We start from the raw sequence: 57,123 nt of genomic DNA, 5'->3' as shown, positions 1-57,123 counted from the left end.
ACGCGCCTGCCCTGCACGCTCGAGGTCGCGTCGGCGCCGAGCAGGCTGCCCTCGGCAGTGAGGCTGACCAGGCCCGCGCCGCGACCGCCGACGGTGCCGATGCGCAGGTCACCCACCGCCTGTTGCAGATGGATGTCGCCGCTGGCGGTGGTGGCGTCGAGCTTGCCGCCGGCAAGTTGCACGTCGACGGCCTGGGTGGCGCTGCCGATGCCGGTAGCGGCCGACAGCGCCACGCTGTTGCCGGTGATCAGGGCCGCGCTGCCGAGCTGGCCGATGGCGCCGGCACTGCTGCTCACCGAGGTGTTGCCGTCACGGTTGAAAATGGCACCGTTCATGAGCACGTCGGCGTTCGAACTGACCGTGACCGCGCCCTGATCGAAGCCGATGTACTCGATCGCGATCGGGTAGTCGGCCTTGACACTGTAGGTCTGCACGTTGCGCTGGGTGACCGTGCGGTAGTACTCGGCGTAGTACTTGGCGTTGGCGCACAGGGTCCACCAGTTGCATTCCTTCCAGCTGCGTCCGGCGGTGGTCACCTGCTCGCGCGAGATCGGCTTGTCGGTGCTGTAGAAATAGGTGTTCGAGTTGGTGCCGCTGGGGAGGATGGTCGAGCCGAGATATTCGCCCTTGGAGAGCGGGTCGTTCGACTTGCTGATCGAGCTGATCCGGTACTGGTCCTGGATGGCGGTGGTCTTGGTGGCCTCGATGCCGAACCAGCCGCTCTGCGAGTAGCGGTATTTCTCCTCGGTGACGGTGCGAGTGCCCTTGGTGAGGCTGTAGCGCAGGCCGGAGACCGGATCGTAGTACTCGCCGGTGCGCGCATCGCCGGGGTCGCGGGTGTAGTGAGTGGTCTTCACCACCGGGGTGCCGTTGGGCGCGATGCCGACGATGTCGGTGATGTTGATCTCGCCCTTCGCGCCGCGGCCGGCGTCGAGCAGGTTGACCACCATGGCGAGGCCGCTCTGGTTGTCGACTGTGATCTGACCGTAGCCGTCGAGCACTCGCAGGCGACCCGCGCCGGGGTTCCGGTTGGTATTGAATACCTGGCCGAAGATCTCGATGTAGCCGCCCTGGACCTGCACGCCAGCCAGCTCGAGGCGGTTTTCCTTGGCGTTGTAACTCACCGCCACCTGTTCGCGCGTGCCCCAGGTGGTGGCGCCCAGGCCGCTGGTCGAGGCGCCACTTACCGCGAAATATTCGGCACCGGGGACCGCCCTCTCGGCATCCGAGAGCCCCTGGTAATAGCTGCGTGCGTCGGCGAAGCTGCGCGCCACGGTGCCTGTTCCGCTGGGCACCTCGACTTGGGCGGTGGCCGGAATCTGCACGCCCCATTCGACGATGCCGCTCTGCACGGTGCCGTTGATGTTGAGATAGCGCGCCGCCAGCAGCACGCTGCCGTTGGCGATGATGCCCTTGCCGTCCTGCGCGTTGGGGCCGTCGATGCGGTCGAGGGTGTGGATCGTCGGGTCGCCCGGCACGAAGGTGAGCGGTTCGCCGGCAACGTGGCTGAAGGTGTTGCTGTAGCTCTGCACGAAGTCGCCGTTGCGGGTCATCACGTCGACCGTCTTGGCGCGGATCGCCGAATCCTGCTCGAGGCGGATGCTCCCCGCGGCGCTCTCTATCTTTGCCAGCCCGCGCGGGTTGCTGATGGTGCCGCGGACCACGATGTCCGGCGCCAGCACCGCCACGCCGGCCGGCGTTCTCGATGAGTAGAACGGATCGAGCGGGTCGTACTTGCTGGTGATGATGATCGCCGGCTCGGGCAGGGCCACGCTGCCGTCGCTGCCGCTCACCGCGGTGTCGGCGGTGGTGATGGCGAAGCGGGCGGCGCTGCCGCTGCCGTTCATGCCGTTGATCTGGGCGTTGTTCGAGATCGAGGCGTCGTTGAAGTAGAGCTTGCCGCCGTCGTTGGGCGGGATGTCGAAATTGTTGACGACCAGGTAGCTCGGGCCATTGTTGGTGATGCGGATCTCGGCATCGCCCGGCGCATCGAGCGTGCCGCTGCCGGACAGCCTGTCGCCACGGATGTAGATGTTGCCGAGCTGGGCGGTGGCATCGGTGAGGGTCAGGAAGGTGGCGCTCGGGCCAGCGGTGGTGCTGGTGGACAGGCTGCCGCTGTCGATGTCGGCCTGCACGTCGTCGATCTGCGCCTGCAGGCTGGTGTTCTTGCCGGTGAGGTCGGCGATCTCGGTGTCGTTGCTGGCGATCACCGAGTCGTTGGTGGTGATTGTCACTTTGTTTGCGTCCACCGTGCTCTGCTTGGTGTTGATCTGGTCGGTGAGATTGTTGATCTCGGTGGTGAGCGTGGCGTATTCGGGGTCGCTGGTGGTGTAGCCGGCGCGTTCGGTCTCCTTGGCCGTGCGCGTCGTTTTGAGCGAGGTGATCTCGCCGTTCAGGGTGACATTGTCAGCGGCGAGACTGGTGTTCTGGCTGGTCCGCGTGGAATTGTCCGCCTGGCGGTCGGCGATCGTGGCCTCACGGTCCGCCTTGAGCTGCTGCATGCCGCTCACCGCCTGTTCCGCGGCCTGGCGCTCGGACAGGCTCGGCACGCTGGCGAAACCGCCATCGGCGCCGCCGCTCTTGAAGCCCAGTTCCTCCAGCTTGCGCTCGAGGAAGCGGATCTCCGATTTGTAGGCTTCCACCGCCAGCGCCGCGTCGGTGTTGGCGTTGCTGGTGGAATACTGGCGGATCAGGTCCTGCAGGGTCTCGATGCGCGCGACGATGTCGCCGGCCACGCTCTGCACCTGGGTGTTGGCAATGCCGATCGAGCCGATCTTCTTGCTGACCGTGCCGTCGATGCCGATCTCGAGTTCCTGCTTGCGGTTGATGCCCACCTCGACCGTTCCGTCGATGGCCACCGACGATGTCTTGTTGACAGCGCTCGAGCCGCCGCGGATCTCGAAGGACACCTTCTCGCCGCCGAATGCCTCGCTGATTGCGCTGGCCACCGAGGCCAGCGCCTCGCGGTAGATGTCCTTGCCGATGCCTACGCCGCTGGCGTCAGCCGAGCCTTCCTGCGCAAACAGCTGGGTGTGGCGCGCCGAACGCAGCAGCGCGTCGCTGCCCAGCGAGATCGTGCTGGTGGTGGTGATGCGCGCATCGGCGCCGGGCTTGGTGGAGATCGGAATCAAGGTGTTGTTAAACAGGTCGGTGCGCGCCGTGGCGGCAACGAGGTCGTTCTGGCCGCTGGTGTTCTGGCCTGCGGCGATGAGGATGTCGCGCTGGGCGGTGAGCGCGGCGTTGCCGATCGAAACCTGGTTGGCGGACGTGAAGCGCGACAGCGCGTTGCCCTCCGGGGCGCCGGCCACGCCGTAGGTGTCGACCGCCACCTGGGTATAGATGTCGCCCTCGGCGCGGGTGCCGATGACCACGTCACCGAGCCCGTCGATCTTCGCTGCCGTGTCGCCGGCCGCGCCGTTGGCCTTGTAGCCGACCTGCACGCTGGCGGTATTCAGGTCGGCGCGGATCTTCGAGTCGCCGCCGGGTACCGCGATGGCGCCGCCCGAATCCACCTTGACCTTGTCGCGTGCGATGACCTGGTTCTCGGCGCCCAGGCTCAGCTTGCCCGGGTTGGCGGTGCTGCCGGTCTGGACGATGCTCGCGCCGTCGCCCACGCGTACCAGCGCCCGCTGCGAGATGCCGGTGTCGCTGCGCGCCGCGGGCAGGTCGAAGAGCCCGCCCGAGCCCGACTTGACGTTCCACTCCGGTACCCCGGGCAGCCACGGGTAGGCCAGGGTACTGAGCCAGGGTTTGAGCGCACTGTTATGCGCCCACACCGTGAGGCTGTCCGCCTTGATCAGGGCAGCGTCGTCGATCACCGCGGAAGTCACGGCCGTCACGGTATTGCTCGCCATCGCGCCGCTGGCGCCCACCACCGAGGCGTTGGTGCTGTCGACCCGGGCATTGAAGCTGCTTGCATGGTCGGCGGTGAGGGTGAAGGTGTCGGTGTCGATGGCCCGTTCGTTGCTGCCGTCCTGGCCGCTGCCGACGCGCGCGAGGGTGGTGCTGGTGTCGCGGGTGGTGGCCTGCGAGGCCAGCCCCGAGACCACTCCGCCGCCGCCGGCGGTCGCCTCGGCAAGGTTGTCGCTCGTGCTCGCCGCCTTGACGGTGGTCGTGGCAGCGTGGAGCTTGACCTTTTCGCCGGTGCTCGCGGTGGTAGTCGCCAGGGTGTCGGCGGTGGAGACGTTTGCGCCGAGGGCGACGATGCCGAGCGAGAGGCCGCTCGCATCCGAGCGCTGGGTGCTGGTGCCGGCAGCCTCGACCGTGGTCGCGCCGCCGGTGGTGATGGTCGCCAGATCGCCGATGGCGGCCGTGGTGACACCGCCGCCGTGGGCTTCGGCGACCGTTGCGTTGAGGCCGACCAGCAGGCCGCCCGAGGCGCCGGTGGCGTGGGCATCGGCGCTCACGCCCGATCCGGGCAGGGCTTGGCGTGCGGTCACCGCGAGGCTCGCCGCGGTCAGTTCGGCGGCCTTGCCGACACTTGCGGTGAGCGTTGGCTGCGCGGTGGCGAGGGCTACCGACGCGCCGGCCGCGCCGCCGGCGCTGATGTTGACGCCAAGCGCCTCGGCGGCGGATTCGGCACTGCCGCCGGCCGCGATGCTGGCGGCCCCGTCGAGCTTGCTGCGCGAGGTGGCGCCGAGGGTGGCGCTGATGGTCGGGGTTGCTTTCGAGGTGGCCGCCGCGCCGCCGGCCGCGAGGCCGAGGCCGGCCTTGGCCGCCATGGCGTAGCTGTCCGCATGGCTCGCCGAGGTGGCCGTGACGGCGAGGCTGCCGACCGTGTTGGAGCCCTGGCCGATGCGCGCGCCGTCGCCGACCGAAGCCGTCACGCCGCCGCCGATGGTCGCTTCGGCCACCGAGGCCCCGACTGCCGCCGAGCCGACGCTGGCGCCGAGCGCCTTGCTCTTTGCGGTGCGCTTGTCGCTGGCGCTCACCGTGATCGCGCCGGCCTTGTCCACCACCACGCCGTCGCCGATGCCGGCTTCGGTGCTGCTCTTGTCGGTGACGATGGCGACCGCCGCGTCGAGCACGACGCCGCCGAAGGACCCGGCAAAGCCGGTGAGATTGCTGGTTGTCCCGGTGTGGGCAAGCACCGATACCGCGCCGCCGCTGTCGATGCCGGCCTGCGCGGCGATGTCGGCCGCGGTGCCGGCGTTGATGTTGAGCACCCCGATGCCGGCGCCGAGGCCCAGCGCGCCACCCGCCGCAGCGCCGGCGGTCAGGGTCGTGTCGAGGTCCTGGCGCGCGTCGATGTCGACCGCGCCGCCGCTGCTCACGTCCGCGTCGCCGATGCTGGCGGTGGTTCCTGTCGAGGCCGCGCTGGCGAGATCGCCGGAGATGCTGACCCCGGCACGTGCGCTCTGCGAGCGGTTGCCCGCGTCGCGGATGCGCGCGTCGTCGGAGCCGGCGAGCAGGCTGTTCACGCTGCCGTCGGCGGCCTGGTCGTCGGCGTAACTGTTTACATCGGCGAAATCGCCGCCGGTGGACTTGAGGCGGCTGCGCCCCTCGGCGTCGAGCCCGCTGCCCACCGAATACACCGCCACGCCGCCGGCGATGGCGCCGAGGCCGCCGGAGGCGCTGACCACCACCGAATCGATCTCGGCGCTGGTGAGCGCATTCACATCCACGTCGCGCTTTGCCGCCACTTTCGCGCTGTCGTCGATGGTGGCCGTGGTGTCGTTGCGGACCGTGCCCACGTCCACGCCGCCGGCCGCACCCACTGCGCCCAGTGCCAGCGAGCCGGTGTAGGCGTCGAGCCTGGCGTGGTTCCTGGCGCTGACGTTCACGTCCTGGGTCGCGCTGCCGTTGGTGACGCCCTGGTTGATCTGTGCGCCGCTGCCGATCACCGCGGTGGTGTCGGAGTCGAGGCTGGTGATAGTGACCGCACCCGAGACGCCGGCGTAGAAGCCGCCCGCGCCGCTGGCGGCGACCGAGAACAGGTCCTCGGAGCTGTTTGCTTCGACCATCAGCCCGGTGATCGGGTCGCGGTCGGCGAGGTCGTTGCCGGACAGGGCCTGCATCGCGGCGGTGTTGTTGCCGCGCGCCTTGACCGTGGCATTGGCGCCGACCCCGGCGGTGGTGTCCTTCTGGATGCGGTTGACTCCGACCGCGCCACCCACGCCGGCGGCGCCGAAGCCAGCCGCCAGGGTGCCGTCGATGATGTCGGTCTCGGTGTCGTCGCTGGCGACGATGCGGACATTGCCGTCGGCATCGACCACCGAGTCGGTGCCGGTGGTGGCGCTGGTGACGTTGGTCATCGACAGCACCGAGGTGGAGCCGGCCACGCCGACCGTGCCGCCCACGCCCAGTCCGGCCGCGATCGAGAGGATCTCCTCATCGGCGCGGGCCAGCACGGCGACGTCCTTGCGGGCGCGAACGTCGGCCGAATCGCCGACCCTGGCGACGGTGGTGTGCTTTGCCACCAGCACGTCCGCACCGGCGCCGATGCCGACCGTGCCGGCACCGGAGGCCGAGCCGGCGATGCCCATCTGGTAATGGTCGTTGCCGGCGGCGACCAGCACCGACTGGCCGGCACCCGCGCCGCTGTTGCTCTGGTTGACCTGGGCGTCGTCGGCGATCTCGGCGGTGGTGTGGGTGGTGATCACGTTCACATCGCCGGCGATGGTGATCGCCGCGGTGCCGGCGGCCGAGCCGGTGGCCGAGATGGTCTCGACGTCGTCCTTGTTGGTGGCGGTCACCGCGAGGCCCTGGAAGCCGCTGGTGGTGCCGCGGGTCGACACGCGCTGGCCGCTGAGGGCCTGGCTGTCGCTGCCGTCGGGATTGCTGGCCGCGGGGGCGCTGATCTCGCCCTCGTCGGTGCTGTTGGCGGTATAGCTGGTGGCAAAGCTGCCGTCTGCCACGGTGACGCCGGCACGGGTGCCGAGCGCATTGATGGTGGCGCCTTTGCCGACGCGCGCGGTAGTGGTCTTGTCGATGACCGCCACCGCGGCCGAGGCGCCAACCCCGGCAGTGCCGCCGAAGGCGCCGTTGCCGGCGATCATGTCCATCTCGTTGGCATCGTCGGACGAGACGATGACGTTGCCGTCGCTGTTCACCGTGGCGGCGTCGGCGATCTCGCCGGTGGTGGCGATGTTCATCACATACACGGAGGCCGAGCCGGCGATGCCGGCCGATCCGCCGGCCGACAGCGAAGCCGCCACCGAGGTGATGTCCTCGTTGCTCAGTGCCTCGACGGTGACAGTGTCCCGGGCCTTGATGTTGCCGCCCACGGTGGCCTTGGTGGTCTTGTCGATCAGGCCCACGTCGGCCCCTGCGCCGACCCCGCCTCGGCCGCCAAAAGCCACCGCGCCAGCAACGCCGAGCAGCTTCGTTTGGTCGCTGGCGCGTACCGTCACGTCCTGCGTGGTGGCGCCGTCGCCGGCCGGGTTGATGGTGGCGGCGCTGCCGATCGCGGCGGTGGTGGTCTCGGTGAGATCGGTCACCGTGGCCGAGCCGGCCACGCCGACGCTGCCGCCGCCCGAGCCGCCGGCGGCGATGGTCTGGATGTCCTCGTGCGAGGTGGCGGTGGCGGCCACGCCCGAGGTGTTTTCGGTGAGCACCGTGCCGTCACCGTCCTTCCTGCCGGTCGGTACCGCCATCTCGCCGCGCTTGCCGCGGCCGGTGGCGCTGCCGTCGATGCGCGCCTCGACGGTGTTGTCGGTGATCAGCACCGAGGCCGACGCGCCGATGGCCACCTTGCCGCCGCCGGAGACGTTGCCGGCCAGGCTGAAGAGATCGACATCGTCGGCCGCGCCGACATGGAGGTTGCCGTCGGCGATCGCGGTGGAGCCGGCATCGATGCCGGCCTTGACCGTGTTCTTCGCCTGCACCACCGAGCCCGAGCCGGCCACGCCGACCTTGTTGGCGACGCCGCCCGAGGCGGAGATGGCTTCGATGCGGGTGGTGGAATCCGACTTGACGGTGATGTCGCCGGCGGTGGACTCGACATTGGTGTTGCCCTTGAGGCGGGCATCGACGGTGTTGCCGACATCGTTCCAGGCGAACGAGACACCGACACCGGCCTTGTCGGTACTGGCCCCGAGCGCGCCAGCGAGGCCGAAGATTCGCGAGCTGTCGGTCGAGTGCAGGGCGATGCCGGCGGTGCTGTCGACGCCGTCGCCACCGCGCAGGCCGGCGATCCAGGCCCTGGTGCTGTTGCCGATGGTGTTGATGGTCACCGCACCGGCGCCAGCCATGGCGCCCTTGCTCGCGCCAATGGCGGCCGAGATGGTGTCGATGCTGTTGTCGGTCGTGGCGTCGAGCTTGATGGCGCCGGTGGCATCCACGTCGCTGTCCTCGATCGCGCTCTCGCTGTCGTTGCCGAGCTTGTTCCAGCTGAAGGACAGGCCGACGCCCGCCTTTCCGCCAAAGGCGATGGCGCCGGCGATCGAGCGGATCGTGGAGTCGTCGAGGGCCTTGAGGTCAACCGTGCTCACCCCGCTGAGCGCCACCTTGTCGAGCCCGGTCCGGGTGGTGTTGTCGATATCGTTGATCGATACCGAGCCGGCCACGCCGAGCTTGCCCTTGGTGCCGGCCACCGAGGCGGACAGGCTCTCGATCTTGCCGGTGACATGGGCGTCGGCATCGAACGCCCCGGAGAGCTTGACGGTCGCGTCGTCGGCGAAGGCGGCGGTGGTGCCCTTGAGTGAGTTCTGCGCATACGAACCAGCCAGACCGTTGCCGCTCTGCTGGGTCGAGATGGTCACGCCGCCCGACAGCGCGCTCACCGCGAGTTTGTTGGTAGCCTTCATGGCGAGGCTGTCGGCCTTAGTGACGCTGGCGCCGTCGGAGAGGAAGGCCTGGGTGTCGGCATCGATGTCGTTGATCGACACGTCGGCCGAGACCGCGATGCCGAACTTGCCCTTGCCTGACTTGCTCGCACCCGCGGCGCTGCCGCTGCCGTCCTGGGTGTCGTTGGCACCGGCCGGCATCTCGGTCTGTGCCTTGCTGTTGGTGGCCAGCGCACCGGCCACCGAGTAGGCGCCCTGCGAGATGTCCGAATAGGCGACCAGGTTCACCGCGCCGGTGCTGCTCAGGTGGCCGGTGGCGGCGGTGAGGTCGAGGCCGAGCGGGTCGTAGTTGCCGATGTAGGCGGCGACGTCCGAGGCGATGGTGTTGAGCGACACCGAGAAGCCAATGCCGACCTGGCCCTTGGTGGCGACCACGCCGCCGGCCACCGAGATGCTCTCGAGATCGGCATGAGCGTCGACGGTGACGTCGCCCTTGGCATCCACCTTCGCATCGTCATCGATCGCCGCCAGCGAGTTGTTCGTCAGCGTGTTGATCGAGACCGCACCTTCGATGCCGACCGCATCCGAGCTGCCGCCAGCCTCGGTGACGCTGACCAGCCGCTGGATGTCGTTGGCGTTCAGGTCGAGCCCAGCGCTGTTGACCTCGGCATCGCCACGGATCGTCGCACTGGCCTTGGTGTCGATGCTGATCAGGTCGGCCGAGCCGCCCACCGCGGCTTTGCCGCCGCTGGTGCCGAGGAACTTCTTGGAGAGGATACCGACAGCCGCGGTGAGGCTGACGTCGTTCAAGGCGCTGACCTTGACCGACTGGGTGGCCAGACCGGCAACCGGCAGGAAGCGGGTGTTCAGTCTGGCACCTTCATCGATCCATGCGTTGGCATTGTTGGCGAGATCGAAGATGTTCACGCCCACCGCCAGGCCGAGGCCGCTCTTGCCCTTGGCGGAGTTGATCGAGTAGGTCGACAGGAACATGTCGAGGACGCCGCCCTTCAGGAAATCGAGGATTTCCTCCGGGTCGGTCCAGTCGATCTGCCACGGGTAGGGGACCACCGTCTGGGCGTCAACCAGCGTTGCGCCGCGCGCGTCGACGGTGGCGTCGCTACCGATCGACGCATTGGCGGTGTTGGCGAAGTTGCCCCGCGCCACCGAGCCGCCGATGGCCGAGCCGGTGGAGGTGGTCTTGGCGCCGGCACTCGAGCCGGGGCGGTCCGAGATCTTCGCGGTAACCGAGATGTCGCCCTGGGCGCGAACGTCCGCCAGCGGCGAGATCGAGGCGGTGGCGATGTTGCTGGCATTGCTCCAGGCAACCGCCCCGGCGGCGTTGAACTTGCCTTCCTTGATGCCGGGGAAGAGGAAGGTGGTGATGCGCTCGGCGGTGGCCGGCTTGAGCTTGCCGGTGGCGCCGAGGATGCTGCCGACCACGTTGCGCTGGATGCCGGCCTTGAAGTTGGTGATCCTTGCCGAGATCGAGGACGGGTTGCCGAGCGTGGCGGCGTTGGCCGAGGTCGATTCCTCGATGTCGGCGTTGGCATTGATCTCGACCTTGCCCGACAGGGCCTGGGCAGTGCCGCCCAGCGTGGCGGTGGTCTCGGAGCTGCTGTCGCTGATCGCCAGCGCCAGGCCGACGCCGCTGCCGCCGGTGTTCTTGGCATCCGCGGCGGCGTTGATCCGGGCCTCGGTCCGGGCGTCGACCTTGATCGAGCCGCCGGTGGTCTGGGTGCCGGCGCCGACTTCGGCGAGGGTGGTGATGTGGGTGTTGGCGCGCACGAAGGTGGCGTCGACCGGCTTGTTGATCGAATTCACCGAGGCGCTGACATCGATCTCGGTATCGGTCGCGGCCTCGATCGACAGCGCGTTGGTCGCGACGATCCTGCTCGTTCCGAGTACCCGGGTGCGGGCTTCAGCTGTCGATTCGCCCCAGGCTGCCGAAAACAGGAAGGGGCTGCTGAAGGTGGGCTTGGCTGCGGAGACGGCTTGCGAGCTGATCGTTACCGTATCGGCGCCGGTGACGGCGGTGGCGCCGTCGATCAGCGTGGTGGCCTTGGCGGTCGAAAGCGCGACCAGCGGCACCGAACTGAAATCGAAGAAGGTGTCGTCGAGCGTGGTGATCAGCGCGCCGTCCGGATCCGGCAGCCAGCTCTGGTCGAGCAGCGTGGTGGCGGTGCCGAGGATCTTGTAGACCAGCGAGGTGCTGGCGGACGAGTCGATGGTGACGCTGCGGCCGCGAATCTCGCTCGCCACGGCGCCGCTGTCGCCGATGGTGGTGGTCGCGGTCGCCGTCTTGCTGAACCCGGTACGCGCACCCGCCCGGCTTGAGATGGTCACGTCGCCGCTGCCGGTGACCTTGGACCCGAGCAGGGTGGTGCTGGCGGTGGCCTTGCTGGTGACGGTGAAGAACTGGCCGGCCACGCCGTCGACCGGATCGTCGAGCTCGTTGTCGACCCAGCGCTGGGCATCGGCGACGCTGAGGCCGGGGTCGTTCTCGAGCAGCTCGGTCAGGCCCGAGGTCTCGGCGGTGGCGCGGATCAGGATGTCCTTGCCGGTAATCGTGGCCTTGGTGGCGCTGATGCTGGCTTCGGCGTCCCGGTTTGCGCCGATCGCGTCGAGTTCGCTGGCCTCGACCTTGACGTCGCCGCCGGTCTTGCCATTGTCGGCATGGGCGAGCAGCCTGCTGCCAGCCTTGAGCTCGATGGTCTTGGCCTTCAGCGAAAGATCGCCTGAATCGCCCTGCGAGGCGCCGGTGAGGTGGTTGCCGGTATTTACATCGCTCAGGTCGCGGGTGGAGATGGTGACGTTCTCGTCCACCGTGATCCGGTCGTTGGCGATCAGGCTGTAGTCGGCGCCATCGGTGTACTGGTTCTTGCCGACGACTTCGATGTCTTCGGGATCGATCAGCACCGCACCGCGCCTGCCATCGGTGGCGCCGGCCCGCAGGGCGCCGCCCTCGAGCCGCACCGTGCGCGCTGCCGAGAATTCGATGTGGCCGCCATCGCCCGAGATTTCGCCGCCGCGTGCCGAGACCTCGGCGCCGGCTGCGAGGCTGGCGGTATTGCCAGCGAAGATTCGCACATCGCCGCCGTCCGAGCGCGCGCCGTGGCCATCGGCCGACACGCGAGCACCGTCGGCGAGGGTGATGTCCTTGCCTGCGTCGATGCCGATCCGGCCTGCCGCCGCACCGTTGCTGCCGTCGGCTGCGAGCCTGCCGGCCACCGACACGTTCTGGCTGCCGACGATGCGTATCGTGTCGCCTTCGGCGAGCACCGTCGCCGCGCCGTCGAGGCCGTCGATATTGACCATTGCGCCAAACTCGACGCGCGCCGCGGCGCCGGCAGAGATGTCGGCATCCGCTCCGATCCGCACGCCTGCGGCGGAAAGGTTCACCGCCCGCGCGGCGCGGATGCGGCCCTCGACCGTGATCAGCCCGGATTCCGAGAGCGGTATGCGGCCTTCGAGCGCGGCCGCGACGGTGGCGTTTTCGATATTGCCCGAGCCGTCGATCAGCCTGTCCATGAAGCCGGCGCTCGGCGTGGCCAGCAACAGGCTGCCGACGTTGATCTGTCCGCCGGCGCCGACCGCGATGCCGTGTGGGTTGAAGAAGAACACGTTGCCGCCGATGCGCCCGTCCTTGTAGGCGTTCATCACGCCGTCGAGGGTGCTGCGCTCGTTGCGCACCAGGTTGAGCAGGTTGGAGGTGCCGCCGGGCAGGTGCAGATTGACGGTCTGGCCGCGGCCGATGTTGAAGCGGCTGAATGAGTTGAAGGCCGTATTTGCCCTGACCGTCGTGGTATGGATGTCGGTGACGGTACCGTGGCCGGCGAGGGTCGTTGCGGTCCGGCCGTCGGGGACGATTGGCGCCGGGCCGGCGTGTGCCGCCGCCATCATCATGAGCGGTGCCGCGCAGGCGTTGAGGAAGGCGCAACGCCGCAATACGCAAAGATACTGGCGGCGAAGGAAACCCAGGGCACCGTAGCTCATGATTCCGTCTCTTTGTCGAATGCCGGGGTCGTAGGCCGCCCACGGTTCTTCTGAGGAATAGGGCCGTACTTTTGGGGTCCGCGGTGACGCAAGAAGCGAGCCGTAAAATGTAAAGTTATGAGGCGATAAGGATTTTTACAAATATTCTTTTTGCAAGCTGGGCGACTGTAAAAAAAACCGACGCATCGTGTCGGTCTTTTTCGTTTGATTGCCGAGGGGCGTTTACGGCTGCTTTCCTTACGCGGGCGCGCGGCGGGACCTGAACATCGAGACGACGAGTGTCACGATCGTGAGCGGGATGACGAAGCTCAGCATCGCACTGGAGAACGCCGGCAATGCCGAATGCTGCTGTGCCCTGAGGATCAGGAAAGCAGTGTAGGCAATGTAATACCCGAGAAAGAGCACGCCTTCCCAGCGAGCGATCTCGCGGCCGGTCAGGAATACCGGCAGGCACGCGAAAGTGACGGCCAGCAGTACCCACAAGTCGAAGCTCAGCGCGGCCGGCGGAACCGGAATCCCTTTGGCCGAGGCGAGACCCGCGAGGCCGAGGCAGCCGAGAATGTTGAAGAGGTTGCTGCCGATCACGTTGCCCACCGCGATGTCGCGTTCTCCTCGCAGTGCCGCGAGCGTGGAGGTGGCGATCTCGGGCATCGAGGTTCCGATGGCGACCACGGTGAGGCCGATCACGAGATCACTCACGCCGAGTGCGCGTGCCACCTCCACTGCCGCGCCCACCAGCCAGTCGGCGCCCAGCACCAGCAATCCGAGTCCCCCGGCGACGAGGGCCAGCTGCACGCCCCGGTGCCGGTCCCAACGCGCGTCGGTGGGCATCTCGTCCTCGAACTCGCCGGCAGTCCCGTTCGCGGTGCGGCGGGACTGTACGATCAGAAAGGCGGTATAGCCGAGCATCAGGCACAGCAGCAGGGCTGCCTCCGGTCGACTGATCACGCCGTTCCAGGCGAAGCCGAGCAGCAGCAAGGTGACCCCGATGAGTATCGGTACTTCCTGGCGGATGATCTGGCCTGCCACGCTGAGCGGGATGATGACCGCGGACACGCCGAGGATCAGCAGGGTGTTGGCAATGTTGCTGCCGATTACATTGCCTACGGCAAGATCCGGCTTGCCGTCCAGCGAGGCGCCTACGGATACCGCCATCTCGGGGGCGCTGGTTCCGAAAGCAACGATTGTGAGGCCGACTACCAGCGGCGAAATGCCGGAGGACAGGGCGATCCTGGAGGCGCCACGGACCAGCGCTTCGGCGCCTGCGACCAGGCAAATCAGGCCGAGCGCGAACATCATGATTTGGTCAAACACGAATTACCCTGCGGAAGTGGACCGGCAGCTGTCGGAGCTACGCCGCCGGTTGGTTCGATGGTTGGCCGGGGCGCCGCACGGCGGCCGCCGTCCCGGGGGCACCGCTTGCGCGATGGCGATAAGCCCCGTCAAGCCGTATTCAGGACAGCCGGCCCGGGACAATGTTCTTGTCGACCCACTCGAGCATGTCGCGCCAGATATCCTGCATTTCCGATTCGGGCGGCATGCGGTTGGCGTTTGGCAGCTCGATGGTGATGACCGGAACGTTCTTGTGAACGCCGCCATAGTTGCCCAGTGAGCCGGGATATATGCCGAGGCGGTTGAGGCGAAGGTGGCCGAAACGGCGCGGCTCTTCGGCAGGTCCGTCGAAGTCGAGTACGCCATAGGGGGCGTGGATCGAGACGATGACATCGGGCCGGAAGCTTTCGATCTCGCCCTGCAGCCAGCGTGTTTCCGGTTCGGATCCGGCCTTGTTTCCGGGGAAACGGCGCGGATCCTTGCGGGTGCGCTTGGACCAGTACTCGTGGGCATCATGCTGCCAGTCGGGGGTCGAGAAGTTGCGGTTCAGGTCCACGCCATTGGCGTTCATGCGTTGCGGCGGATCGGAAAGCAGCCCGTCGGGATTGGCGAGCGGTACGATCCGCCAGTGATGCTGGCGGGCCTCGGGTTCGCCAAGCCACTGCATCCAGCGGAAGACGATCGAGGTCGACGTCAGTTCGTCGCCATGAATGCCGCCGATCACGAGAATCCGGGTGGAACGGCTCGATCGGGCGATGGATGCGGATTTTCGCGGTGGCGACGGGGGCGCTTCGTGCGTCATCAGCGCGACGCCCTTGATGGATCGGCTAGAGGCGGACTTGAAGCCCATCTTGGCGCAGGGCATGGCGCGTACAGTGGACAGGCGCTGGCCGACGAGATTGCACCAGTCGTCGGCGTCGTTCGCGGCCGACGCCGAGGCAACGGTGAGTACCGAAAAAAGGGTCAGAACAAGCCTGACGACGGGATTGCGTCGAGGCTGGCGGGGTAGGTAATTGGCACGCATGCTGCGCAGTTTACCTCCCCGCCTTGCGGATTACAGCCCTGCGTCGGCGCGAAGTGCCGCCGCCTTGTCCGTGGCTTCCCAGGTGAACTCCGGCTCGTCGCGGCCGAAGTGGCCGTAGGCCGCCGTCTTGGAGTAGATCGGTCGCAGCAGATCCAGTCCGGCGATGATGCCCTTCGGCCGCAGATCGAAGTGCTTGCGGACCAGGTCGACGATGAGCTCGTCGGCCACCTTGCCGGTGCCGAAGGTGTTCACCATCAGTGAAACCGGCTTGGCGACGCCGATCGCGTAGGCCACCTGGACCTCACAGGTGTTTGCAAGCCCCGCCGCCACGATGTTCTTGGCGACATGGCGCGCGGCGTAGGCAGCCGAGCGATCCACTTTCGAAGGGTCTTTGCCCGAGAACGCGCCGCCGCCGTGCGGGGCCGCGCCGCCATAGGTGTCGACGATGATCTTGCGGCCGGTCAGGCCGCAGTCGCCGTGCGGACCGCCGATGACGAAACGGCCTGTCGGATTGATCAGATAGCGCACGTTTTCGCTGAGCAGTTCCTTGGGCAGAACCGGTTTGATGATCTCCTCGATCACCGCTTCCGACAGCTGGGCATGCGAGATGTCGGGGTCGTGCTGGGTGGATACCACCACGGTATCGATCGCTACGGGCTTGCCTTCGATGTACTTGACCGTTATCTGGCTCTTCGCATCCGGGCGTAGCCAAGGCAGGCGGCCATCCTTGCGGAGCTCGCCCTGGCGCTGCATGATGCGGTGGGAATAGTAGATCGGCAGCGGCATCAGCGCAGGCGTCTCGTCGCAGGCATAGCCGAACATCAGGCCCTGGTCGCCGGCGCCCTGGTCGAGATTGTCGTCGTTGGCGTTGTTGACCCCCTGTGCAATGTCAGCCGACTGCTGGTTGATCGCGGTCAGCACGGCGCAGGACTTGTAGTCGAAGCCGATGTCCGAATTGTCGTAGCCGATGCGGCGGATGACGTCCTGCACCACCTCGCGATAGTTGATATGCGCCTTGGTGGTGATCTCGCCCGATATCACCACCAGACCGGTCGATACCAGCGTCTCGCAGGCGACGCGCGCATGCGGGTCGTCAGCCAGGATCGCGTCGAGGATACCGTCCGACACCTGGTCGGCGACCTTGTCGGGGTGTCCTTCGGAAACAGACTCGGAGGTGAAAAGAAATTCCTTGGCCATTGCAAAATGCTCCATAAAACAAAAATCCCCAGATGATTCCGGCGTTGCCGGCTCCGGGGATTTCGTCGAGCGGCGACGCTTTAGCAGTATTTGTTGGCACGTCTCCGAAGAGTGGCCCCGCCCTGCAAGTTGTCGAATTAACTCGGCGGAAGCGGCTATTATAGCCGTCCGTTGCGTTCAGTAAACCATGTCCGTGCAACGGTTTTCGTGACCGATTACCTTATTCAGACCAGACGACCTCGCCATTGCTGCTTGCCCGCCTGTTCCATTTCCTGTCGCATCGCTCGTTGGCCACGCTGCACCGACTCGGCGCTGTCGCGGGATGGCTGACCTATTGCTTGTCGCCAAAATACCGTCGGCGTCTGAAGGGTAACCTTGCCCAGGCATTTGGTGGCTCCGTGCCGGAAGGTGTCGTCCCCGCGGCGGTTCGTGGTGCGGGCGAGCAGGCCATGGAACTGCCCTGGGTGTGGCTGCGCAGTCCTTCGGAAGTGATCGATACGGTGAAGGTGTCGGGCTGGGAACTGGTTGAGGAGGCGAGGGCCAATCGGCGCGGCATACTGTTCCTGACACCCCATCTGGGCTGCTTCGAGATATCGGCTCAGTTCTATGGTTCGCGTTATCCGATCACGGTTCTCTACCGTCCGCCAAAGCGGGCCGAGCTGCAACCGCTCATCGAGGCTGGCCGCGGTTCGCGGCCCGGCATGCGGCTCGCACCCGCGGACCTCGCCGGGGTACGGAGGCTCATCAAGGCGTTGCGGGCCGGCGAGGCCGTCGGCATGCTGCCCGATCAGGTGCCGGGAAACGGCGAGGGGGTGTGGGCGCCGTTCTTCGGCAGGACGGCGTATTCGATGACCCTTGCCGCACGACTGTCCGAGGTCTCCGGTACCGTGGTGATCATGGCCTGGGCGGAGCGCCTTCCGCGCGGTGCCGGTTACCATCTCTGGCTGTCCGCGCCGGAGTCGCCGCTCGAGGGCGACACCGAAACGCGGGTCGCTGCCATCAACCGCGAGATGGAGCGGCTCATTCGCCGGAAGCCGGAGCAGTACCTGTGGGGCTACAACCGCTACAAGGCGCCGAAGGGGGCTGCGCGGCCGGAGTCGCAATCATGAAACGCTGGGTTGCCGAGCTGCCCAGCCGCATGCTGGTCGCTGTCCTGTGGCTTCTGCACTGGCTGCCGCTGTCGCTGCTGGCGCCTTTGGGAAATGCCCTTGGGCTGCTGCTCTATGTGGCGATCTTTCCGCGCCGGCGAGTTGTCCGGACCAACCTGCGACTGGCGTTCCCCGAACTTGGTCAGACCGAACGCGAGCGCATGGCGCGGCGGCTTTTCGCCAACCTTGGGCGGACGCTGCTCGAGCGCGGCCTGCTGTGGTGGGCACCGCGCGCGCGCCTCGAACGACTGATCCGCGTGGAGGGGGAGGAGCGGGTGCGAGCGCTTCTGGCGGCCGGGCGGCCGGTGATCCTCATGGCTCCGCATTTCGTCGGGCTCGACATGGGCGGCACCCGGGTGACCATGCTGTTCGACATCGTCAGCATCTATGCACGACAGCGCAACAGGGTGATCGACCGCTGGCTGTACCATGGCCGCAGCCGCTTCGGCGATCAATTGCTGCAGCCGCGCCACGAGAGCATCCGCGCCACGGTCAAGGCGATGAAGGCCGGCCGGCCGTTCTACTACCTTCCAGACATGGATCATGGCCGCAAGGAGTCGATCTTCGTGCCGTTCTTTGGGGTGCAGACCGCCACGATTACCGGTCTCCCGCGTTTTGCTCGCATGGCCGATGCAGCCGTGGTCCCATGCGTGACGCGTCTGCTGCCAGGTGGTGCAGGGTATCGGTTGAGCTTTGGCGAGCCCTGGGAGAACTTTCCGTCGGGCGACATCGAAGCGGACGTGGCCCGTATGAATGCGGAGATCGAAGCATTGGTGCGGACCATGCCAGAGCAGTACTACTGGGTTCACAAACGGTTCAAGACTCGTCCCGACGGCGAGCCCCGGCTTTACTGAGCGCGCTCCTCGGCGCTCGCCAGGCGGCGCAGCACGATAGGGAACGCAGCGCTGCCGACCAGCGCAATCCCGGACACCAGGAACACGATCCCTGCACCGTCCTCGGCCAGCAGCGGATGCCAATGGCGGCCCGCGCCGAACATCAGCGCCAGGCCGAACAGTGCGGCTGCTGCACCGCACAGGGCCATGCTCCATGCGAGCCAGGGTGTGCCGGAGGGCCGCGAGGCGGAATGCTCGGGCGCGTTTGATTCGGTATCGGTCATTCGCTTATCGTCTCAGAGGGCTTGCCGCGAGGATACCGCCGCATGAGGTACGCCAGAAGGCGATGACAGCACTTTGTCGTGAGTCCGTCGTTTCGGTGCGGCACAATCGATGCCCATGTACTAGCCTGAAACAGACAAGCCGTTTGCCTGTGCTTTCGCGGCAAGGCGTGAGCCCGGAGTCGCGCGATGAAGAGTCAGTTGCGAAGTTTGTGCCCTTCCCGGTACTCCGGTGCAGCGTGCCGCGCCGCAGGTGGTTTGCCGTGCAGTTGAAGCCAAACATCTTCATTTCCTACCGCCGCGAAGATGCCGGCGGTTATGCCGGCAGGCTGGAAGAAGGGCTCGAGCGGACGTTCGGTCCCGAATCGGTATTTCGCGACGTGAGCGATCTGCAGCCCGGGCAGTCCTACCCCGCGGTACTCGAGCGGCGGATCCGGTCTTCGGTTGCGGTGCTGGTGCTGATCGGGCCGCGCTGGCTCGATGCTCGGCGCGACGGCGTTCGTCGCCTGGGGCAGCCGGACGACCTCGTGTCGCGCGAAATCAGCGTTGCGCTGGCTGGCGGCAAGCCGGTGATCCCGGTTCTGGTCGCGGGGGCGGCGATGCCGGACGAGACGGTGCTGCCCGCGGCGCTCAAGCCGCTCGCCGGGCTGCACGCGATCACGCTTGAGGACGAGGGCTGGAGCGACAGTCTTGGCCGTCTCGCGGGGGTCCTCGCGCCGCTGCTCGCCGCTCGGCCGTCACGGTTGCGGCGTTGGAGCGTGCGCCTGGCTGCGGCCTCCCTGGCATGCCTGGTCGCCGGGCTGGGCGCCTGGTGGCTGATGCCTTCGACGGAACCCCGGTTGGCTGGGACTTGGCAGGCCCGGGTGACATACGACTGGGGGGATAGCTACGCTGAGCGGTTCGAGTTTGAGCGCGTTGGGGGGCGCTGGGAAGGAATGGCCAGCTATCTGGGTACGCCCAGGGTGATGGAGTCGCTCCGTATTGACGGTCGGGAAATCCATTTTGAAACCGTCAGCGAGGTCGTTGCCGGAGAAGAAACCCGCATGCTTCGTCATCGCTACGACGGTGAGCTGGCCGGGAATCTGATCCGGTTCAGGCTTGTCAGCAGCGGTGGTTTTTCAACGTATCGTCCGATCAGCTTCGAGGCGGGCAGAGCCGCCGGAGCAGGACCCTAGCGCGGCCGACCGCATGGCAGTGGACCTTGATGACGCGCTGCGGGACAATCGCCCGATCAATTTGCTGCGATTGGGATGCGATGCGACTTCGTTTCACAAAAATGCAGGGCCTGGGCAACGATTTCGTGGTTGTCGATGCGCTCAACCAGAAGATCCAGCTGGACGCAAAGCAGGTACGCTTTCTTGCCGACCGGCATTTTGGTGTCGGCTGCGATCAGCTCCTCGTGGTTGAAGCTGCTTCCGCGGATGACGTGGATTTTCGTTACCGGATCTTCAACGCAGATGGTGGTGAAGTCGAGCAGTGTGGCAACGGCGCACGTTGCTTCGTCAGGTTCGTGCATGACAAGGGTCTGACGGGGAAGCGCGAAATCCGTGTCGAGACCCGCTCCGGAATCATCACTCCGAAGCTGGAGGCGGATGGCAACGTGACCGTGGACATGGGGGTGCCGGTTCTCGACCCGCAACGGATTCCCTTCCTTTCGGATTCGACCGCGGTGGTTCAGCCACTCGAGGTGGCCGGGCGCAGCGTGCCGATCACGGCGGTCAGCATGGGAAATCCGCACGCCGTGCAGGTCGTGGCCGACGTTGATGCGGCACCGGTCGCGACCGAGGGGCCGATCATCGAATCGCACCCGCGCTTTCCCGCGCGGGTCAATGCCGGTTTCATGCAGGTGGTGGATCCGCACCATATCCGCCTGCGGGTGTTCGAGCGCGGTGCGGGAGAGACACTGGCCTGCGGTACCGGTGCCTGTGCCGCAGTGGTGGCGGGTATTGCCCGCAATCTGCTCGAATCGCCGGTGAGCGTCGAAACCCGGGGCGGCATCCTGTCCATTGCCTGGGGCGGGGTTGGTACCCCGGTCCTGATGACCGGGCCCGCGGTGAGCGTATTCGACGCCGAAATCGAGTTGCCCTGAAAGGAAGAAACATCGCGATGAGCATGAATGCCCAGGACGTAGCAGCGTATTTGCAGGAAAATCCCGCTTTTTTCGACGAGAATGCCGATCTGCTGGCGCATTTGTCGGTGTCGCATCCGCATAACGGACAGGCGATTTCACTGACCGAGCGGCAGCTTCTCGCGCTGCGCGAAAAGATCCGGCAACTCGAACACAAGTTCGCCGAATTGATCCGGTTCGGCGAAGAGAACGATGAGATCGGTACCAAGACCCACCGTCTCGTGCTGAGTTTGCTTGTTGCGGATGATTTCGATGCGGTCCGCCATGCGCTGATGTCACATCTCCAGGATGATTTCGCGATTCCCCATGTTGCCGTGCGCATCTGGAACAGCGTGCTCAAGAAGTCGGGGCCGGAGTTCGGCCCGGTTTCCGATGAACTCGGTTACTACGCCGGCGACATGAATCATCCGTATTGCGGCGAGCCGACCAACCTCGAGGTGCTCGAATGGTTTGGTGAAGCCGGCCCGCTGGTGCGCTCGGTGTGCCTGGTGCCGCTGCGCCGCGATGCACAGGTTTTCGGCCTGCTGGCCCTCGGCAGCGAAGAGGCGGAACGTTTCTATCCGGAAATGGGCACGCTCTACGTCACCCGGCTCGGCGAATTGCTGAGCGCAGCCCTGCAGCGTCAGCTTGGCTGACGTACGGGATTCCGGGCCGGAGGCGTTCGCTCCGGCGGTCGAGCGCTACCTCGCCTACCTCGCTAACGAAAGGCGTGCCAGTACTCACACCCTGGCGGCCTATCGCAGGGATCTGGCGCGCCTTGCCAGCCTGACCGAGGATCGTTCTCCCGCAGCGCTGCGCAGTCACGACATCCGCCAGTTTGCCGCACGACTTCATGCGGCTGGTCTTGGCGGGCGTTCGATTGCCAGGGTGTTGTCCTCGTGGCGAGGATTCTTTCGTTGGCTGGTGCGTCTGCACGGCTTGCCGGCCAATCCGGTAGAGGGCGTCCGCGCGCCGCGCGCACCCAGCCGTCTGCCCGGCGTGTTGAGCCCGGATCAGGCGGGCGCCTTGCTTGACGCCGTTCCCGATGACGTCCTCGAGGTGCGCGATCGCGCAATGTTCGAGCTGTTCTATTCGAGCGGCCTGAGGCTTTCGGAACTCGCCGGGCTAGATCTTCTGCAGGATGCGGACCTCGCCGTCGGGGAGGTCACCGTGACCGGCAAGCGTGGCAAGACCCGTACGGTGCCGGTGGGCGCCAAGGCGCGTGACGCGCTGCAAGCGTGGCGGGCGGTACGTGACCAACTTGCCGCACGCGGCGAGTCGGCCCTGTTCGTAAGCCAGCGTGGCGGGCGTTTGTCCACCAGCATGATCGGCCGGCGCCTCGAAAGATGGGCTAAGAAGCAGGGGCTGGCGGTGCATGTCCATCCGCACATGCTGCGTCACAGTTTTGCGTCGCATGTGTTGCAGTCGAGCAGCGATCTGCGTGCGGTGCAGGAACTGCTGGGGCATGCCAGCATCCGTACCACCCAGATCTACACCCACCTGGATTTTCAGCACCTCGCCAAGACCTACGACGCGGCCCACCCGCGGGCTCGGCGCAAGCCTGGCAAGCCCTGAGCGGTCGCACGCAGCAAGTCAGTTCAACATCTTGCCGAGCAGGTTGAAGAAGCGCTCGTAGAATTCCGGCTTGGCCACCGTTTCGGCAGCCTTCTTCGACAATGTGTCGCCGTTGGACGTCCACGGCAACGAAATGGAGCCGACCCCCGATACGCTCAGGCCCGCGTTCGAGCTGCTGGCCTTGAGCGCGTAGGCGGTCTGCACAGCATTCGCGTAGGCCATGCTGCCGCCTTCCTTCCTGTCCATGCACACGACGGTGAGTTCGAGCGTGAGGTGCTCATCGTCGTCGGGCTGGTAGGCCTTGATGCCCTTGATCGAATAGTTCGTTTCTTCGGTGAGCCCGTAGCCCTGGCTCAGCAGTACCTGGCGGGCGGCGATGCAGGTGACAGCTGCATCGGTCGGGTAGCGGCGCGCGTAGGGCGACGATTCGCTGAAGGATTCATCCTCGTATACCGCGGGCCCGCCGCACGCGCCGAGCAGGATTGCCGCTGTCGGAATTGCGATCATGGACCGGATCTTCATATCCATACCCTCAATCGAAAGGTATGCGGAAGTCTAAGCCGATTGAAGCGTGGCGGCTACGCCCCGCGCTCAGGGCATGAAGGTGTCGATCAGTGCAAAGAAGCGCCGGTAGAACTCGGGGTCGGTCACCGTCTGCTCGCCGACCTTGACCAGTGAATCATTGGTGGTGTTCCACGGCAGCGAGATCGAGCCGATGCCGGAGACAGTGAGGCCGGCATTTGCCGCGCTGGCCTTGAGCACATAGCGAAGTTCGCGCCCGTTGGCGAAAATCGCGGCACGTTCGCCCTCGCCGCCCGAAGGCACGCAGAATATTGACAGCACCAGTTTGACCTGCTGGTCGCTGACCGGCTGGAATGCCTTGGTGGCCTGGACCTTCATCGCTTCCTCGGAATCGATCAGGTAGCCCTGACTCAGCAGCGCACGTCGCCCAGCCTCGCAGGCGACCTCCGGCGTGGTGGCAAAGCGCTGTTCGAACGGCGAGGAAGGGTCGAAAGCTTCCTTGCGATAGACCTGGGGAGACGGCGACGAGCAGGCGGCCAGCGCCAGCATTGCGCAGAGGAAGAAGCGGGTGCGCATGAAACTGCTAGGAGGTGATGGTGCAATGAATCGGATGGAGCGCAGCGTAGCAGAGATTGCCGTTCTCCGGCGGGTGCCGAGGGCGATTCGGACGCCTGATTTGTAACCGGAAAGCCGCGAGCCGACGACCGGTAACCCGGGTTGCAGCGGCGGACCGACTGGGAGATCGCGGCCGAAGCCGCTAAACTCCGCTTCCTCCGATCCAGTCTCTTCGCGCAGGCTCGTCCGCAATGGCCCAACTCATTCTCAAGCCCGGCAAGGCCCGCTCGCTGCTGCGCCGTCATCCATGGATTTTCGCCGGCTCGGTCGACCGTCTCGACGGGCGCGCCCGCGAGGGCGACACGGTCACTGTGGTGGACGCCGAGGGCACCGAACTCGCGCGTGCGGCGTGGTCGCCCGAGTCGCAGATCCGCGCCCGTGTGTGGAGTTTCGACCCTCAGCAGGCGATCGATCACGCCTTCTTCAAGCGTGCCGTCGCCGCTTCCGTGGCGCGTCGCCAGACTCACCCGTGGCTGGCCGGGCAGGAAGGGGTGCGACTGATTCATGGCGAATCGGACGGGCTGCCCGGTGTGATTGCCGATCGCTATGGCAAGGTCGTGACGCTGCAGCTCACCAGCGCGGGCGCCGAGAAATGGCGCGAGGCGATCGTCGCGGGCATTGTCCAAGCAACCGGCTGCGAGGCGGTGTTTGAACGCTCCGACTCCGAGGTGCGCGGTCGCGAAGGTCTTGAAGCGGTGACCGGCTGCGTGCATGGGGCGTTGCCCGACGGCGTCTTGAGCATCGTCGAGAACGGCGTGCGCATGGAGGTGGATGTGGTCGGGGGACACAAGACCGGGTTCTACCTGGATCAGCGCGACAATCGACTGCTCACCGGGCAGCTTGCCGCCGGGCGCGATGTGCTCAACTGCTTCTGCTACACCGGCGGGTTTTCGCTGCAGGCACTCTCCGGCGGGGCTCGCTCGGTGTTGTCGATCGACTCGTCGGCGCCGGCGCTGGCCAGCGCAGCGCGCAATCTCGCCCTCAATCCGAAGCTTGACGCCGCCCGTGCCGAATGGCGCGAGGACGACGTTTTCAAGGCCCTGCGGACGCTCAGGGAAGAAGGTCGGCGCTTCGACATGATCATTCTCGATCCGCCCAAGTTCGCCCCTTCGGCAGCCTACGCCGAGCGTGCCGCACGGGCCTACAAGGACATCAATCTGTCGGGTTTCCGACTGCTCAGTCCGGGGGGCATCCTGATGACCTATTCCTGCTCGGGCGGGGTGGGACTGGAACTGTTCCAGAAGATCGTCGCCGGTGCGGCCTCGGATGCCGGCGTCGAGGCACGCATATTGCATCGCCTTGGCGCCGCGCCGGATCACCCCGTCGGCCTCGCGGTTCCCGAGGGCGAATACCTCAAGGGTCTGGCCTGCCAGGTCGCGTGAAGGGAGGCCGGATGAGCACCTCGAGCCCGCCGCCCGCAGACGGACGCGGTACGCGCGCGGCGCTGGTCTTTGCCCTCGCGGCCGAGCGTCTGTCGATCTGGTACGAGCACGGCCAGTGGCCGACCGAGGGTCAGGGTGCCACGCTGGCCGCCGATTGGCTCGGCCGTACCGGGCGTAGCCTGCCGCTCGCCGAGCGCCGCCATCTGTCGAATCTGAGCGACCAGCTGGCGCGCAGCATGGCCGGGTCACTGTCGCGCGAGGCGGGGCTGTTCGCGGTGCACGAAATGATGGAAGCGCTCGACCCCAACTACGATTCCGAACTTGCCCGGTCGCTGATGGCGGAGTGCGAGCGCTTGCTCGATGGCGAGGCGGGCGAGCGGGACGGGGCCTGACCCCGTTCTAATTGGACGCCGCTGCAAGCCGCCGCGTGAGGGCGGGCAGGCGGGCGAGCGCGGCCACGGCGACCAATGCAAAGGCCAACCTTGCCCACAGTATGCCGACCAGATCGGCACCGGTAAGCATGACCAGCAGGGTGTCCTCGATGAGGCTGTGGGCAAGGCCGAGAAAGGCCATCGTGAGAAAGACGTCGCGGTGCGCGAGATGACCGCTCCGTACTTCGCGCAACAGCAGGCCTGCGCCGAAAGTGAGCCCCAGGGTCACGCCGATCACGGCAATGTTGGTGGCTTCGCCGCGAATGCCGATCAGTCGCAGTACCGGCGAAAGCGCGCGATGGATCGCCCGTTCGACGCCGATTCGTCGCAATAGTCGCAGCAACGCCATCAGGGCCGCGATCACCAGCAGGATCATCAGCAGCATCTGCACCTGCTCCAGCGCCCAGTCGGCAAACGTGCCGTTTCCGCCTGTTCCGAAATCCACGAAGTGCGCGGGCGCCGCGAGCCACCCTGTCGCGCGGCAGACGAGGTTGACCGAGGCTGCCAGCGCCAGCGCGCCGCCGAGCCGGATTGCCAGCGTGGCGCGCCAGCTCACGCCCGCGGCGCGCGCTACCGCGGCCTCTACCGGCAGCGAGTGGGCTACCAGCATCAGGCAGCCGAGTACCGTCACCTGAGCACCGCTCAGATCCAGTCCGCCGTTGAGCTGCGAGAACACCGCAAGTCCGGTGTAGATGTTGGTGAGCAGCGTCGCCGCCCACACCAGGCCGATCACGTCCGGTAGTCCGACCAGCGTCATCAGCGGCGCCAGCGCCTTGGCCAGCCAATGCGTGGCGCCGCCAAGTTCGAGTGCCTTGACCAGCAACAGCGTTGGCACCATCAGACGCAGCAGGCTCCAGTACACCGCGAGTATCTCGCTCGCAAAGGTGGCAAGCACGGCAAGAAGGGGTGGGTGGCGAGGGGGCTGCGGCAGCATGGGGAGCGTCTGACAAGGAAACGGTGGAGAGCTCATTGTGCCGTGCGGTAAGGCAAATAATTAGCGAAATTTCGATCAGAACTTTTCAAAAAATTCGCTATTGTCTGTCTGTGAGAAATAAATGGAATGTGTCGTGAGCCTTGATCGTATCGATCGCCGTATTCTCGCGCTGCTCCAGCAGGACGCGGGACAGACCAACCAGGCGCTCGCCGAGCGCGTGGGCCTGTCGCCGCCATCCTGCCTCAAGCGTGTCCGCCGGCTCGAGCATGATGGTTACATCCAGCGTCGCGTCGCACTACTGTCGCCCGAAAGGCTCGGTCCGCTGCTGCACATCGTCGTCGAGGTGACGATGGAACGCGATCGCAAGGACCTCTATCAACAATTCCTGCGCCGTGCCCTCGGTCATGCAGCGGTCAAGCAGTGCTATCAGGTTACCGGCGAGATCGATTTCGTCCTGATCGTCGTCGTTGCGGACATGGACGCCTACGATCGTTTCTGCGATGAGGTCCTCTACGCCGATCCCAACATGCGCAAGTTCCGCACCCTGGTGTCGCGCTTCAGGAACAAGTTCGAAACGGGCTTCGATGTGGGCGCATGAAGGAGGTTCGATTCCGACCCTTCACCCGGTCGGTCCCGGTTTCAGGGGAGGCGGCGCGCTGTGCTGCCGTCCGCGATCGCCGCAGCCAGCGGTTTCGGATGACCGAGATAGTAACCCTGCGCTTTATGCGCCCCGAGCTCGCGGAGCGCCGCGAACTCGGCGGCCGTCTCGACGCCTTCGGCGACGATCTCGCTTCCCGTGTCGTTGCCGAAGCGTACGACCGCCGTTGCCAGCGCCCGCTTGCCCGGGTCGGTATCGATGTCACGTGTGAGGCTGATGTCCAGCTTGATGAAGTGAGGTTGCAGCCTGAGGATATGCCGGAAGCTCGAATATCCGGCACCGGCATCGTCAATCGCGATACGCACGCCCAGTTTGCGCAACGGCGCGAGCATGGCTCTGACCGCGTCGTACTCCTCGATTGCTTCATGCTCGGTAATTTCAAGCACGATCCGCTCGAGCGGGAAACCGTGCAGGCTGTCGATCAGCCGCTCGGCCGGAATGCCCGGCGAAATGTTGAGGCTCACGTAGGGATCCTGCCCCAGGCCATCCAGTCCGTTCAGCGCTTTTCGAATCGCCAGCAGTTCCAGGTCATCACACAAGCCAACGGCCGCCGCTTCCCTGAACCATTCGTCCGGGCCGCGCAACGGGGCCGCCGAGAAGCGAGAAAGGCATTCGTAGCCGGCCACCTGTTCGTTCGCAACATCGACGATGGGTTGATAGACCATCGAGAGTCCGTCGCCGTCCAGCACCTGCCTGACCCGACCGATCATTTCGCTCTCTGCCTGTTCCGTATCAGCTTCCTTTTGTACCCGCCCGGCGATCAGGTCGGCAATGATGCGGATGATGGCCTGGTCGCGATTCGTCATGGCCATCGGGCGCCGGCTGAAGCAGCAAACCGTGCCGTACAGCTGCCTGTTCGGCAAGACGATCGGCGCCCCGAGATAGGCCCCGACCGGCAGTCGTCGGCAGAGCGCCAGTTTGGCCGTGTCGGGGTATTGACTACTGTCGTTGATGACAAGCGGCAGACGTCCATCAGCCAGGCGTGCGCAGAAGGTTTCTTCCAGCGGATCGGTATCCCCGGCGCGTATGAGCGGGGCATCAAGGCCGCTATCGACATGCTCGAATACCCGCAGCCCTTCGGCAAACCGGGATACGAAGGCCACATCCATTTCCAGATGCTGCCTGATTGCCCGCAGGATTCCGGGTACGGACTCCGCGGTCGACGAGCCCAATCTAGGTCGGATGATGTCGCGAAGCGGCATGCGCTTTTTCCCCCTCGTAGCGGTATTGTCGGCCGTGCCGCGGTTTGCCATTCGCATGATCGCCCCGTCGGTGCAGCCATCGGCCCGGCGAGCGTCCGGAGAGTCGCCGTGCATACCCGGGCGTGCTCTCGCTGGCCGGGCAGAGCTGAGATCGATAGATGCATCTTATGCCAAAAGTGGCAAGCTGTTCGGTCCGTCGAGGGGCGCAGGGTTCCTCATTCCATCTCGATTTCCGCGCATGTCGCTGGATTTGGCCGCATTCAGCCGGATCATTTTAGGCGAGCGAGTCAACGTGGCTCACCTGTAGCGTGGCGCCGCACTGGGTCGCGGTGGCCTTTCGGGGGGCCGGCCGGCGTCCGGGCCGATTCAGTTTGTGCTTCCTCCGTGACATGCGCTCATGCGAGACTTGCGCCTGAAAATGCTTCGATGCGTGTGAGCGCGCGAGGCTGTCTCCAGGAAATCAATCATGCTTTCAATAACCGATCTGCTCGATTTCATCGATCTGGACGTCGAAACCGTCCGCGCGGTGAGTCATGCCACCGGGCTCGCGGCCGAGGAGTCCGCGGTGCTTGCGCAACAATTGTTGAGCTCCGCCCAGGGTCTCTCGGTGCTGCACCATATGTTCCTCGACCAGATCGCGGATGCCGAAGCGAATTTCCATTGGTCCCGCGAGAAGGAAATGCGCCGTGCCTACGCCTATTTCTCGCGCAAGTACCCGTTGCCAGGGGTGTCACGGATCGATTCGGGCGCGCGCGGCGAATAGTGCTTGTCGAGCCCTGCCGTGTCGTGCCGCGGGCAGGTGGATTCACCGCTGCTCCCTGCCGACACGAGGATGTGCCGAGTCCGGTTGCAAGGCATCACGCACACCCGCATCGCGGCGCACTCGCGTCTCTTGCCGCCGTCGTGGGCGAACATCCGGTTGATCCTTGTGAGCAAGCCAAGATCGCAAAGCGCTAACGGCCTGCGGGCATCATCGCCCCTCCGGGATGGTTCATTGTTCGAGGAAGTGGCGGCAATGCCTTCGAGACGCCGGTTCCAACGCGTGGAGCAGCGGTCGATGATTGCCAGGTGTCGTTTCAGTCGGACTGACAAGGGGGCGACATGATCGTCGAACAGGCGGGGCAGGAGGACGTTCCTGCCCTGTGTCAGTTGTTGTGCACGCTGTTTGCCCAGGAGGTGGAGTTCCGGCCGGACCCGGCCGCGCAGCGTGACGGCTTATTGCGGATCATTGGTCACGAGGCGCTCGGCGCGGTGTTGGTCGCGAGGCGGGAAGGCCGGATCGTCGGCATGGTAAGCCTGCTATTTACCGTGTCGACCGCGCTTGGCGGGCGCGTCGCGCTGCTCGAGGATATGGTCGTCTACCCGGCCGAGCGAGGCGTGGGTGTCGGTAGCCGGCTGTTACGGGAGGCGCTTGGCCTGGCCCGGGAGCGTGGTTGTCGGCGCATCACGCTGCTTACCGATGGCAGCAATGACCTTGCGAAGGCTTTCTATGCAAAACACGGCTTCGCCGTCTCGGGCATGGTGCCGATGCGCCTGTTGCTGGACTGAGAAGAAAGCGCTCGCGGCTCAGGGGGCTGCCACGCAACGCATCTCGGGGGCCTGGTAGCCCCAGACGATGGTCGCCTCCCCGTGCCATTCCCAGAGGGACTCGTTGCGGCCGGCGTAGCGGCTGCCGCTGGCCGAGGGTTGTCGGTACATCAAGGCGGTTTCAGCCCCGCGTTCCGCGATCAGGGTGGGCGGATCGGTGTCGAACCAGTAGGCAAGGACCGTGTCAGCCCTCCGGCCGTCGCAGGTGTAGCGGGTCGGGCCGGTGTGTGGAACGAGGCGGTAACGGGCCTGCAATTCGGCAATGCGTTGCCGATAGCTGTCGAGTGTGCAGCGACGTTGGTCGCTTGACTTCCAGCATGCATCGCGGGTCTTCATCCAATCCGCCTGTTCGGTCTGCAGCCGGCGGGGGTGCTGGCCTGTCGCCTTGCGCGTCGCAGCGGCGTAGGTAGCGGCGATCCGGCGATCGAGGGTGGCGAGTTCGTCGTCCGAGCAGATCAGCGACGCGATGGTGCTGACCGCGGGGCTGCTGCAATCGGATGAGGGCGGGGGGGCGGCCGCCGCGCCGCCGGAGAGCGCAAAAATGACGCCGATGGCGTGACGACAGTGACGCATCATGGTTGGCTCCGGGGCGCATGTCCGGCCGTTCCGCGCCAGCCGGGCGTTGGGCCTTGCTCGCCGAGCATCAGGGCTGCGGCCATCATCGCGATCGCCATGACCAGCGCCGCAAAATAGCGGCGATGCCAGCCGGTGCTCTTGCGGACCATCGTCCCGCTGCCGAAGTTTCGCAAGGCACTGATTCCCAGAACTGCGACCAGCAACAAGGCGGCACCCAGCAGGCGTGCGCTCCAGCCGACCAGGTCCACCCCGATTGAAGGGTCCCACCGCGACGGCATGAAGAATCCGCGCCCGGTGAGGAGATAAGCGCCCATGAGGAAGCACAGGGTGATGATGATGACCTGCAGCGTGCGCACGGCGCGTCAGTCGGCTGGGCCGAGCAGTCGGGTAACGAGTCCGATCAGGGCGTCGCCGAGGCGCGTGTGTTCGCCTGCGTCGAGGTGGACGCCGTCGACCGCGCTCGACTTGATGACGCTGCCGGCGTCGAAGAAATCGCAATCGAGGTTGTCGGCCACCTGCGCAAGGGCCTGGCCGAGGCCCACGCACTTGATTTCGCCGCCGCCGAATTTGTCGGCCATGGTGCCGGCGGGCTTGCCGATCGGTGGCGGGGCGACGATCAGGATGGGGGGCGCCGGCATGCCTGGCTCGATTGGCGCGCGGCGTATTTCTTCGACCAGGGCTGCGACCCCCTGGGCGGCATGCCAGGCCTTGTGTGGATGCATCGACTGGAAATCATTGTTGCCAAGCATGAGGATCACCAGTGCCAGCGGAGAATTCACTTCGATGCGCTGGGCGAGGCCGACGAGGCCATTGCGGCCTGCCTTGAACGGATCGTCCCAGACGGTACGGCGGCCATTCAGGCAGTCCTCGATGATGCGTACGTCGCGGCCGCTTTCCTGCAGTCGTAGTTCCAGGCGGCCAGGCCAGCGCACCGCGAAGGGATGGCGGCCGCGGCTTCCGGGAACGATGCCCCAGGAAAGCGAATCGCCATAAACCAGAATCTGCTGCATCGTCCTCCTCCTCTTCTTGTTTTCAGTCGCCGCCGCAACCGCCGCTGCAGCCATCCCCGTCACCGCCGCCGTCCGAGCCGCATCCGCTCCCGCAGCCGATGTGGGTGGCGCAGTAGGCGCCGGAGCCAGCACCGCCCGCGGCAAGGCAGTCGATACGGTAACGGAAGCCGTCGGCGAGGCCGAGTTCACCGTCCAGGGCGAAGAGCAACGGCAACGTTGCCGGCGCCTTCGGATCGATGCCCGCGCGGCGGCAGGCAAGGCGCCAGCTGCGGCGCAGGCCGGTGCTCGCCTGCGTGGGGGTGGCCATTGCTTCGGCCGGAACGTGGTGCAGGAAGCGTCCGAGCCCACGACGGCAGAAATCCTGGTAATTGCGTGTGAACAGGATGAACTCGTGCCACGCGTCATCCACTGCCTGGGAGGGCATCGACAACTGCCTGCGGCCGGCGGCCAGATGCAGGTGGAACCACTCTCGCAAGCCTTCGATGACGCGGGCGCGCTGCGTCGGGTCGAGTTCGGGCCGCCGTTTGGCGAGGCGCCGGTCGAGCAGGCGGGCAAAGTCGAAGCCATCGATGTAGTGGCCGCGGGCCGCACGGCGCCGTCGCCCGAGCACGCTCAATGCGAGCAGCGAGAGCACGATCGCCGGAGCCAGGACGAGGAGCAGCGGCGCTGCACTCTCGATTTTCATGCGTCGAACAGGTCGGTGCCGCTGCGCGGTGGCGTCAGGCCGAAGTGGGACCAGATGGCGTGGGTGGCGATGCGTCCGCGCGGCGTGCGCTGCAGGTAGCCTTGCTGGATCAGATATGGTTCGAGGACGTCCTCGATGGTGTCGGGCGACTCGCCGATCGCGGCGGCGATGTTGTCGAGGCCCACCGGCCCGCCGCCGAATTTCTCGAGCACCGCGCCGAGCAGCTTGCGGTCCATCAGGTCGAGCCCCAGGCTGTCCACATCGAGCATTACCAGTGCCTTGTCGGCGACCTCGGCACTGATGTGGCCGCCGGCCTTGACCTGAGCATAGTCGCGTACCCGGCGCAGCAGGCGGTTGGCGATGCGCGGCGTGCCGCGCGCACGGCGGGCGATTTCAATCGCTCCGGCATCATCGATCTCGACGTCGAGCAGGCGCGCCGAGCGTCCGACGATGAAACCGAGTTCTTCGGCGGTGTAGAACTCGAGCCGCGAAACGATACCGAAGCGGTCGCGCAGCGGATTGGTGAGCATGCCGGCGCGGGTGGTGGCGCCCACCAGTGTGAACGGCGGCAGGTCGAGCTTGACCGAGCGGGCGGCCGGGCCCTCGCCGATCATGATGTCGATCTGGTAGTCCTCGAGCGCCGGATAGAGGATCTCCTCGACCACCGGGCTCAGGCGATGGATCTCGTCGATGAACAGCACGTCGTGCGGCTCGAGGTTGGTGAGCAGTGCGGCGAGGTCGCCGGCACGCTCCAGCACCGGGCCGGAAGTCTGGCGCAGGTTGACGCCCATCTCGGCTGCGACGATGTGCGCCAGCGTGGTCTTGCCGAGCCCCGGTGGGCCGAACAGCAGCACGTGATCGAGCGCTTCGGCGCGCTTGCGGGCGGCGGTGATGAAGATTTCGAGTTGTTCGCGGATCTTTTGCTGCCCGACGTACTCGGCTAGCCGCTTGGGGCGCAGGGCGCGCTCGATGGCGTCTTCCTGGCGGTCGGCCGGCCGGGCGGAAATCAGGCGCTGGGGCGCGGCCGCGGTGAGTTTGTCGGTTTCGATCATGACGCGAGTCTACCGGATTGTGGGGGGGCTGCGGCAAGGGCGTTGCGCTGGACGAGGGCGGGTTAAACTGCGAGCCCGATCCCGATTTCCGGCCCCCGAAATGGATTCTCCGCACCGCTATCCCGAGCCCGACCGCGAGGCGCTCTATCGTGTCATTGCCCAGCGCCGCGACATGCGCCATTTCCGTCCCGACCCGGTGGCGCCCGAAGTGTTGCAGCGCCTGCTGTGGGCGGCCCATCATGCGCCCAGCGTGGGCTACATGCAGCCGTGGCGTTTCATCCGCGTGAGCGATCGGGCGCTGCGCGGGCAGATGCATGAACTGGTCGAGGAGGAGCGCATTGCCACCGCGCGGGCACTTGGCGAACGCGAGGACGAGTTCATGCGCCTCAAGGTCGAGGGGCTGCTCGATTGCGGCGAGGTGCTGGTGGTGGCGCTGGCCGATGGACGCGAAGAACACATCTTCGGCCGTCGCACCCTGCCCGAGATGGACCTTGCCTCGGTGGCCTGTGCGATCCAGAACATGTGGCTGGCCGCGCGGGTCGAAGGGCTCGGGCTCGGCTGGGTGTCGATCTTCGATCCCGAGCGGCTGGCGGCCCTGCTGTCCATGCCGGAAGGGGCGCGACCGGTGGCGATCCTGTGCATTGGCCATGTCGATGCCTTCTACGACAAGCCGATGCTGGAGATCGAGCAATGGGCCGAGCGCATGCCGATCGCGTCGGTTCTGGGGGAGAACGCCTGGCCCGGATAGATCCGCGGTCCCGCTGCAACCCATGCAATACAAGAGGGCGTCGAGCGCCCCGCGAGAACACCTCAGGAGAACTGCCATGCAAGCAAGCGCAAGACTGATCTACGGCGCGCTGGTCGCCGATGCCGCGTCGCTGGGACTGCACTGGATCTATGATCCGGCGAGACTGGCCGAGATTGCCGAACGCGGCGATGTCGTGTTCCTGGAGCCCGACGCGGCCAATTACGAGGGCTGCAAGGGAAGCTTCGTGCACGAGCTCAAGCGGGCAGGCGCGTTGTCCGGTTACGGCGAATACTGTGCGTTGATGCTGCGGCACCTGGCCGGTCGCGAAGGGCGTTTCAGCCGGGTTGGCTACCAGACGCTGTTCCGCAGATATTTCGGCCCGGGCGGTGCCTACGTCGGTTACGTCGACCGCCCGACCCGGCTCACCATCCAGAAGCTGCTGCCATTCGAGGACCCTGCCAGCTATCCGCAGCCCTCGGGCGTCAAGGACGATCAGCTGCCGGCGCTTGCCGCGCTGCCGGCAGTCGTGGCGTGTGCTCACTGCCAGGGCCGTGATCGCGACGCGCTGCTCGACGAGATCGAGCATGTGGTGCGGGTCACCAGCGACGATGCGGCCGCGGTCCAGGCTGCCCGTGTGGCGGGTGTCGTGCTGTTCGAACTGCTCGCCCACACTTCGCTGGAAGGCGCGCTGCAATGCGGCATCGAGCAGGCCAGCGGAGCGCTCGCGGGGCGCTTGCTGGCGGCCATTTCCGAACCGGTATTCGACGCCGTGGCCGCGGCAGAGCGCTTTGGCGCGGCCTGCCACGTCGAGCAAGGTTTGCCGGTGATCTTTCACATCCTTGCCAACCGCCCGAGCTATCCTGAGGCGGTGCGCGCCAACATCCTCGCCGGTGGCGACTCGTGTGGACGCAGCATCATGCTCGGCGCGGCGATGGGGGTGATCGATGTGGTGCCGATGTCCTGGGCCGCGAAGCTGCAAGTGATCGAGGAGTGCAGCGGCTGGATCGCCGCGCTGGGCCTGGGCGACGCGCTGGAATAGGGAGCTGCGCCCGCCACCGACGAAAAAATGCCGGTGGTTTCACCGGCATTTTTCATCTGGACGTCCTGTCGATCAGCGATCGCCGCCCGACTTGGCAGAGAACAGCGCCGCGCGGGGCGCATCGCTGCGGCGCGGGGCGTTGCTGCCTGCAGGGCGGGGCGGACGCGCACCGGCCTGGGCACGGTCGCCACCACTGCGCGGCTGGCCGCTGCGGCCGCCGTCGGCACGCGTCGCGTCGGGACGTGGGCCCGAGCGTGCTGCCGGCCGGCCATTTGCCGGCTTGCCGGTGCGCGGCTCGCTGCGCGGACCCGGACGGCCCTGGCCGCCTTCGCGGCGCGGGGCGTTGCGGCCCGGGCGCGGCTCGCGGCGCTCGTCATCATGCTGCGGATTGGCGCTGGGCACGAAGCCTTCCGCGGTAGCGCGGTCGATCTTGCGCTTGATGAGGCGCTCGATGGCAGCCAGCAGCTTGATCTCCTCCTTATCCACCAGTGAGATCGCGCCGCCCGAACTGCCGGCACGACCGGTCCGGCCGATGCGGTGGACGTAGTCTTCCGGCACGTTGGGCAGCTCGAAGTTCACCACCTGCGGCAGTTGGTCGATATCGAGCCCGCGTGCGGCGATGTCAGTTGCCACCAGCACCGGAAGCTTGCCGCTCTTGAATTGCTCGAGGGCGCGGGTACGGGCGGCCTGGCTCTTGTTGCCGTGGATCGCCGCGGAGGCGATGTCCTGCTTGGTGAGATATTCGGCGAGCTTGTTGGCACCGTGCTTGGTGCGGGTGAACACCAGCACCTGGAACCATTGCTTCTGCTTGATCAGATGGGCGAGCAGTTCGCGCTTCTGCTTCTGCGGGACCAGATGGACCGACTGGGTGACCAGCTCGGAGGCGGTGTTGCGGCGGGCAACTTCGACGCAGCCGGGGTTGTGCAGCAGGCCATCGGCCAGCGCGCGGATCTCGTCGGAGAAGGTGGCCGAGAAGAGCAGGTTCTGGCGCTGCTTCGGCAGCAGCGCGAGGATTTTCTTGATGTCGCGGATGAAGCCCATGTCGAGCATGCGGTCGGCTTCATCGAGGATCAGGATCTCGACGCCGGAGAGGTCGAGGGTGCGCTGGCCGACGTGATCGAGTAGGCGGCCCGGTGTCGCCACCAGGATGTCCACGCGCTTGCGCAGTGCGGAGATCTGCGGATTGATGCCGACGCCGCCGAACATCACCATCGAGGTCAGCGGCAGATGCTTGCCGTAGGTCTTGACCGATTCTTCGACCTGAGCCGCGAGTTCGCGGGTCGGGGTGAGGATCAGGCAGCGGGGCCGGCCGGCCTTGGGCGTGCGGTTGTCCTGGAGCAGGCGATGCAGTACCGGCAGGGTGAAGCCGGCGGTCTTGCCGGTGCCGGTCTGGGCCGCGGCGAGCAGGTCGCCACCGGCCAGCACCAGCGGAATCGCCTGGGCCTGGATCGGCGTCGGGGTGGTATAGCCGGCGTCGGAGATGGCGCGCAGCAGGGGTTCGGCCAGTCCGAGACTGGCAAAGTTCACTTCGGTGTTCAAATCAGATTGCTCCAGCGACGGCCTGTTGTCGCACGGACAACACCAATCGAGGCGGGCGGGGAAAAGGACCTGTCGGGGATCGACGTGGTCGGTCACAAGGACTCATGCCGGTGCGCTGATTGGTCTGGCGCACGGAAGACGCGGATTGTACGGGTTTTGTTGTGCGATGCACTAACTATTTTGCTTTCGGTCGATTTCGCCGACCGATGGCGGGTTCGCAGGCACCGGTGGGGACTGTACCGGCGCTGTCGGGACGAAGTGTGCATGGTTGCCGGCTTGCATCCGATAGATTATGCGTGCATATACACTTATTTTCTGGCGCCGAACGCTCGTGACCCTGAATCCACAACTCCACATTGCTACGCCACTGGTCGAGTCGATGCCGCTGTCCCGCGCAGCGGCACGGCCCGTGTGGCTCAAGCTCGAAGCCCTGCAGCCTCCCGGATCATTCAAGATCCGCGGCATCGGGCTGGCTTGCAGCGAGTATCGGCGACGAGGTGCTGCGCGTTTCGTGTCCTCGTCCGGCGGCAATGCAGGCATCGCGGTGGCCTGGGCCGGTCGCCGGCTCGGCGTGCCGGTAACGGTGGTGGTGCCGGAAACCACGACGGAGCGGGCGCGGGGCTTGATTCAAGAACAGGGCGCGGAACTGGTGGTCTTCGGAGCCTCCTGGCAGGAAGCCAACGAGCACGCGCTGTCGCTGCTCGGCACGGATGGCGTGCTGATTCATCCGTTCGACGACCCCCTGCTGTGGCAGGGACACGCCTCGATGATCGATGAGCTTGCCGCGGTGGGCCACAAACCCGGAGCGGTGGTGCTGTCGGTCGGGGGTGGCGGCCTGCTGGCGGGCGTGATCGAGGGCCTGCGGCGCAACGGCTGGGCCGACGTGCCGGTGGTCGCGGTGGAAACCGAGGGCGCGGCGTCGCTCGCTGCCTCGCTGGCGGCGGGGGCACGCGTGACGCTGCCGGCCATCACCAGTGTCGCCACTTCGCTGGGCGCGCGGCAGGTCTGCGAGCAGGCGTTTCGGCTTGCCGGCGAGCACCCGCTGACGAGTGTCGTGGTCAGCGATCGCGAGGCGGTCGACGCTTGCCTGCAGTTCGTCGAGGATCACCGCCTCGTGGTCGAGCCCGCCTGTGGGGCAGCCCTTGCGGCGGCTGGCCGGATCCGCTGCGCAGCGCCGGTGCTGGAGGCGTCTGCAAACCTGCTGGTGGTGGTGTGTGGCGGCGCGACCGCGGGTGTCGATCAGCTTCGCACATGGCGGGAGAGGTTGGCATGAGCGTTGAACCCCTGCCTTGCACCGGTGCGCGGCTGCGGCGTCTGACCCGTCGCATGACCGTCTTCTACGAGCAGTATCTGCGCAGCGTCGGCCTGCGCCTGACCCAGTATTCGGTGCTCGCGCACCTGTCTGAAGTGCCCCAGTCGCTGCTCGAGCTCGCCGCGCGGCTTGAAACGGACCGGACCACGCTGTCGCGCGGATTGCGTCCGCTGATTGCCAATGGCTGGGTCAGCGAGATGCGGGGCGCGGATGCGCGTCAGCACCTGTTCGTGCTCAGTGCGGAAGGGTTTGCCTTTCGGGCGCTCGCCGATGCGCACTGGCGAGAGGCCCAGCTGGCACTCGAAGACGTCCTCGATCGTGAGTTTGTCGAGGACTTCCATGAATCACTCGAGCGTGCGTTGATCCGCCTCAAACCCGCCCTGCCGGAGGAAAACTGAATGTCGCGCGCAACCGCTGTCTCCCCGTGGCCGCTGATCCTCTGCGCAGCGGCGATCCTCATGATCACCATGGGGGCTCGTCAGTCGCTTGGGCTGTTCATTTCCCCATTGAACACCGCCACCGGTCTGGGCATCACCGCGATCAGCTTCGCGATGGCGGTGGCGCAGTTTGTCTGGGGCGCTGCCCAGCCGATTGCAGGGGCCGTGGCGGATCGCTATGGTCCGGGCCGCGTTCTGGCCTTCGGGGTCATCGTGACGGCGATCGGCTTTGCCCTTACACCGCTCATGGCCAGCGAATGGGGTCTGGTTTTCACGATCGGCCTGCTCAGTGCGGCCGGATCCGGTGCCGGAAGTTTTTCGGTGCTCATCGGTGCCGCGGCTCAGCGCCTCGGTCCTCAGTCGCGCGGCATGGCGGCAGGGGTGATCAACGCCGGGGGATCGTTCGGACAGTTCGTCTTCGCACCGCTGCTGCAGCGTTTGATCTCCGGTCTCGGCTGGGTCGGAGCAATGTTTTCGCTGGCCGTGATCACGCTAATGGCCTTGCCCTTCGCACGGGCGCTTCGCGGTCGGGCCAGTCCACAGGAGCTCGCCGCTCATCATGTCGAGCCGCCGGCGCACAACATGGACAAGGGCTTGCGGGTTGCGCTGCGCCACGCCATGGCGGACCGCAGTTATCTGCTGCTGCATGCCGGCTTTTTCACCTGCGGCTTTCATATCGCATTCCTGGTAACCCACCTGCCGGGCGAGGTGCAGCTTTGCGGTCTGCCCGCGCAAGTGGCGAGCTGGTCGCTGGCGATCATCGGACTGTCCAATCTTGCCGGCAGTCTGGCTGCAGGATGGGCGGTACAACGCTATCGCAGCAAATACGTCCTGGCCTGGATGTACGGCTCGCGCGCGGTGCTGGTGGCGCTTTACCTGATGGCGCCCAAGACCGCGATGACCTTCTATGTCTTTGCCGTCGGGCTCGGCTTTACCTGGCTGGCGACCGTGCCGCCCACGGCGGGGGTGGTTGGAAAGCTGTTCGGTACCCGTTACCTCGGCACACTCTTCGGGCTGACCCTGTTGTCGCACCAGATCGGTGGCTTCCTCGGGGCCTGGCTGGGCGGGTTCGCCGTCACCCGTACCGGCGACTACACATGGATGTGGTACGCCGACATGGCGCTCGCTGCGGCGGCAGCCGCATGCAACCTGCCGATTCGAGAGGCCCCGATGAAACGAGGCGTGCAGCTGGCCTGAGCGGGATCGGGTTTCAAGTTTGCACGGGACGCTCCGTTAATTTCGGTGGGCACAGTCGGTGCCAGAAATAGCGAAAGCGGAGTCACTCCATCCATTCGAACGCCCTGAAACTCTCCGAGCTGATCGGTGCCCTGAGTCACGCGCTGGATCTCACCGAAGGTCAGCCACCGGGGCATTGCGTGCGTTGCTGCTGGATCGGCACCCATCTTGGCCGCCAGCTCGGGTTGGCTGAAGACGAGCTGCGAGAGTTGTATTACACCTTGCTGCTGAAGGATCTGGGGTGCAGCAGCAACGCGGCGCGGATCTGCGAGCTCTATCTCACCGACGATCGGCGTTTCAAGCACGAATTCAAGCTGGTGGACGGCAGTTTGCCAAAGGTGCTCAATTTCATCCTGCGTCACACCGGCCTCAAGGCCGGACTGGCCGAGCGCTTCCGGTCGGTCCTGACCATCCTGCGCAGCGGCGACGAGATTGCCCAGGAACTCATTCAGACTCGCTGCCAGCGTGGCGCCGAGATTGCACGCCAGCTTCGTTTCAGCGAAACGGTCGCGGCGGGCATCCATGCTCTGGACGAACACTGGGACGGCAGCGGCAGGCCCGAGCGGCTTTCGGGAGAGGCGATCCCCTTGTTTGCCCGCATCGCGCTGCTCGCCCAGGTGGTCGATGTGTTCCATACCGCAGAAGGTGTCGAAGCAGCACTGGGGGAGATGCGGCAGCGCTCCGGGAGCTGGTTCGATCCGAGGCTGGTCGCAGCGCTCGAGGCGGTCGCCACCGACGAGGGCTTCTGGCGCATGCTCGTTTCGCCCGAACTCGACAGGGCTGTCTTCGATCTCGAGCCGGGCCAGGCCGAGGTGGCGCTCGACGATGACTATCTGGACCAGATCGCCGAAGCCTTCGGCCAAGTGGTGGATGCCAAGAGCCCATATACGTCCGGCCACAGCGCGCGGGTCGCGCTCTACACCGACATGATCGGCGAACAGCTCGGCCTCGATGCGGGGCGGCGGCGCTGGCTCAGGCGCGGTGCGCTGCTGCACGATGTGGGCAAGCTCGGGGTGAGCAATGCGATTCTCGACAAACCCGGCAAGCTGGACACCGAAGAGTGGGAGGCGGTGAAGATGCACGCCGTCCATACCGAAGCGATCCTGCGGCGAATCCCTGCCTATGTGGAATTGGCGCGGGTATCGGCGGCACATCACGAGCGGCTCGATGGCGGTGGCTACCCGCGCGGTGTCGCGGCCGAGCAGATTCCGATGGAGACGCGCATCATCACCACCGCCGACATTTTCGATGCGATTACCGCGGAGCGCCCATACCGTGGCGCCGTGCCAGTGGCGAAAACGCTGGAGATCATGGCCGAAAGTCTCGGCTCGGCAATCGACCGGGACTGCTTCGAGGCCCTCAGACTGGCACTGCACCGCCTCGCTTGATACGGCGCGCGGATTGCCGGCCTCGCGTCCGTTCCCGATTCCCGGTACCCTTGCGCCCCTGCGACGGGTGGGGGTTCGGCCCGTCTGAGCGAACTTTTTTCGGAGATGCATACATGGGCCTGCCGCGCAGCCGTCGCCTTCGCAAGAAATTGCACCGGGGCGAATTCAAGGAATTGGGTTTCGACGTCGACTTCAGTTTTCGCGAAGGGCTGTCCGAAGAAGAGATCGACCGCTTCTTCGATGATCTGATAGGCGAGCTGATCGTCCCCGCCAATCTGATCTACGGCGGCGCGACCGAAGGTTTCGTCTGCCGTGCAACGCCTGGCTCGGTGACCGAAGAGGAGCGCGCCGCCGTGTTGAAGTGGCTCGAAGCGCGCCCCGAGCTGACTCGGGTGGAGATCGGTCCGCTCGTTGACGCGTGGTACTCGGGTACCGACAGCATGCTGCTCTGAGCATCGCGGACACGGCTCCCCTCTTGGCGGGCGGCACGCGCAAGCGGGGCCGCCCGCCGCATTTCCGGGGGCCCGAATCGGCGCCGGGTGTTGACTCGGGCCGGGCTCCTGCATTAGCGTTCCGACCATGACTGCAAATCAGGCCCTCCTCGCCGCGATCTTCGCTGCCCCCAAACTGAACTCCCTGTTCGGTCTGGGCCTGCTGCTGCGCTCCCCGCGCAGCTAATCCATACCCCCTCCTGTTGATTCGATATCCCGCTGCAGCGGGTGAGTAGGCGCGTCTGCCCCGCTTGCTGCACGTCCATTCCGGAGACTGTCATGCCCTGCCATTTTCACGATTCAAGCCTGCTGCGACTGCTGAACGGCTGCCGGACCGCGCGCTTGCGGTCGTCCGGCGGCCATGTTCCGGATGATGCCGCCATCCGATCGAACCGAATCCCGATGCAATGGAAATGGAGTATCCGAGAATGTTGAAGCAACCCGAAACAAAGTACCGTCCCTTCACCCCGTTCGATGGCGTCGGCGCAGCCGACCGACAATGGCCGAACCGGCGCATCACCGCGCCGCCGGTATGGATGAGCACCGACTTGCGGGACGGCAACCAGGCGCTCTTCGAGCCGATGAACGGTGAGCGCAAGATGCGCATGTTCAAGATGCTGGTCGAGATCGGCTTCAAGGAAATCGAGGTGGGCTTTCCCTCGGCTTCGCAGACCGATTTCGACTTCGTGCGGGAACTTGTCGAAGGCGGCCACATTCCCGATGATGTGACCATCGAGGTGCTGACCCAGGCGCGCGACCACCTCATCGAGCGCACCTTCGAATCGGTGAAGGGCGCGAAGCGGGCGATCATCCACTTCTACAACGCCACGGCACCCAACTTCCGGCGGATCGTGTTCGGTCAGGACAAGGCAGGCGTGAAGGCGATTGCGGTGAACAGCGCCCGCCACATCCAGCGGCTTGCAGCGGAAGCGCCGGAGACTGCGTTCACCTTCCAGTACAGCCCCGAGGTGTTCTCGGGTACCGAATTGCCGTTCGCCTGCGAGGTGGTCGACGCGGTGACCGAGGTGTGGCAGCCGACGGCACAGAACCGATGCATCATCAACCTGCCCGCAACGGTCGAGATGAGCACGCCCAACGTCTACGCCGACCAGATAGAGTGGATGCATCGCAATCTTCAGCGTCGCGAGGGCATCGTCCTTTCCGTGCATCCCCATAACGATCGAGGCACCGCGGTGGCCGCCGCGGAGCTTGCAGTCATGGCCGGAGCCGACCGCATCGAGGGCTGCCTTTTCGGCAACGGCGAGCGCACCGGCAACGTGGACCTGGTGACCCTCGCGCTCAACCTCTACAGCCAGGGAATTCATCCCGGGCTCGATTTTTCGCGCATCAACGAAGTGGCCCGCACTGTCGAGTATTGCACCCAGTTGCCGGTCCATCCGCGCCATCCCTACGTGGGCGACCTTGTTTTTACGGCCTTTTCGGGCTCGCACCAGGACGCGATCAAGAAGGGCCTTGCGGTCCAGCAGCCGGATGCGCTTTGGGAGGTGCCTTACCTCCCGGTCGATCCCGCCGACCTCGGCCGCAGTTACGAATCGATCATTCGGGTGAACAGTCAGTCGGGCAAGGGCGGCATCGCCTTCCTGCTCGAAACCGAGTACGGTATGGTCTTGCCGCGACGCTTGCAGGTGGAGTTCTCGGCAGCTGTCCAGCGCGTCACCGACGATTCGGGCGGCGAAATGAGCGCCGGCGAGATCTGGCAGACCTTCGAGTCCGAGTACCTCGCCGTCGATGCGCCCTTCGCCTATGTCGAGCACCATCTGTTCGAGCACGGCGACCAGCAGGGTATCAGCCTTACGGTCGAACGCGGCGGTGAGCGGCGCGTGTTGCGAGGCGTCGGCAATGGTCCGATCGATGCCGCAATCCACGCGCTTGCCAGCGACGTGAAATTGCTCGACTACGAGGAGCGTGCGATCGGCGTCGGCTCGGATGCGCGGGCGGTGGCTTTCGTCGAACTTTCCGCCGAAGGACTCAACGGCGCCCTCTTCGGAGTCGGCATGCACGGGAACATCGTTACAGCATCCATTCTTGCAATATGCTCGGCAGTGAATCGGATCGCTGCACGTGGTGTTCCGGTGACGCCAGCCGGAGACAGGGGCGAGGGCGCCAGGATCAGCGCCTGAGGCTTTGGCCCCGGGGCGCCTTCGGCGGCTGCCCCGGGGTTCGGTTTTCGATCGTAACGGACAGCCTCTCTGGCGACTCTTGATGCTGTGCTGCAAAAAATTCGGGGTAACGATCCGCAAAATAAGTGTTCACTGATCAATGCTTTGGCGTTGGCAAGCATGCGGTCGTCCTATTTTGTCGGCGTTTTTTGGGGTTGCTATAACTTTCGTTCAATTTTCTCTTTTTTAATAAGGAGTTACAGTCCGCCTGCATTATAAGAAGAACGGGGTTGCGGACGATGAACTGCAGGTCGGAGGCGGCAGGGCAAGGGCTGTTGCGTAAGGTTCTTTATCAGAGATTGAACCGCGAGGCCGCGCTCGGCCTTGTGCTGAGTCTTTGTTTGTTGCTGTGCAGCGGAGTGTTCGCCGTTTCCCTGCTTGGCGGGTACCTGTTGCCGGACCATTCCCTGGCGCTTCGTCTGGCCCTCGCCATCCTTCCGGCAACGCTGGCCGTTACCGTGGCTCGTTGGCTTTTCGTAGTGAACCCCTTGCCTCGGGGTATCGTGCTGGCGCCGGACGAGGCATTGCGGTTTCGTCGCGTGGTGGGCAGGTTGTGCGACCAGCTGCGGGTGCCGATGCCCGATCGACTGCTGATCAGCAATGACCTCAATGCGGCAGTGATTACTCGCCCTCGCCACGGATTGTGGGGGCCGATGGAATCCGTCCTGGTAGTTGGGCTGCCACTCCTGCAGAGTGTCAATCCGCGTCAGTTGCAAGCCATTCTGGCCCACGAGATCGCTCATCTTGGACGCCAGCGTGCTGGCGACAAGGCATGGAGTGCGCATTTCAGGGCATGGTGGTTGCGTGTGGTAGACCGTATCGACAATTGCCCTGACATCATTTCGAGGCTCGTTTCGGTTCCCCTCAGACCCTTTTCGGACCGCTTCGTATTGTCCTTGCTTGAACTCTCGCACCTGGAGGAATTCGAGGCCGACGCTGTCGCTGCTGACATGGTCGGCGCGGAGGCGCTGGCCGAAGCCCTGATCGAGGTCGCCCTGAAGGCCCAGATCCTCGATGCGGCGACGTGGCTGGTCGACCCGGGCCGCATTGTCTCTGGGGATGCCGTCGGCCCGTCCGGGCTACTGGACGATGGACATCGCGATGCCCTGCGTGAATTGCGTGGCGTGCTGTGCACCGCTGAACTGCTGGATGAACCGGGCCCGGAACTTCACCCGGCGCTCGGAGACCGTTTGGCTGCACTGCAGGTGGGCCTCCATTCGCTGATCGAAGAAGCCCCGTCCGCCGCACACTGTTATTTCCGCAAACTGCTGCCCTCGTTACAGTTGCGCTTCGATAGCGCCATGCCCATGTCCTTGGCGGCCGCCTGAGGCGTGGTCGCGGCCGTCCGCTAGAAGTTGTTCTCTTCCGCTTCGAGGTAGGCCAGGCTCACGTATTTGCCGATGTTGTGCTCGAAGCCTTTGGTATCGGCGGCACGACTGGCCACACGCGGGTCCTTGACGACCATTTCCCGAGCCACGCCCATACCTTTTCCTCCCTTCACTGCCGCTTCGCAATTGCGATAGATCCCTTCGAACAATTCACGGTTCCAGTGAAGCACGTCCTTACTGGGGTGGCCGTGGCCGGGCACCCATAGACGGGAGTCCGCGTTCTTTTCCAGCGCATCATAGAAGGCGAAAGTACCGAGATATTTCCCGTCGTCCATATTGGCGATGCGACGGTCCATGGCGACGTCACCGACGTGAGTGAGCTTGTCTTCCAGCACTTCCACGCAGATGTCGCCCGGCGTGTGGGCCACGCCGTAGTGATGGACCCGCAGCGTGGTATCGCCAAAGGAGAATTCCGCTCCATGCTCCACCGTCTTGTTCGGCGGTACGATCATGGTGCCCGCAGTGCTCTGGTTGGTCCATTTTTCCATGAGCGTGCGCCAGCTGTTTCCCTCGAAACCCTCGATCTTTTCCTTGCTGTGGGCATGAGCGTAGATCGGCATGTCCTTGCCGAAAGCTTCGACGTAGGCCTGGTTCCCGAGCCAGTGGTCGCCGTGATAGTGAGAGTTGAAGATTGCGACGACGGGCTTATCCGTGAGTCTGCGGATCTGCCGGACCGCCATTTCGCCGATCTGCAGCGACGCGCCAGAGTCGAGAATCACGACTCCCTTGGCCGTCAGCACGAAGGTCACATTGCACATCATGCCGAGGTTCTCTGGCGTCGGAAAACCGTCCGGTGAATAGATCATCCATACCCGATCCGAGAGTCGCGTCGGTGCGATGTCGGGTACGGGCGGCCCCTTGATGAAATTCTCCATCTCGCGGGCCAAGGCGGAGATGCTGCTCCACGGCAGCAGGCCTGCCGCAGTGGTCAGCGCGCCTGCGCCCAGGCCAATGCGCAGGAAATCGCGTCGTCGCCCCGCGCCCATGGCCGTGTGTCCAGCCTTCATGATCGTCTCCTCCGGATTGAGAGCAGAAGGATATTAACAACTTCTGATGCAGCGGTGGCCGGTGCGGTGATGTCCGGCAGCGTTCTCAGAGCAGGGCGTAGGTCGTGGTCGCGTGGACCGCTGTGCGTCCGTCGATACCCGCGATTTCGATTTCACCAAATACCAGTGAACGCCCCAGACGCAGGATGCGGGCGGTGACGGTAAGGTCTCCCTGAATTACCGGACGCATGAAGCTGGTATTGAGACTGACCGTGGTCATCGGGCGGAACCCTCCGAGTGCGCTTGAGATCGCGATGACCATGGCGGTGTCGGCCGCGGACATGAACACCTGGCCGCAAATCACGCCGCCGACGTGACGCAGCGCTTCGTTGGCAGGGAGCCGCAGGACGGCTTCGGTGTCGGACACGCTGACCGGTTCCATGGCCAGCTGCTGGATCCAGGGGGCGAAGATCTCGCTCATCATGGCATTTGCCTGCTCGATGGCAATCGACATCTCACCTCCTTGATCTTGTTGTCTGGATACTCCGTTGGCGTCGGGACGACCTTCAGCGCTTTTCCCGGGACTCGAGTCTGTCCAGCATGGCCGCAATTGCCGGCAGCCCTTCGCTGATTGCGCTGATCCCCGGCGAGAGTATCAGTGCCGATTTTATTTCGCCAATCATGCCGTGCTGAACTGCAGGAATCTGCATCCAGCCGGGTCGGCTGGTCATTCGTTCGGGTCTGAAGTGCTTGCCGCACCAAGAGCCGATGATCAGCTCGGGTGCGCGAGCCACCACCTCGGCCGGGTCGGCGATGACGCGCTCGCCGGCCCCAGGTCTGAGTGCCAGCTCGGCAAAAATGTCCTCGCCTCCGGCAATCCCGATCAGTTCCGAGACCCAGCGGATCGCCGAGATCATCGGTTCGTCCCATTCCTCGAAATAGACTCGCGGCGTGCGGCCAAGTCGTGCCCGCCGGGCCTCGCCGTCGCTGCGCGCCTGCGCGATCGTGGCGTCCAGCGCGGCAATCAGCTCGGTCGCTCGCGGCTCGGCACCAACGAGGCGTCCAAGGGTCCCGATCATGGCCAGAATGCCTTCAACATCGCGCTGGTTGAAGACGTGAACCGCGATCCCGGCCTTGATCAGGTCGCGGCAGATGTCAGCCTGCAGGTCCGAAAAGGCCAGGACGAGGTCCGGCTTCACGGCCAGAATGCGGTCGATGCGGGCACTCGAAAAGCCGCTGACTTTGGGCTTCTCACGGCGTGCCCGTGCGGGTCGCACGGTAAAGCCGGAGATGCCTGCTATACGTTCTTCCTCGCCGAGCGCGTAGAGGACCTCCACGGTCTCGCTGGACAGGCACACGATCCGCTGAGGCAGGCGCCTCACTGTCGAGGTTCCGGCCGGCGGCTGCGAGCGGCTTCGAGTTGTCCGCACAGCCGTTCCGCCCCATCGAGAATGCGCGGGGTGTGACGCTGCATCAGCTCGGGCGGGATAAAGAAGAGATTGCCTCGCGCGGCCGCGGTCAGCTGTGGCCATTTCTGCCAGCGATCCAGCCACTCTGGCCGCGAGTCGCCCATGCCGCTGGCGACGATGACCTCGGGGTTGGCGGCGAGCACCGCTTCAGTGCCGATACGCGGAGCGAGCTGACCCAGATCGGCAAACACGTTACTGCCACCACATAGGCGCATCGCATCGGAGATGAGGTGCTTGCCGTTGATCGTCATCAGCGGTTGGTTCCATATCTGGTAAAACATGCGCACGGGCGGCCTCGATGCATACCGGGCGGCGAGCGCGTCACGGCGCTCGCGAAAGCGCCGGGCCGCGGCGTTTGCGAGCTCGGTCGTGCCGGCGAGGATGCCGATCTGCTCCAGCGACCGGGCCACGTCATCCATGTTGCGGGGTTCATTCACGAACACCGGGATGCCGAGTGCGGTGAAGCGCTCCAGGTGAGCATCGCGATTGCCGCTCTTCCATGCAATGACGAGATCCGGTTTGAGTGCCGCCACCGCTTCCATGTCGACGGCGCTATAGCCTCCGACTCTGGGCAGTGCGTGCGCCGCTTCAGGGTAATCGCTGTAGGCGACTGCGCCTACGACGTGTGCTCCAGCGCCCGCAGCAAAGAGAAGCTCGGTGAGATGCGGGGCAAGGCTGACGATACGCCTTGCCGGGGCCGCAAGGGTAAGCGTGTGTCCTTCATCGTCGATCAGACTGATCGGTGTCGCGAATGCGTTTGCGGAGGTCAGACACAGAATCAGCGTCGTGTGCAGGAGGCGGCGAATCGTGTTCATGTAGAAACCTTTGGTGCCTTACCGGTGACCCGGAGCAGGGCTTCCTCAAGCTTGTGCCATTCGGCTTCGTTGCCAGGCAGGCCGAATCGCAATGCGGAAGGATGCTTGAACAGCCTGACCAGCACGCCCTGCTGTGCCAGTGCCGCGTGGATGGCTGCCGCGTCGCGATGTTCGAGATAGCGGAACAAGGCGCAGCCGGTACTTGCGCCAAGGCCGCAGCCGGTCAGCAGGTGCGCGAGCCGCAGTCCGTCCTCGTACAGGCGGGCGCGCGTCTCGGTCTGCCATGTCGAATCAAGCAGTGCCTGTCTGGCGACGACGCGTGCGGGGCCGCTAAGGGCCCACGGGCCGAGCATTTCCCGCACTGTATCGCGTACCGACTGCGCGGCAAGTACAAATCCGACACGCGCGCCTGCGAGGCCGAAAAATTTGCCGAGAGAACGCAGTACGACCAGACCGCGCCCGCCCGCATGCCGTGCGAGGCTGAATCCGGGTGTTACGTCCACGAAGGCTTCGTCGACGATCAGCCAGCCTCCGCGCGCGGATAGTCGCTGGTGCCAGTCGAGCAGTTGTTCGAGCGGCCACGTGTGGCCGGTCGGATTGTTGGGGTTCACCAGCAGCAGGATGTCGAGACTGCCGATGCTGTCCTCGATCCCGGCGGCTTCGAGCGGGATAGGGTTGCAGTGGCGCCAGGCGTGGGCGTGCTCCGCATAACCCGGGGTAAGTATCCCGACGTTGTGCTTCCCGCCGCTCGCGCCAAGCGCGGCCGGCAATGCCTGGATGGCCGCCTGCGAGCCTGCAACAGGCAGAATGTCGGTACAGCCGTAATAGGATGCGGCGGCTGATTCGAGGCCGTCGTTTTCCTCCGGAAGGCGCAGCCAGCACCGCGGGTCTACCGGTGGTGGTGGGTAGCCGCGTGGATTGATGCCGGTCGACAGATCGAGCCAGTCGGCCAGTGCGATCCGGTAGTGTGTCGCAGCGGCGCGAAGCCGTCCTCCGTGCTCAAGCATCGCCGAGCCCGATCAGAAAGGTGGCGACCCCGGCGGCGCACAGCCAGAGCAAGATGCCGCGATTGACCAAGCTGACCGCACGGCGAATAGAGTCGGCGTCGGGCGGATTGCCTGCGCCGAGTCCTGGGCGTGTTTCGAGCTTGCCGTGGTACACCGCAGCCCCGCCCAGCGTCACGTTCAGGGCGCCGGCGCCGGCTGCCATTACCGGCCCGGCGTTGGGACTGTCCCATCCACTCGCCTGCATGCGCCAGCAGGCAATGGCCGCGCCGGTCGCGCCCAGTAGCGCGTAGCTGAGCGCGGTCAGACGGGCTGGTATCCAGTTGAGGAGGTCGTCGATGCGCGCCGCCGCCCAGCCGAACTCAAGAAAGCGGGGGGTGCGATAACCCCACATTGCGTCGAGAGTATTGGCGAGCCGGAACAGCAGTGCGCCGGGGCCGCCTGCGACAAGGAACCAGAACAGGGCACCGAACACCGCATCGTTGCCGTTTTCGAGTACCGATTCGACGCCCGCCCTGGCGATGCCGACTTCGTCCAGTTCCGTGGTGTCGCGCGACACCATCCAGCCGACCTTGCGTCGGGCTTCGGGCAGATCGCCGTTGGCGAGCGGCGCAGCGACTGTCTCGGCGTGCTCGGCGAGACTGCGCGCGCCGACCGCAAAGTAGAGGAGAAGTGAGTCGACAATCCAGCCGGTTGTCGGGCCGATGGCGCGCAAGGTGATGCACAGCGCAACCCAGCCGGAAACCGCCAACAGCCATGCCAGTAGGCCGCGAACTCGGGGGCGTCCGCTCCCGAGGCCAGCTGCGGTATTGAAGCGGGTTTCAATTGCGGTCGCCCAGCGACCGAAGCCCACCAGCGGGTGCCAGCGGCGCGGTTCTCCGAACAGCCGGTCGAGCGCAAGGCCTGCGAGCAGTGCCGCAAGCAGCACGAGAGGTGAGGTGTCGGTGAGCATCGGGAAGGGCGGCAGTTCTGCGCGTGCGATAATCCACCGCTTTCAGGAAAGGCGGCATTCTACTGCATGACACCACGAGCACCGACGCTGATGATCCAGGGCACTACCTCGGATGCGGGCAAGAGCACACTGGTCGCGGGCCTGGCCAGGGTGCTGGCACGCCGCGGTCAGCGGGTGGCACCCTTCAAGCCGCAGAATATGGCGTTGAACTCGGCAGTGACGCCAGAAGGCGGGGAGATCGGGCGCGCCCAGGCGCTGCAGGCGAAGGCGGCCCGCGTGGCGCTGCATACGGACTTCAATCCCGTGCTGCTCAAGCCTGCCAGCGACATCGGCGCGCAGGTCATAATTCATGGCAAGGTCGTCGCCAACCTGTCTGCTCGGGACTATCACGAATACAAACCGCGCGCGATGACCGCGGTGCTCGAAAGCTGGCAGCGTCTCACCGCCGCGTACGACGCGGTGATCGTTGAAGGGGCCGGCAGTCCGGCCGAGATCAACCTGCGCGATCGAGATATCGCCAACATGGGCTTCGCCGAGGCGGTGGATTGCCCCGTGATCTTGGTGGCCGACATCGACAAGGGGGGGGTCTTCGCGCACCTTGTGGGAACGCTGGAGTTGCTGAGTCCATCCGAGCAGGCGCGGGTGAAAGGCTTCGTGATCAATCGCTTTCGTGGTGACATCGGTCTGCTGAAGTCGGGCCTCGACTGGCTTGAGGCGCGTACCGGCCGCCCGGTGCTTGGTGTGCTTCCCTATCTGCACGGTCTCTTTCTGGATGCCGAGGACGCGCTTGGTGACGCACGGGCCGACAAGATCGATGCGAAGCTCAGTGTCGTCGCGCCGGTCTATCCACGAATCTCCAACCATACCGACCTCGATCCATTGCGCCTGCATCCGGAAGTCGATTTTCGCTGGGTTGGCCCAGGCCAGCCCTTCCCGTCGGCGGATCTGGTCGTTCTGCCCGGTTCGAAGAGTGTCCAGGCGGATCTTGCGTGGCTGCGCGAGCAGGGCTGGGAAGCGTCGATCGCACGTCATCTGCGCTACGGTGGCAAGTTGCTCGGCATTTGCGGCGGCTACCAGATGCTCGGCCGACATCTGCATGATACGCACGGTCTCGAAGGCCCGGCCATGAGTCTGCCCGGCCTCGGCTATCTCGATGTGGAGACCGAGCTGGAGCCGGAAAAGCGTCTTGTGGAGGTAAGCGGCACACTGTCGCTGGATGGCGAGCCGCGGATGCAAGGCTATGAGATTCACATGGGCGTGACGCGCGGCCCTGATACGGCACGCCCACTGTTGCGACTCGACGACGCACGTGTCGACGGCGCGGTCTCCATGGATGGACAGGTCGCCGGGTGCTATGCGCATGGGCTTTTCGACACCCCGTCGGCTCTTGCGTCTCTGTTGGCCTGGGCGGGAGCGGGCGTGACTGCGCCGGTCGATCTGGCTGCACGCCGCGAGGCAGACCTGGAGCGGCTTGCCGACGCGGTGGAGAGTTCGTTGCGACTCGATCTGCTGGCCGAGTGGGTGCCAGGTTTCGCCGTCGCGCCTGGTTCAGGGGAAATTGCGGGGTGGCGTCATCAGCACGCTTGACCGCCCCCGGTGGCCTCTCTACCATTTCCCGCCATGGACGCCGAAATCAGCAAACTTGAGCAACAGGTAGAGCAACTCGTAAGCCTCTTCGAGGCCGAGAGGTCGGAGAATCGCGCCCTGCGTACGCGTGTGGCTGAACTGGAGGGGGCCAATCGCCGCCTCAAGGCCAAGGTGGACGCCGCAGCAGCCCGAATCGACGAAGTGCTTCAACATCTTCCGCAGGTCTCGTGATGGATACCCTCGATATCAGATTGCTGGGGCGCGATTACCGTGTTTCCTGCCCCTCCGAAGAGCGCGAAGGCTTGCTGGAAGCTGTGCGTTTCCTCGACGGGCGGCTCAATGACCTGGCAGCGAAAACGAATTCTGCAGGTGAAAAACTGGCGGTCATGACGGCGCTTAATATTGCACACGAATACCTCCAGTTTCAGCGGACGGGCGGGTTTGACATGCCGGCCTTGAAGCGTAGAATCGATCTCGTCAATGCACGCCTTGATGGTGTTGTGGGACAGCAGGAGAAGCTCTTCTGAGCCGCATCGAAGAACAATTGATCAATCCCCTGCGGTGTTCGAGTCGGTCGTAGATTCCTTGAACCAATGACTACGTGTCTGGGTTGCGAACCATGGAAACCGTTGGTGTGCGTGCCCCCAGTCGGGTATGCCTGATACGGAAGGGAAGCGACCTCCCTGAACTACGGTTCAGGATGCCGACCGGCACGGCACATGCGGGGGACCAAAAAAGAGAGGCGCGAATTTCGCGCCTCTTTTCTTTTCTGGCAGGGGGCTGCGGGAACTGGACCGCCGAATTCCAACATCAATCACAGGGGCTCAGTGTAACGGTCGTGATCGCGGGCAGATTGCCGAAGTATTCGGCCAACGGGCGGCAGTGCCCGTCCAGGCACAGGGTGTAGCCCGCTGTATAGGGCGAGTGCGCGAGGTCGAGGCGGGCGAGACGCCGCGTTACCTGGTAATGCCAGACCCCGTTTTCCAGTCGCGCACCTTCCGGAGGGTCCATCCCCGCGCCAGAGCCACGGATACGTGCCTCCTGCAAGACGAGGGAACCGGCATCGACCCTCCACTCTTCTTCCCAGCGGATCTTTTCGATCGAATGCGTCCAGGCCAACGTGAATGCAGTGCTGGCAATCTTGACCAGCAAGGCTCCACTTGCCAAGCATAGGCTCATGACTTCGGGTCCAACGTTTCTCTCTGCCGCACATGATAGGCGATATGGGTCGGAGAGGCCGCCCGCCTGCCCGAGCAACTCAGGCAACTGCACGGCCGTGCTATCGGGAAGACGGTTGTCCGATAGATATCCAGTCGTAATCGCGGCTGTCCTTGTCGCCGACATTCTTGACGTGGGCAGCAATCGTTGCTCACGTCGTGATGGCGGACGAGCGTCTGTCGTGCGATCAAGATGACTGGCAGTGGCTTGAGCGGCAATAATCAAGGCCTATCGATTGTTCACGGATATCAGGAAAGAGACGATGCGTTACTGGTTGATGAAATCAGAACCGGACGATTGCTCGATTGACGATCTAGCCGCAATGCCGGGCGCCACGGTGGCCTGGTATGGCGTCCGCAACTATCAGGCCCGCAATTTCATGATGAACCAGATGAGCGTGGGGGATCCGGTGCTGTTCTATCATTCGAGCTGTCCGCAGCCAGGTATCGCGGGCATCGCCAGGGTTTCGAGTCTTGCGTATCCGGATGCGACCCAGTTCGATCCCGGCAGTCGCTTCTATGACGCGTCGTCATCGCCGGACAAACCGAGATGGTTCAACGTCGATGTGCGTTTCGTCATGAAGACCCGACTTGTGGGTTTGCCCGAGTTGCGCAGCCGGCCCGAACTAGCCAACATGCGTGTCCTGGCAAAAGGCAACCGTCTATCGATCACTCCGGTCGATCCGGACGAGTGGCGCTTCATTACCGAGACACTGCTTGAGCTGAGACGTGATGACTTTTGATGTGTGGTGGCTGGCCTACCCGGTGCTCGGGGGCTTCGTGGGATTTTTTGCAGGTCTGCTCGGTGTCGGTGGTGGCGGGATCATGGTTCCGATGCTTACCACCCTGTTCGTCGCACAGGGCTTCCCCCCTGAAAAACTCGTGCATATGGCGCTTGGTACGTCCATGGCGGCGATCGTGATGACCTCGGTCTCGAGCCTGCGCTCGCATCATCGGCACGGTGCGGTACTCTGGAACGTGGTGCGATTCATCACGCCGGGCATCCTTGTCGGAACCTTTGGGGCAACCTTTATCGCGTCCCACGTGCCATCGCGCCCGCTTGCTATTTTCTTCGTCTGCTTCATGGCCTACGTTTCGGTGCAGATGCTCCTCAATGTCAAGCCGAAGCCGAGTCGGGATCTGCCTGGGCGGATAGGGATGACCGGGGTCGGACTGGGGATCGGCGGGATCTCTGCACTGGTTGCGATCGGCGGAGGGTCGCTTTCGGTGCCGTTCATGACGTGGTGCAACGTGAAGATGCAGAATGCGATCGGTACGTCGGCCGCAATTGGTCTGCCGATCGCGCTGTCGGGCACTCTCGGTTACGTAGTGAACGGCTGGGGCGCGGAGGGCATGCCGCAGTATACGGTCGGGTTCATCTACTTGCCCGCGTTGTTACTGGTGACCGTGGTCAGCATGTTTACCGCGCCACTCGGAGCGCGACTGGCGCACAAGCTGCCGGTTGCCGCGCTCAAGAAGGTATTCGCCGGGCTCTTGGTCCTTTTAAGTCTCAAGATGCTTCACAGTGTCCTTGGGGCTTGAGTGCCCCTTCAGGCTGCCTTGTTTTCAGCGTCCATGGAACTGGGGATGCCGTTTCTCGAGAAACGCGGCAAGGCCTTCTCGGTAGTCGTCCGTTGCGAGGAAGTCGAACGCGCTGCGTTTTTCATCGTCGGTCAAAGGTCCCCGTCCGGTGAGGCGACGCACCCATTGCTTGTGCCAGCGCGCAACCAGGGGCGCACCGGCTGAGATCCTTAGGGCGGTTTCGCGTGCTTCATGTTCAAGGCGCTCGTCGTCGACGACGCGGGTGAGCAAGCCCTTGGAGAGCGCATCGGCTGAGTCGAGGATACGCCCCTCCAGCAGGATTTCGAGCAGGACTGCAGGGCCGACGAGTTCGAGCAACCCGGCCATTTCACCCGGATACATTGAGAAGCCAAGGCGGTTGATTGGCGCACCAAAGCGCGCGGACGTGCCCGCGATACGAATGTCGCAGCAACCGGCGATTTCCAGGCCTCCGCCGATACAGGCACCGCGAATCGCGGCAACGGTCGGCACGGGACAGTTTCGTATCGAGTCCAGCGCAGCCGCGACGAGTTCGTCGTGATAGTGAAGGGCCTGATCGACAGTTGCGCGGACGGTGAGAAACTCCTCGATATCGCCGCCGGCGGCGAAGGCCTTGTCACCGGCGCCGCTGATCACGACGCAGCGCAGCTCCGAGTCCGCATTGACCCGATCCATGACCTGCTTGAGCGCCTGCCACATGGCCGAATCCACGGCATTGAGCTTGTCGGGATTGTCCAGGGTGATAAGTGCGATATCGTGTTCGCGCGCGATGTTGATATGTCCAGCCATCGACTTCTCCGATTGGTGGCGCGAGCGGCGCCCTTGCTGTCGAGATGGGAGCCGACGTTCACGATAGATGTCGGCGGCTCGCATCATAATGAATCCTTGTCGGTGCGGTAAGTTGAATCCATGCTGAAGCGATGTGCGCGTAGGCGTTTGGATATGGTTGCGGGTTCCGGGGATGCCTGCGATTGCGTCCTCGTTCCCGGTGAGCCCTTGCAGTTCGATTAGCCTGAGTCCTCGGGCCCGCACGACACGAATCCTGGGCGTCCGCAGGAAATTGTTGTGTGAGTGGATGTTCTTCGCCACCCCGTCGTGAGCTGGCGCGGAATGCCCACGGGGAGGAGGGCCGCGGTCGCTTGCGTGCTGCGTTTGCCGGCGTCACATCCGGCGACCCTGGACGCCGTCGACGTCGGCTCGTTTCGATAAGTCAGGCGGCAACGGTGCGCGCTGCGGCGATACGGGCGAGCGCCATGCGCCCGCTCGTTATGTGTTCGCGCATGCGTTGTTCTGCCAGTGCGGGATCCCGCATGGTGAAGGCGGCGAGGATCAGGCGGTGCTCCGCGAGAGATTGCTCGAGGCGACCCTCGCTGAACAGGGAGTGATGGCGGGAAAGTCTGATTACCTTGCGGAGGTCGGCGATCACATGGGCGAGCCAGTGATTGTCGGCAATCTCCTGCACTTTTCCGTGAAAGAGCTGATTGGCTTCAAAAAAACCTTCGATGTCACCATGCGCGCCGGCCTCTTCGAGCCTGTCGTGAATCGTCTGAAGCGCACGGATATCCGGATTGCCGGCCTTTTTGGCCGTTTCCGAAGCGCATTTCCCTTCAAGAAGTGCCATGACCGCGAAGATCTCGTCGAGGTCGCGTTCGGAAATTTCCGTAACGTAACAGCCGCGTCGTGGTTTGAGGGTGACAAGCCCCTCGGATGCAAGCACCTTGAGCGCTTCGCGCAGGGGAGTCCTCGATATGCCGTATTGTTCGGCCACGGCCTGCTCGTCAATCCAGGCCCCCTGTGGCAGGTCATGCGCGAAGATGCGCTCGCGCAATCGTTCCGCGACTTCCTGGTAGAGAGCAAGGGGAGCAATTCGGTTTGCGGTCATCTGCCGTTTTCCTGTCTCTAGCTAGCTATTGCATTCATAATTATGGATAAAGTATTATCTGGCGCGGAATACAAGTCAAGGTTGGGCCTCAGGCCTGCTTTACGACTGCCTCGCCGTGCTGCGCGGCGTGATGTGGTTGATGGCTCGAACGCCATCGTCAGAGCGCCGTGCTCGGCGCGTCTAATTCAAGAGGGTTCTTCATGTCGCATGCAAATGCTCCCAGCTTCCCGACACCGGATATGAGCGCCTGGGAAAAGGCGGCCGCCAAGTCTGCACCGGGCGGGAATATCGAGGCGCTCAACTGGATTACGCCCGAGGGCATTTCTGTAAAGCCGCTTTACACCGCAGCTGACACGAAGGGGCTGGAGTACGCAGATACCCTTCCCGGCCTCGAGCCGTACCTTCGGGGCCCGCAGGCAACCATGTATGCGGTACGTCCGTGGACGATCCGGCAATACGCGGGTTTCTCGACAGCCGAAGCCTCGAATGCCTTTTATCGCAAGGCGCTGGCGGCCGGCGCACAGGGTGTGTCGGTGGCTTTCGACCTGGCCACCCATCGCGGCTACGACTCCGACAACGCCCGAGTTCTCGGCGACGTGGGCAAGGCCGGCGTGGCGATCGATTCGGTCGAGGACATGAAGATCCTTTTCGACGGCATCCCGCTCGACAAGGTCTCGGTGTCGATGACCATGAACGGTGCAGTACTGCCGATCCTGGCGGGCTACATCGTCGCCGCGGAAGAGCAGGGCGTGTCGCAGGAGAAACTCTCCGGGACCATTCAGAACGATATCCTCAAGGAGTTCATGGTCCGTAACACCTATATCTACCCGCCGACCCCGTCGATGAAGATCATCGCCGACATCTTCGGCTATACGGCGCAGCACATGCCGAAGTTCAATTCGATCTCGATTTCGGGCTACCACATCCAGGAAGCCGGCGCGAACCAGGCCATCGAGCTGGCGTTCACGCTGGCGGATGGACTCGAATATGTCCGCACCGGTATCAACTCCGGCATGGATG

Annotated in this window: 50 protein-coding genes and 1 other RNA gene (2 of these 51 only partly in view); 27 read left to right on the top strand and 24 right to left on the bottom strand. The window is 65.0% G+C overall.

Annotation, left to right across the window (positions count from 1 at the left end):
- The 4 genes from GQB03_RS02890 to metK form a co-directional block, all read right to left on the bottom strand.
- Positions 1–12,722, bottom strand: the 5' portion of a protein-coding gene (locus GQB03_RS02890; protein WP_159683934.1) for a leukotoxin LktA family filamentous adhesin. Its footprint begins 3,604 nt before the window's first position; the window shows 12,722 of its 16,326 coding nt (coding positions 1–12,722); its start codon is at positions 12,720–12,722; the stop codon falls past the left edge of the window.
- 237 nt (positions 12,723–12,959) lie between these two features.
- Positions 12,960–14,036 carry a calcium/sodium antiporter gene (locus GQB03_RS02885; RefSeq protein WP_159683931.1) on the bottom strand — a complete coding sequence of 359 codons (1,077 nt, stop codon included), beginning with the start codon at positions 14,034–14,036 and terminating at the stop codon, positions 12,960–12,962.
- A 139-nt stretch (positions 14,037–14,175) separates the two neighbouring features.
- Complete coding sequence (locus GQB03_RS02880) at positions 14,176–15,078, bottom strand: M14 family murein peptide amidase A (RefSeq protein ID WP_200832073.1); 903 nt, start codon at positions 15,076–15,078, stop codon at positions 14,176–14,178.
- Positions 15,079–15,108: 30 nt separating this feature from the next.
- Complete coding sequence (metK, locus tag GQB03_RS02875) at positions 15,109–16,275, bottom strand: methionine adenosyltransferase (RefSeq protein WP_159683928.1); 1,167 nt, start codon at positions 16,273–16,275, stop codon at positions 15,109–15,111.
- Positions 16,276–16,520: 245 nt separating this feature from the next.
- Between metK and GQB03_RS02870 the strand changes: the two genes are divergently transcribed.
- Positions 16,521–17,384, top strand: coding sequence for a lysophospholipid acyltransferase family protein (locus GQB03_RS02870; RefSeq protein ID WP_159683925.1), 864 nt, complete (start codon positions 16,521–16,523; stop codon positions 17,382–17,384).
- On the top strand, positions 17,381–18,277 hold the full coding sequence (locus GQB03_RS02865) for a lysophospholipid acyltransferase family protein (RefSeq protein WP_159683922.1): 897 nt from the start codon (positions 17,381–17,383) through the stop codon (positions 18,275–18,277). Before GQB03_RS02870 ends, GQB03_RS02865 begins: the two co-directional genes overlap by 4 nt.
- On the opposite strand, the gene GQB03_RS02860 is transcribed toward GQB03_RS02865, so the two are convergent.
- On the bottom strand, positions 18,271–18,540 hold the full coding sequence (locus GQB03_RS02860; protein ID WP_235026910.1) for a hypothetical protein: 270 nt from the start codon (positions 18,538–18,540) through the stop codon (positions 18,271–18,273). The genes GQB03_RS02865 and GQB03_RS02860 overlap by 7 nt on opposite strands.
- A gap of 260 nt (positions 18,541–18,800) precedes the next feature.
- On the opposite strand from GQB03_RS02860, the gene GQB03_RS02855 reads away from it, so the two are divergent.
- The 4 genes from GQB03_RS02855 (at position 18,801) to xerC (ending at position 22,219) form a co-directional block, all read left to right on the top strand.
- Positions 18,801–19,712, top strand: coding sequence for a toll/interleukin-1 receptor domain-containing protein (locus GQB03_RS02855; protein ID WP_159683919.1), 912 nt, complete (start codon positions 18,801–18,803; stop codon positions 19,710–19,712).
- A gap of 80 nt (positions 19,713–19,792) precedes the next feature.
- Positions 19,793–20,626: a diaminopimelate epimerase gene (gene dapF, locus GQB03_RS02850; protein WP_159683914.1), complete on the top strand. Its 834-nt coding sequence runs from the start codon at positions 19,793–19,795 to the stop codon at positions 20,624–20,626.
- 17 nt (positions 20,627–20,643) lie between these two features.
- Positions 20,644–21,300, top strand: a complete 657-nt coding sequence (locus GQB03_RS02845) for a DUF484 family protein (RefSeq protein ID WP_327516020.1) — start codon at positions 20,644–20,646, stop codon at positions 21,298–21,300.
- Positions 21,293–22,219 (top strand): tyrosine recombinase XerC, encoded by a 927-nt coding sequence (gene xerC, locus GQB03_RS02840; protein WP_159683909.1) that lies wholly within the window; start codon positions 21,293–21,295, stop codon positions 22,217–22,219. The genes GQB03_RS02845 and xerC overlap by 8 nt, the downstream gene beginning before the upstream one ends.
- An 18-nt stretch (positions 22,220–22,237) precedes the next feature.
- Here xerC and GQB03_RS02835 read toward each other — a convergent pair whose 3' ends face one another.
- A complete protein-coding gene (locus tag GQB03_RS02835; RefSeq protein ID WP_159683904.1) occupies positions 22,238–22,726 on the bottom strand; it encodes a DUF2242 domain-containing protein in 489 nt (162 codons plus the stop codon).
- Between the two features lie 84 nt (positions 22,727–22,810).
- Complete coding sequence (locus tag GQB03_RS02830) at positions 22,811–23,317, bottom strand: DUF2242 domain-containing protein (protein ID WP_159683900.1); 507 nt, start codon at positions 23,315–23,317, stop codon at positions 22,811–22,813.
- A gap of 230 nt (positions 23,318–23,547) precedes the next feature.
- Between GQB03_RS02830 and GQB03_RS02825 the strand changes: the two genes are divergently transcribed.
- Together GQB03_RS02825 and GQB03_RS02820 are read left to right on the top strand one after the other, a co-directional pair.
- Positions 23,548–24,738, top strand: a complete 1,191-nt coding sequence (locus GQB03_RS02825) for a class I SAM-dependent rRNA methyltransferase (RefSeq protein WP_159683895.1) — start codon at positions 23,548–23,550, stop codon at positions 24,736–24,738.
- An 11-nt stretch (positions 24,739–24,749) separates the two neighbouring features.
- Positions 24,750–25,130 carry a hypothetical protein gene (locus GQB03_RS02820; RefSeq protein ID WP_159683890.1) on the top strand — a complete coding sequence of 127 codons (381 nt, stop codon included), beginning with the start codon at positions 24,750–24,752 and terminating at the stop codon, positions 25,128–25,130.
- A gap of 7 nt (positions 25,131–25,137) precedes the next feature.
- Here the strand turns inward: GQB03_RS02820 and GQB03_RS02815 are convergent, their stop codons facing one another.
- Positions 25,138–26,103: a nucleoside recognition domain-containing protein gene (locus GQB03_RS02815; protein ID WP_200832072.1), complete on the bottom strand. Its 966-nt coding sequence runs from the start codon at positions 26,101–26,103 to the stop codon at positions 25,138–25,140.
- 133 nt (positions 26,104–26,236) lie between these two features.
- Here GQB03_RS02815 and GQB03_RS02810 point away from each other — a divergent pair, with 133 nt between their 5' ends.
- The gene (locus GQB03_RS02810; RefSeq protein WP_235026909.1) at positions 26,237–26,701 is read left to right on the top strand and encodes an Lrp/AsnC family transcriptional regulator; all 465 of its coding nucleotides are present in this window, start codon (positions 26,237–26,239) and stop codon (positions 26,699–26,701) included.
- 41 nt (positions 26,702–26,742) lie between these two features.
- Here GQB03_RS02810 and GQB03_RS02805 read toward each other — a convergent pair whose 3' ends face one another.
- The gene (locus GQB03_RS02805; protein ID WP_159683879.1) at positions 26,743–27,963 is read right to left on the bottom strand and encodes a sensor domain-containing phosphodiesterase; all 1,221 of its coding nucleotides are present in this window, start codon (positions 27,961–27,963) and stop codon (positions 26,743–26,745) included.
- A 466-nt stretch (positions 27,964–28,429) separates the two neighbouring features.
- Here GQB03_RS02805 and GQB03_RS02800 point away from each other — a divergent pair, with 466 nt between their 5' ends.
- Positions 28,430–28,726, top strand: coding sequence for a hypothetical protein (locus GQB03_RS02800; protein WP_159683873.1), 297 nt, complete (start codon positions 28,430–28,432; stop codon positions 28,724–28,726).
- 338 nt (positions 28,727–29,064) lie between these two features.
- A complete protein-coding gene (locus GQB03_RS02795; RefSeq protein WP_159683869.1) occupies positions 29,065–29,511 on the top strand; it encodes a GNAT family N-acetyltransferase in 447 nt (148 codons plus the stop codon).
- 18 nt (positions 29,512–29,529) lie between these two features.
- Here the strand turns inward: GQB03_RS02795 and GQB03_RS02790 are convergent, their stop codons facing one another.
- Genes GQB03_RS02790 through ruvB form a run of 5 tightly spaced genes read right to left on the bottom strand, consistent with a single transcriptional unit; the run spans position 29,530 to position 32,873 of the window.
- Positions 29,530–30,126 carry an MliC family protein gene (locus GQB03_RS02790; protein ID WP_159683866.1) on the bottom strand — a complete coding sequence of 199 codons (597 nt, stop codon included), beginning with the start codon at positions 30,124–30,126 and terminating at the stop codon, positions 29,530–29,532.
- Positions 30,123–30,482 carry a hypothetical protein gene (locus GQB03_RS02785; protein ID WP_159683863.1) on the bottom strand — a complete coding sequence of 120 codons (360 nt, stop codon included), beginning with the start codon at positions 30,480–30,482 and terminating at the stop codon, positions 30,123–30,125. The genes GQB03_RS02790 and GQB03_RS02785 overlap by 4 nt, the downstream gene beginning before the upstream one ends.
- A gap of 6 nt (positions 30,483–30,488) precedes the next feature.
- Positions 30,489–31,136 carry an SGNH/GDSL hydrolase family protein gene (locus GQB03_RS02780; RefSeq protein ID WP_159683860.1) on the bottom strand — a complete coding sequence of 216 codons (648 nt, stop codon included), beginning with the start codon at positions 31,134–31,136 and terminating at the stop codon, positions 30,489–30,491.
- A 22-nt stretch (positions 31,137–31,158) separates the two neighbouring features.
- Complete coding sequence (locus GQB03_RS02775) at positions 31,159–31,821, bottom strand: glycine-rich domain-containing protein (RefSeq protein WP_200832071.1); 663 nt, start codon at positions 31,819–31,821, stop codon at positions 31,159–31,161.
- A complete protein-coding gene (gene ruvB / locus GQB03_RS02770; protein WP_159683857.1) occupies positions 31,818–32,873 on the bottom strand; it encodes a Holliday junction branch migration DNA helicase RuvB in 1,056 nt (351 codons plus the stop codon). The genes GQB03_RS02775 and ruvB overlap by 4 nt, the downstream gene beginning before the upstream one ends.
- A 100-nt stretch (positions 32,874–32,973) precedes the next feature.
- Between ruvB and bluB the strand changes: the two genes are divergently transcribed.
- On the top strand, positions 32,974–33,621 hold the full coding sequence (gene bluB / locus GQB03_RS02765; RefSeq protein WP_159683854.1) for a 5,6-dimethylbenzimidazole synthase: 648 nt from the start codon (positions 32,974–32,976) through the stop codon (positions 33,619–33,621).
- Positions 33,622–33,697: 76 nt separating this feature from the next.
- Entirely contained in the window at positions 33,698–34,660 is a 963-nt protein-coding gene (locus GQB03_RS02760) for an ADP-ribosylglycohydrolase family protein (RefSeq protein ID WP_159683851.1), read from the top strand.
- Positions 34,661–34,732: 72 nt separating this feature from the next.
- On the opposite strand, the gene GQB03_RS02755 is transcribed toward GQB03_RS02760, so the two are convergent.
- The gene (locus GQB03_RS02755) at positions 34,733–36,199 is read right to left on the bottom strand and encodes a DEAD/DEAH box helicase (RefSeq protein WP_159683848.1); all 1,467 of its coding nucleotides are present in this window, start codon (positions 36,197–36,199) and stop codon (positions 34,733–34,735) included.
- Between the two features lie 331 nt (positions 36,200–36,530).
- On the opposite strand from GQB03_RS02755, the gene GQB03_RS02750 reads away from it, so the two are divergent.
- From GQB03_RS02750 to GQB03_RS02720, 7 genes are all read left to right on the top strand, one after another.
- Positions 36,531–37,472, top strand: a complete 942-nt coding sequence (locus GQB03_RS02750) for a pyridoxal-phosphate dependent enzyme (protein ID WP_235026908.1) — start codon at positions 36,531–36,533, stop codon at positions 37,470–37,472.
- A complete protein-coding gene (locus GQB03_RS02745) occupies positions 37,469–37,909 on the top strand; it encodes a MarR family winged helix-turn-helix transcriptional regulator (RefSeq protein ID WP_159683842.1) in 441 nt (146 codons plus the stop codon). The genes GQB03_RS02750 and GQB03_RS02745 overlap by 4 nt, the downstream gene beginning before the upstream one ends.
- Positions 37,910–39,145, top strand: a complete 1,236-nt coding sequence (locus tag GQB03_RS02740; RefSeq protein WP_159683839.1) for an MFS transporter — start codon at positions 37,910–37,912, stop codon at positions 39,143–39,145. It abuts the gene before it with no gap.
- A 179-nt stretch (positions 39,146–39,324) separates the two neighbouring features.
- Positions 39,325–40,572: an HD-GYP domain-containing protein gene (locus tag GQB03_RS02735; protein ID WP_327516004.1), complete on the top strand. Its 1,248-nt coding sequence runs from the start codon at positions 39,325–39,327 to the stop codon at positions 40,570–40,572.
- A gap of 113 nt (positions 40,573–40,685) precedes the next feature.
- Positions 40,686–41,024, top strand: coding sequence for a YggL 50S ribosome-binding family protein (locus GQB03_RS02730; RefSeq protein WP_159683836.1), 339 nt, complete (start codon positions 40,686–40,688; stop codon positions 41,022–41,024).
- Positions 41,025–41,491: 467 nt separating this feature from the next.
- Complete coding sequence (gene leuA / locus GQB03_RS02725; RefSeq protein ID WP_159683833.1) at positions 41,492–43,204, top strand: 2-isopropylmalate synthase; 1,713 nt, start codon at positions 41,492–41,494, stop codon at positions 43,202–43,204.
- Between the two features lie 314 nt (positions 43,205–43,518).
- Positions 43,519–44,571, top strand: coding sequence for a M48 family metallopeptidase (locus GQB03_RS02720; protein WP_235026907.1), 1,053 nt, complete (start codon positions 43,519–43,521; stop codon positions 44,569–44,571).
- Positions 44,572–44,591: 20 nt separating this feature from the next.
- Here the strand turns inward: GQB03_RS02720 and GQB03_RS02715 are convergent, their stop codons facing one another.
- The 6 genes from GQB03_RS02715 to cbiB form a co-directional block, all read right to left on the bottom strand.
- Positions 44,592–45,638, bottom strand: a complete 1,047-nt coding sequence (locus GQB03_RS02715) for an MBL fold metallo-hydrolase (protein WP_200832070.1) — start codon at positions 45,636–45,638, stop codon at positions 44,592–44,594.
- A gap of 85 nt (positions 45,639–45,723) precedes the next feature.
- Positions 45,724–46,131: a PaaI family thioesterase gene (locus GQB03_RS02710; protein ID WP_159683827.1), complete on the bottom strand. Its 408-nt coding sequence runs from the start codon at positions 46,129–46,131 to the stop codon at positions 45,724–45,726.
- 52 nt (positions 46,132–46,183) lie between these two features.
- On the bottom strand, positions 46,184–46,999 hold the full coding sequence (locus tag GQB03_RS02705; protein WP_159683824.1) for an ABC transporter substrate-binding protein: 816 nt from the start codon (positions 46,997–46,999) through the stop codon (positions 46,184–46,186).
- Positions 46,996–47,901, bottom strand: coding sequence for a cobalamin-binding protein (locus tag GQB03_RS02700; protein ID WP_159683821.1), 906 nt, complete (start codon positions 47,899–47,901; stop codon positions 46,996–46,998). The genes GQB03_RS02705 and GQB03_RS02700 overlap by 4 nt, the downstream gene beginning before the upstream one ends.
- The gene (gene cobD, locus GQB03_RS02695; protein WP_159683818.1) at positions 47,898–48,908 is read right to left on the bottom strand and encodes a threonine-phosphate decarboxylase CobD; all 1,011 of its coding nucleotides are present in this window, start codon (positions 48,906–48,908) and stop codon (positions 47,898–47,900) included. The genes GQB03_RS02700 and cobD overlap by 4 nt, the downstream gene beginning before the upstream one ends.
- The gene (cbiB, locus tag GQB03_RS02690) at positions 48,901–49,857 is read right to left on the bottom strand and encodes an adenosylcobinamide-phosphate synthase CbiB (protein ID WP_159683815.1); all 957 of its coding nucleotides are present in this window, start codon (positions 49,855–49,857) and stop codon (positions 48,901–48,903) included. Before cbiB ends, cobD begins: the two co-directional genes overlap by 8 nt.
- A gap of 66 nt (positions 49,858–49,923) precedes the next feature.
- Here cbiB and GQB03_RS02685 point away from each other — a divergent pair, with 66 nt between their 5' ends.
- From GQB03_RS02685 to ssrS, 4 genes are all read left to right on the top strand, one after another.
- Positions 49,924–51,444 carry a cobyric acid synthase gene (locus GQB03_RS02685; RefSeq protein ID WP_200832069.1) on the top strand — a complete coding sequence of 507 codons (1,521 nt, stop codon included), beginning with the start codon at positions 49,924–49,926 and terminating at the stop codon, positions 51,442–51,444.
- A gap of 33 nt (positions 51,445–51,477) precedes the next feature.
- Positions 51,478–51,675 carry a hypothetical protein gene (locus tag GQB03_RS02680; protein WP_159683813.1) on the top strand — a complete coding sequence of 66 codons (198 nt, stop codon included), beginning with the start codon at positions 51,478–51,480 and terminating at the stop codon, positions 51,673–51,675.
- Positions 51,675–51,971, top strand: coding sequence for a cell division protein ZapA (locus GQB03_RS02675; protein WP_159683810.1), 297 nt, complete (start codon positions 51,675–51,677; stop codon positions 51,969–51,971). The genes GQB03_RS02680 and GQB03_RS02675 overlap by 1 nt, the downstream gene beginning before the upstream one ends.
- A gap of 23 nt (positions 51,972–51,994) precedes the next feature.
- A non-coding RNA gene (ssrS, locus tag GQB03_RS23610) (6S RNA) lies at positions 51,995–52,176 on the top strand.
- Positions 52,177–52,254: 78 nt separating this feature from the next.
- On the opposite strand, the gene GQB03_RS02670 is transcribed toward ssrS, so the two are convergent.
- On the bottom strand, positions 52,255–52,623 hold the full coding sequence (locus tag GQB03_RS02670; RefSeq protein WP_159683807.1) for a DUF1850 domain-containing protein: 369 nt from the start codon (positions 52,621–52,623) through the stop codon (positions 52,255–52,257).
- A 301-nt stretch (positions 52,624–52,924) separates the two neighbouring features.
- Between GQB03_RS02670 and GQB03_RS02665 the strand changes: the two genes are divergently transcribed.
- Both GQB03_RS02665 and GQB03_RS02660 read left to right on the top strand, forming a co-directional pair.
- Entirely contained in the window at positions 52,925–53,404 is a 480-nt protein-coding gene (locus tag GQB03_RS02665; protein ID WP_159683805.1) for an EVE domain-containing protein, read from the top strand.
- Entirely contained in the window at positions 53,394–54,203 is an 810-nt protein-coding gene (locus GQB03_RS02660; protein WP_159683802.1) for a sulfite exporter TauE/SafE family protein, read from the top strand. The genes GQB03_RS02665 and GQB03_RS02660 overlap by 11 nt, the downstream gene beginning before the upstream one ends.
- Positions 54,204–54,227: 24 nt before the next feature.
- On the opposite strand, the gene GQB03_RS02655 is transcribed toward GQB03_RS02660, so the two are convergent.
- Both GQB03_RS02655 and GQB03_RS02650 read right to left on the bottom strand, forming a co-directional pair.
- Positions 54,228–55,010, bottom strand: a complete 783-nt coding sequence (locus GQB03_RS02655) for an enoyl-CoA hydratase/isomerase family protein (protein WP_159683799.1) — start codon at positions 55,008–55,010, stop codon at positions 54,228–54,230.
- A gap of 421 nt (positions 55,011–55,431) precedes the next feature.
- A complete protein-coding gene (locus GQB03_RS02650; protein WP_159683797.1) occupies positions 55,432–56,103 on the bottom strand; it encodes a GntR family transcriptional regulator in 672 nt (223 codons plus the stop codon).
- Between the two features lie 200 nt (positions 56,104–56,303).
- Here GQB03_RS02650 and scpA point away from each other — a divergent pair, with 200 nt between their 5' ends.
- A protein-coding gene (scpA, locus tag GQB03_RS02645) for a methylmalonyl-CoA mutase (protein ID WP_159683794.1) crosses the window boundary here: on the top strand, positions 56,304–57,123 show its 5' end (the start). The gene runs 1,343 nt beyond the window's last position; 820 of the gene's 2,163 nt are visible here — the first part of the coding sequence; its start codon is at positions 56,304–56,306; its stop codon lies beyond the right edge, outside the window.

The sequence above is a fragment of the Cognatazoarcus halotolerans genome, assembly GCF_009800965.1.
GTDB lineage: Bacteria > Pseudomonadota > Gammaproteobacteria > Burkholderiales > Rhodocyclaceae > Cognatazoarcus > Cognatazoarcus halotolerans.
This window is presented reverse-complemented; position numbering and strand designations above follow the sequence as displayed.

Coding starts and splice junctions, on each gene's coding strand:
- dapF (WP_159683914.1), top strand. CDS start 19,793: ATGCGACTTCGTTTCACAAAAATGCAGGGCCTGGGCAACGATTTCGTG.
- GQB03_RS02660 (WP_159683802.1), top strand. CDS start 53,394: ATGACTTTTGATGTGTGGTGGCTGGCCTACCCGGTGCTCGGGGGCTTC.
- GQB03_RS02830 (WP_159683900.1), bottom strand. CDS start 23,317: ATGCGCACCCGCTTCTTCCTCTGCGCAATGCTGGCGCTGGCCGCCTGC.
- GQB03_RS02670 (WP_159683807.1), bottom strand. CDS start 52,623: ATGAGCCTATGCTTGGCAAGTGGAGCCTTGCTGGTCAAGATTGCCAGC.
- cobD (WP_159683818.1), bottom strand. CDS start 48,908: ATGCTTGAGCACGGAGGACGGCTTCGCGCCGCTGCGACACACTACCGG.
- GQB03_RS02800 (WP_159683873.1), top strand. CDS start 28,430: ATGCTTTCAATAACCGATCTGCTCGATTTCATCGATCTGGACGTCGAA.
- GQB03_RS02745 (WP_159683842.1), top strand. CDS start 37,469: ATGAGCGTTGAACCCCTGCCTTGCACCGGTGCGCGGCTGCGGCGTCTG.
- GQB03_RS02795 (WP_159683869.1), top strand. CDS start 29,065: ATGATCGTCGAACAGGCGGGGCAGGAGGACGTTCCTGCCCTGTGTCAG.
- GQB03_RS02820 (WP_159683890.1), top strand. CDS start 24,750: ATGAGCACCTCGAGCCCGCCGCCCGCAGACGGACGCGGTACGCGCGCG.
- GQB03_RS02835 (WP_159683904.1), bottom strand. CDS start 22,726: ATGATCGCAATTCCGACAGCGGCAATCCTGCTCGGCGCGTGCGGCGGG.
- metK (WP_159683928.1), bottom strand. CDS start 16,275: ATGGCCAAGGAATTTCTTTTCACCTCCGAGTCTGTTTCCGAAGGACAC.
- GQB03_RS02710 (WP_159683827.1), bottom strand. CDS start 46,131: ATGTCGATTGCCATCGAGCAGGCAAATGCCATGATGAGCGAGATCTTC.
- GQB03_RS02760 (WP_159683851.1), top strand. CDS start 33,698: ATGCAAGCAAGCGCAAGACTGATCTACGGCGCGCTGGTCGCCGATGCC.
- GQB03_RS02790 (WP_159683866.1), bottom strand. CDS start 30,126: ATGATGCGTCACTGTCGTCACGCCATCGGCGTCATTTTTGCGCTCTCC.
- GQB03_RS02860 (WP_235026910.1), bottom strand. CDS start 18,540: ATGACCGATACCGAATCAAACGCGCCCGAGCATTCCGCCTCGCGGCCC.
- GQB03_RS02815 (WP_200832072.1), bottom strand. CDS start 26,103: ATGCTGCCGCAGCCCCCTCGCCACCCACCCCTTCTTGCCGTGCTTGCC.
- GQB03_RS02740 (WP_159683839.1), top strand. CDS start 37,910: ATGTCGCGCGCAACCGCTGTCTCCCCGTGGCCGCTGATCCTCTGCGCA.
- leuA (WP_159683833.1), top strand. CDS start 41,492: ATGTTGAAGCAACCCGAAACAAAGTACCGTCCCTTCACCCCGTTCGAT.
- GQB03_RS02865 (WP_159683922.1), top strand. CDS start 17,381: ATGAAACGCTGGGTTGCCGAGCTGCCCAGCCGCATGCTGGTCGCTGTC.
- GQB03_RS02825 (WP_159683895.1), top strand. CDS start 23,548: ATGGCCCAACTCATTCTCAAGCCCGGCAAGGCCCGCTCGCTGCTGCGC.
- bluB (WP_159683854.1), top strand. CDS start 32,974: ATGGATTCTCCGCACCGCTATCCCGAGCCCGACCGCGAGGCGCTCTAT.
- GQB03_RS02675 (WP_159683810.1), top strand. CDS start 51,675: ATGGATACCCTCGATATCAGATTGCTGGGGCGCGATTACCGTGTTTCC.
- GQB03_RS02665 (WP_159683805.1), top strand. CDS start 52,925: ATGCGTTACTGGTTGATGAAATCAGAACCGGACGATTGCTCGATTGAC.
- ruvB (WP_159683857.1), bottom strand. CDS start 32,873: ATGATCGAAACCGACAAACTCACCGCGGCCGCGCCCCAGCGCCTGATT.
- GQB03_RS02880 (WP_200832073.1), bottom strand. CDS start 15,078: ATGCGTGCCAATTACCTACCCCGCCAGCCTCGACGCAATCCCGTCGTC.
- GQB03_RS02805 (WP_159683879.1), bottom strand. CDS start 27,963: ATGCCGCTTCGCGACATCATCCGACCTAGATTGGGCTCGTCGACCGCG.
- GQB03_RS02775 (WP_200832071.1), bottom strand. CDS start 31,821: ATGAAAATCGAGAGTGCAGCGCCGCTGCTCCTCGTCCTGGCTCCGGCG.
- GQB03_RS02780 (WP_159683860.1), bottom strand. CDS start 31,136: ATGCAGCAGATTCTGGTTTATGGCGATTCGCTTTCCTGGGGCATCGTT.
- GQB03_RS02700 (WP_159683821.1), bottom strand. CDS start 47,901: ATGAACACGATTCGCCGCCTCCTGCACACGACGCTGATTCTGTGTCTG.
- cbiB (WP_159683815.1), bottom strand. CDS start 49,857: ATGCTCACCGACACCTCACCTCTCGTGCTGCTTGCGGCACTGCTCGCA.
- GQB03_RS02845 (WP_327516020.1), top strand. CDS start 20,644: ATGAGCATGAATGCCCAGGACGTAGCAGCGTATTTGCAGGAAAATCCC.
- GQB03_RS02680 (WP_159683813.1), top strand. CDS start 51,478: ATGGACGCCGAAATCAGCAAACTTGAGCAACAGGTAGAGCAACTCGTA.
- GQB03_RS02650 (WP_159683797.1), bottom strand. CDS start 56,103: ATGACCGCAAACCGAATTGCTCCCCTTGCTCTCTACCAGGAAGTCGCG.
- GQB03_RS02685 (WP_200832069.1), top strand. CDS start 49,924: ATGACACCACGAGCACCGACGCTGATGATCCAGGGCACTACCTCGGAT.
- GQB03_RS02655 (WP_159683799.1), bottom strand. CDS start 55,010: ATGGCTGGACATATCAACATCGCGCGCGAACACGATATCGCACTTATC.
- GQB03_RS02730 (WP_159683836.1), top strand. CDS start 40,686: ATGGGCCTGCCGCGCAGCCGTCGCCTTCGCAAGAAATTGCACCGGGGC.
- GQB03_RS02715 (WP_200832070.1), bottom strand. CDS start 45,638: ATGAAGGCTGGACACACGGCCATGGGCGCGGGGCGACGACGCGATTTC.